Source organism: Nonomuraea sp. NPDC051298, from assembly GCF_055586305.1.
Genome location: NZ_JBVJIM010000001.1, coordinates 653,145 through 709,046 on the forward strand (window position 1 = coordinate 653,145; position 55,902 = coordinate 709,046).

A 55,902-nucleotide genomic window follows, 5' to 3' on the forward strand; every position below is an offset into this window, starting at 1 on the left:
GCTGAGGCCGAGTCGGACGCTGAGGCCGAGTCGGACGCTGAGGCCGAGTCGGACGCTGAGGCCGAGTCGGACGCTGAGGCCGAGTCGGACGCTGAGGCCGAGTCGGACGCTGAGGGCGGGTCAGGCTCGCCGCCGGGGACGGGCGCGATCAGCTCCTCCCCCGTCAGGGCCGCACCGGCCTCGGCGTAGGCCCGCGCCGCCTCCCTCAGAGCCTCGCTCTCGGCGGTCCACTCCGACGGCTTCCCCGCTCCCGACACGGCGTTCAGATGGTCGCCGATGGCCGCGATGAGCGCCTGCGCCGCGTTCCTGAACTCCTCGGCACCTGTCAAGGGAACTCCCTCCGCACGGATGGATCATTCTGGACGCGGACGGAGAGCCTCAGAACTCGTCATGACCGGAGACCTGCGTGACGGCGAACACGTGCCGGGTGGCGGCGCACACGGTCTCCAGGACGTGGACGGGCGTGCCGTCGGTCGCATAGCTCGCCCGCAGCACCTGGACGATCCACTCACCGGCCTCCAGCTCCAGCGTCTCGCGTTCGAAGGCGGTCGGGGGCCGGGCGGTCAGGCTCTCCTCGGCGTGGCCGAACGTGTGCCCGAGGGCGATCAGCGCGGCCTGGAGCGACGGCTGGACGAACCCGGGCTCGGCCAGCCGGGTGCCGCCGAAGAGGTCGGCGCGGAAGTAGCTGGTCGCGATGCGTACGGGGACGTCGTTCGCGGTCATCATCTTGCGCCGGGCCACCACGTCGGCGCCTGGCTCGATCCGGAGGCAGGCCGCGACCTGGTCGTTGGCCGGTTCCGGTCCGACGTGGAGCATGCGTCGGCCCGCCTTGAGCCCCTGGCGTTCCGCCTCGGCCAGGAAGAGCGACCTGGAGCCTCGTACGGCGGGCTCGGTCGGCAGCGCCCGGCGTACAAGCACGCGGTCGGGTGCGTCCCCGCGCGCAGGTGCGCCACCACGGACGGGTGCGCCACCACGGACGGGTGCGTCCCCACGGACGGGTGCGTCCCCGCGCGCAGGTGCGTCCCCACGGGCGGGTGCGTCCCCACGGGCGGGCCGCTCGGGAGAGGCGTCCGGCCGCGCGGCGATCTCCTCCGGGGCCGCGCCCGAGGCCCGCGCCTCGGCGACGGCCTCCAGCCGCAGCCGCTCCGCCTCGGCGGCCACGTCCTGCGCCCGCGTCACCAGCCGCCCGAGAAGGCGGGCCCGCTCGACGGGGTCCGCCTCCCGCTCGGCTTCCCTCACCGCGTTCAGGTCCATCCGGACGTCAGCCTCCTCACCGTGCCGCCAAACACTGCCACAGAACGTGCCGCGACGTGCCGGCGCGACGTGCGCAGGCATCGTAGCCCTCCCCGGCCTGCCGCACGGCCCCTGCCCGCCCCCACCGGCCCGAACGACGGCCGGACGGCAACCCGAACGGCGGGCCCAGACGGGCAGCCCGAACAGCGGACCAGACGGGAGCCCGGAGAGCAGCCCGGACGGCAGCCCGACGGCGGCCCGGACGGCGGCGGGGTCGACCGCGTGGACGGGCACGGACGAGGCCGTGCCCGGGAGCTGTGCCCGGGAGCGGCGAGCCGCGCGGGCCCGGCCGGGATCGCATCGGCCCGCAGGCCATAAGATTTCTGTTATGGCAACATGTGAGCATCTTTCCCATGCCGACGACCCGGCCGCGAAGACGCCGGAGGGCTGCGAGGAGTGCCTGGCGGTCGGCGGCCGGTGGGTGCACCTGCGCCGCTGCCTGGAATGCGGCCACGTCGGGTGCTGCGACTCCTCTCCGAACAAGCACGCCACCAAGCACTTCCACGAGACGAACCACCCGGTGATCCAGTCGTTCGAGCCCGGCGAGAGCTGGCGGTGGTGTTTCGTGGACAGCAAGATGGGCTAGTCGCGTTCGAGGATCGCCTCCTCGAAGTCGAGCTGCGCCATCACCTCGCGCAGCACCTCGTCGTCGAGGCGGCGCTCGTCGCGCAACCGGACGAAGACCTGCCGCTCGGCCTGCAGCATCTCGCGGCGCAGGCGGCGGTAGAGGATGCTGGGGGTCTCCGTCCCGCCGGCGCCGGTGCCGCCGCCCAGGCGTTCCCAGGCGGTCAGGGAGCGGCGCCACGACTTCTCTCTGAGCTGGTCGATGACCTGCTTCTGGATCTCGTCGGGCTCGCCGCCCTCCGCGCTCACCAGCCGTTCCAGCTCGGCCAGGCCCGCCTCCAGGGCCGCCTGCTGGGCCGCGGCCTCCGACAGGCGGTCCTCGTACTGCTCCTGCGCGCTCGACACGCCCAGCCGCCTGATCAGCGCGGGGAACGTGGTGCCCTGGATGAGCAGCGTCCCGATCACGGTGGTGAAGGTCAGGAACAGCAGCATCGCCCGGTCACGCGCGGGCACGGAGTCAGGGATCGCGAACGCCGCCGCCAGCGACACCACGCCCCGCATCCCCGCCCAGCCGAGTATCACCGTCTGCGGCACCGTCGGCTGCGCGTTCTTCCTGCCCAGCGCCTTGATCAGATAGGTGACCGTGAACACCCACGCGAACCTGCTGACGATCGTCACCGCCAGCACCGCCACCGCGTAGGCCGCGACCTGCCACGGGCTGTAGCCGACGATGCCCGTCACCACGGTCGTGAGCTGCAGCCCGATGAGCGCGAACACGACGGCCTCGAGGAGGAAGTCGGTGACCTTCCACACCGAGTCGGAGACCAGCCGCGTCCCGAAGCCCCGCAGGTGCATGCGGTTGCCCAGGTAGAGGCCGACGACCACGACGGCGATCACGCCGGACGCGTGCACCGACTCGGCCGCGAGGTAGGCGCCGAACGGGATCAGCAGCATCAGCGTGTTCTCGACCAGCGAGTCGCGGGTGTGCCGGAAGATCCAGGCGAACAGGAACGCCAGCGCCAGTCCGATCGCCACTCCGCCCACCGCGGCGAGCAGGAACTCGCCCAGCCCCTGCCACAGGCTGATGGACCCGCCCACGGCCGCCCCGATGGCGACCCGGTAGAGGGTGAGCGCGGTGGCGTCGTTGAAGAGGCTCTCGCCGACCAGGAGTGTCAGGGACGCGCGCGGCAGGCCGAGCCGCCGCCCGACCGCGACGGCGGCGACCGCGTCGGGCGGGGCGATGATGGCGCCGAGCGCGAACGCCAGCGCGAGCGGCAGATCGGGCAGCAGCAGGTGGACCAGCATCCCGACCACGGCCGTGGTGAACAGCACCAGCCCGACCGACAGCAGGCCCACCGACCGTTTGGCGTCACGCAGGCGCAGGTAGGAGCTGTCGAGCGCGGCCGAGTAGAGCAGCGGCGGCAGGAACACGTAGAGCACCAGCTCGGGCTCCATCGGCACCGGCGGCAGCAGCGGCGAGACCACCAGCCCGGCCACGACCAGCAGCAACGGGGCCGGCCAGCCACGCCGCCTGGCGACTGCCGCCACGGCGACGGCCCCGGTGGCCGTCAGCAGCAACTGCAGGCCCAAGGTCGGACTCACCGGTGTTCCTCCCGCCCCAGCCCGCTTGACGATGCCTCAGGCGATCGGCCCGGAATGTCGCGAACCGGAGCGCCCCGCGGTGAGCGTACCCTGCGCGGCGGAGTGGGTGGTCACCACTCCCGGCGGTCGCTTCTCTCGTGGTAGTCGGGCTGCTCGGGGCGCAGGCGCTCGCCGGTCGAGAACATGGGGTCGGTGACGTACGGGCGGGTCATCTCGGGGTCGGGCTGCTGCTGGTACGCCTCCTGCCGGCCGAGCGCCGTCAACGGGTCGACCGGGTTGGACTGCTGGCCCTGGTAGGAGGCGTAGTCGTCGTGCGCCGGCTGCGGCTGCCGCCGCTGGGGCATGGAACGCGGGCGGCCCGCGCCGGGGATGCCGTGCATGGGCGTGCCCAGACCGGCCGTGCTCGGGTGAGCCTGCGACGGGGCCTGGCCCTGGGGCGGAGCCTGGTACGCGTCGGACTGGTACGTGTCGGCCTGGTAAGCGTCGGCCTGGAAGGAGTCCGCGCGCCTGCCACCGTACTGATCGGAGGAGTACTGATCGGAGGAGTACGGGTCGGCGGGGAAGGGGTCGGCCGGGTACTGGTCCTGGCGCTGCGCGGCCGGCTGGTACGGGTCGGCGGCCTGGGAGGGGAAGCCGAGCGGGTCGGTGCTGAGCGGCGACTGACGGCGCTGGTCGCCGGGCATCTGGTAGACGGGCTCGTTGTCCACGTACTGCGGGCCCGCGAACGGCTCCGCCTGGCCGGACGGCTGCGTGTAGTGGGGGCCGCTGAGCGGGTCGGCGGTGTACTGGGGCCCGCTGAAGGGGTCGCCGGTGTACTTCTGCTGGGGAGCGGTGGTCTCCACGTAGTGGGGCGCGGAGTTGTCCGGGTACTGGTTGTCCACGTACTGGCTGTCGACGTACTGGGGGCCGGTGAAGGGCGTGCGCTGCTCGCCATAGGCGGGGGTGGTGTCGCGGGGGGCCGGGCTCTCGCCGTACGAGGCCACCAGCTTGTCCTGGGCCGGCGGCGGGGCGCTCCTGGCCACGAGGACGTCGTTGGGCGACAGCGCCGACGTGGGCCGCTCGTCGAACGGCTGCGGGGCCGCCTGCTGCTGGACGTGCTGGGGCGGCCGGTGGTATTGCCCGGTGCCGGGGATGACCTCGGTGCCCGGGTCGTGCGCCGGCACCGCGGGCTGCTCGCCCGTGGCCTCTCCGAACCCCTCGTCAAGGGTGTCGAGCAGCCTGCCGACATCCTCCATCGGCATGCGGAAGCTCGCTGTGCACATCTCGCCGCGCCAGAGGCTGAGGACCAGCGTGCCCTCATGCCATGTGACGCGGAGGCACCGCTCCTGACCTCGTGCATCGAAGAAGACTTCGCCGAACGACGGCAACGGGACAACTTCCGACATGGAGGACATATTGCTTTAACCAGCCTTTATTCGTCCACTCAACCCCGGAAAACCCTTGGGAAACCGGCCTTCCCATCTACACCCGGAACCCCTCCGGTCACACCCGGTGAGGACACTCCGTAACCGGTTGGAGTTCCGATCGCCCAGTGTGCCACGCTACCCGGCGCGCGTGCCCGCGAACGCCGGGATGCGTCTGGCCGATCACACGGCGTTCGGCGCGACGGCCCCGGAATGCGGGTAGCGTTTACACCCGTGCCGGACTCCCATCTTCCGCAAGTGGACGAACTGCTCAACATCGCGGTCAGCGCTCTCGGCGGGAGCGAACGGCAGGGCCAGGTCACCATGGTCCAGGCCGTACGACGGGCCATCGACGAGAAGGAGCACCTGGCCGTCCAGGCGGGCACCGGCACCGGCAAGTCGCTGGCCTACCTCGTGCCCTCGATCCGCCACGCGATGGACGGCGACGTCCCCGTCGTGATCTCCACGGCCACCATCGCGCTCCAGCGCCAGCTCGTCGACCGCGACCTGCCCCGGCTGGCCGAGACGCTGGGCAAGGAGCTGCCGCACGAGCCGACGTTCGCCATACTCAAGGGCCGCCGCAACTACCTGTGCCGCTACAAGGCCACCGCGGGCTGGCCCGAGGAGGACGAGCAGGACTCGCTCTTCGACCCGCGCGAGGTGAGCGCGACCGGCCGCATGGTCCAGCGCATCCAGGAGTGGGCCGAGGAGACCGAGACCGGCGACCGCGACGAGCTGGTGCCGGGCGTGAGCGAGCAGGCGTGGCGGCAGTTCTCCGTCAGCGCGCAGGAGTGCCTGGGGGCGAGCCGGTGCCCCAGCGGCGCCGAGTGCTTCGCCGAGCTGGCCAGGGCGCGGGCGGGCGAGGTCGACGTCGTGGTGACCAACCACGCGCTGCTCGCCATCGACGCCATGGGCGACCTGCCGGTGCTGCCCGAGCACGAGGTCGTGGTGGTCGACGAGGCCCACGAGCTGGTCGACCGGGTGACGTCCGTGGTCACCGGCGAGCTGTCGGAGGCGTCGGTGCTGCTGGCGGTGCGCCGGGTCGGCCGGCTCATCGACCAGCCCATCGCCGACCAGCTCATGGAGGCGGGGGAAGACCTCAAGGCGCTGCTGGCCGCCGCGCCGCCCGGCCGCATCGACGAGCTGCCGCAGGTGCTCGGCCTGACCCTGCAGCTCGTCCGCGACACGGCCTGGCGGTGCATCTCGGCCATGGGGTCGCGCAACGCCGACAAAGACGACCCCGACAAGGCCGGGCAGCGCAAGGCGGCCTTCACCGCGCTCGACGAGGTGCACGACACCACGGTGCGCATGCTCGACGCCTACGGGCACGACTCCGAGTCCGACCGGGCGGAGGTCGTCTGGCTCGACGCCGGCACCGACCGGCGCCCGCCCGCGCTGCGGGTGGCGCCGCTGAGCGTGAGCGGCATGCTGCGCGACAAGCTGTTCGGGGAGCGCACGGTGGTGCTCACCTCGGCCACGCTGGCGCTCGGGGGGACGTTCGACGGGCTGGCGGCGCAGTGGGGGCTCGGCGAGAGCGGCAAGGGCTGGCAGGGCATCGACGTCGGCTCGCCGTTCGACCACCCGCGCGCGGGCATCCTCTACGTCGCCAAGCACCTCCCCCAGCCCGGCCGCGACGGGCTGCCGCAGCAGTACCTCGACGAGATCACCGAGCTGATCGAGGCGGCCGGGGGGCGCACGCTGGGGCTGTTCTCGTCGATGCGCGCGGCCAAGGCCGCCACCGAGGCGCTGCGCGACCGGCTCGACGTGCCGCTGCTGTGCCAGGGCGACGACTCCACGATGCTGCTGGTCAAGCAGTTCGCCGAGGACGAGCCGACGTGCCTGTTCGGCACCTTGTCACTGTGGCAGGGGGTCGACGTGCCGGGGCCGTCGCTGCGGCTGGTCATCATCGACCGGGTGCCGTTCCCCCGGCCCGACGACCCGCTGACCTCGGCCCGCCAGCGGCACGTGGCGGCCAGGGGCGGCAACGGGTTCATGGCGGTGGCCGCCAACCACGCCGCGCTGCTGCTGGCGCAGGGCACCGGGCGGCTGCTGCGCGCCCAGGACGACAAGGGCGTCATCGCGGTGCTCGACCCGCGGCTCGTGACGGCCCGCTACAGCGGCTTCCTGCTGGGGTCGCTGCCGCCGTTCTGGCGTACGACGGACCCGGCGATCCCGCGCGCGGCCCTCAAGCGCCTCACGACCGAGACGGCGTCCTGACCGCGCCCTGCCTGCCCTGACCGCGCCCGGCCCTGACCCCGCCCGGCCCTGACCACGCCCGGCCCTGGCCGCGTCCTGACGGCGTTCTAAGCCCAGGGGGCCAGGTCGGGGCGCTTCGGAGAGACGCCGTCGCCGGAGGAGACGCCGCGCACCCGGCGCGACACCCAGGGCACCAGGTGCTCGCGCATCCACTGGGCGTCCTCGCGCCGCCTGGCCCGCGGGTCGACGGCACGCTCCGGCCAGTCCTTGCGCCAGTCGTCGAACGGCACGCCCAGCACGTCGAGCACCCGGGCCGCCACCAGTCGGTGCCCGTCCTCGTTCATGTGCAGCCTGTCGGCGCTCCAGGCCCGCCAGTCGCGCAGGCCCTGCATGGACCACAGGTCGACGAGCCGGCACCCGTACAGGTCGGCGATGGACCGCAGGTGCAGGTAGTAGACGGCGAACCGGCCGCGCAGCCGCCGCATCACCGGCGTGTCACGCGGGTCCACCCCCGTGAACAGCAGCACGTCGGCCCCGCCCGCGCGCAGGTCGCGTACGGCCCGCGCGAGCCTCTTGGCCATCACGTCGGGATCGCTGCCCGGCCTGAGCAGGTCGTTGCCCCCGCCGCAGAAGCTGACCAGGTCGGGCGCCATCTCCACGGCCAGCGGCACCTGCTCGGCCGCGACCTGGTCGAGGAGCTTGCCGCGCACGGCCAGGTTGGCGTAGCGGAAGGCGGGGTCGTCGGCGGCGAGCCGCTCGGCCACCCGGTCGGCCCAGCCACGATAGTGCCCGTCCGGACCGGGATCGTTCAGTCCTTCTGTGAAGCTGTCACCGAGGGCGACGAAGGACTTGTAATGCCTCATGAGGTGGTTGTCATCTCCGCGATAGCGTTCAGCGCAAGGACGTACGACTGTAGTCCGAACCCCGCGATGGTGCCCGTCGCCACCCCGGCCACGACGGAGGTATGGCGAAACTCTTCCCTCGCCGCGGGATTGGAGAGATGTACCTCGACGAGCGGGGCGGTGCGCTGGGCGATGGCGTCGCGCAGCGCGTAGGAGTAGTGGGTGAAGGCGGCCGGGTTGAGCACCACCGGGATGCGGCCGTCGCACGCCTCGTGGATCCAGCCGATCATCTCGGCCTCGTCGTCGGTCTGGCGTACCTCGACGTGGTGGCCGAGCTTGCGGCCCGTGTCACGGCAGAGGTTGGCGAGGTCTTCGAGCGTCTCGGCGCCGTACACGTCGGGCTCGCGGGTGCCGAGCCGGCCCAGGTTGGGCCCGTTGAGCACGAGGATCATGCCGAGATCTCCTTGTAGGCGGCTTCGAGCAGCTCTTCCGCCGGGTCTTCGAGGCGGCCGGGCGCGGCCAGGGCGTCGAGCACGACGAAGCGCTGCTTGGCGCCGCGGTTCTTCTTGTCGAGACGCATGTGCTCGCGCAGCCGCGGCCAGGCGCCGGCGCGGTAGGCGATGGGCAGGCCGACGCCGGTGAGGATCGAACGGGTGCGGCCCACGAGGTCGGCGCGGCCGGACAGCCTGGACAGCTCGGCGGCGTAGACCATGCCGATGGCGACGGCCTCGCCGTGGCGGATGCCGTAGTGCTCCTCGCGCTCGATGGCGTGGGCGAGCGTGTGGCCGTAGTTGAGGATCTCGCGCAGGCCCGCCTCGCGCAGGTCGGCGCCCACGACGTCGGCCTTGACCCGGATCTTGCGCTCGATCAGCTCACGGGTGTGCGGCCCGTCGGGACGGGTGGCGCCCTCGGGATCGGCCTCGACCAGCCGCAGGATCTCGGGGTCGGCGATGAAACCGCCCTTGATGACCTCGGCCAGGCCCGCGACGTAGTCGGCCCTGGGCAGGCCCGCCAGGGTGGACAGCTCGCACAGCACTCCGGCGGGCGGCAGGAAGGTGCCCACGAGGTTCTTCCCCTCGGGCGTGTCGATGCCGTTCTTGCCGCCGACGGCCGCGTCGACCATGGCCAGCAGCGTCGTGGGCACGAGCACGACCTGGACGCCACGCAGCCACGTGCCGGCCACGAACCCCGCCAGGTCGGTCGTCGCGCCCCCGCCCACGCCCACCACGGCGTCGGAGCGGGTGACGCCGCGGCGGCCCAGCTCGGACCACAGCCGCGCGGCCACCTCGACGGTCTTGGCGCGCTCGCCGTCGGGCACGGTCAGCTCGGCCACCTCGTAGCCGGCCCCGGCCAGCGCCTCGCGGACCGGCAGGGAGATCCGCGGCAGGGTCTCGGGGGCGATGACCGCGACGGTGCGCACGCCGGGCTTGAACAGCGTGGGCAGCTCGGCCAGCACGCCGGTGCCGACGACCACGTCGTAGGGGCTGTCGCCGCGTACGGTGATGCGGGTCGCGCTCATCCGGGCAGCCCCTTGACGATCTCGTCGGCCAGTTCCTCGGGCTCCCGCTTGTCGGTCACCACCGTCACCACGGCCAGCCGTTCGTAGACCGGGCGGCGCTCCTCCATCAGCTTCTTGAGCCGGCTGCGCGGGTTGAGCACCAGCAGCGGCCGGGCGGAGGCCAGGCCCACCCGCTGGACCGCGTCGGACAGCCCGACCTGCAGGTAGACGACGTGCTGGCCGTGGAGCAGGGCCTGCGTCTCCTCGTGCAGCACCGCGCCGCCGCCCAGGGACAGCACGCCTTCGTGCTCGGCCAGCGCGCGGCGCACGGCCTCGTGCTCCAGCTCGCGGAAGCGGGCCTCGCCGTCCTCGACGAAGATGTCGGAGACGGGCTTGCCCGCCACGGCCTCCACGTCGGCGTCGGTGTCTCGGAACTCCAGGCCGAGCCGCTCGGCCAGCAGCCGCCCGAGTGTGGTCTTGCCGGAGCCTGGAGGCCCGATCAGCACGGCCTTCGCTGTCATTTGATCACCATGGAAGAGAGGTAGCCGGACAGGTTGCGCGCGACCTCCTCGACGGAGTCGCCGCCGAACTTCTCCAGCGCCGCGTCGGCCAGCACCAGCGCCACCATGGCCTCGGCCACGATGCCGGCGGCGGGCACGGCGCACACGTCGGAGCGCTCGTGGTGGGCCTTGGCCGCCTCGCCGGTCTTGACGTCGATCGTGGCCAGTGCCCTCGGCACCGTGGAGATCGGCTTCATCGCGGCGCTGACCCGCAGGATCTCGCCGTTGGTCATGCCGCCCTCGACGCCGCCCGCGCGGTTGGTGATGCGGCGCACGCCGTCGTCGGTGCTGTATCCGATCTCGTCGTGGGCGCGGGAGCCGGGCCTGCGCGCGGTCTCGAAGCCGTCGCCGACCGCGACGCCCTTGATCGCCTGGATGCCCATGAGCGCCCCGGCGAGCCTGGAGTCGAGCCTGCGGTCCCAGTGGGTGTAGCTGCCCAGGCCGGGCGGCAGGCCGTAGGCGAGCACCTCGACGACGCCGCCGAGCGTGTCGCCGTCTTTGTGCGCCTTGTCGATCACCTCGATCATCGCGGCGCTGCCCGCGGGGTCGGAGCACCTGACCGGGTCGTCGTCGATCCTGGCCAGGTCGCCGGGGCCGGGCAGCAGCTCGGACGGGGTGCGCGCGCCGCCGATCTCGGTGACGTGGCTGACGAGGTCGACGCCGAGCGCCTGCTTGAGGAAGCGCCTGGCGACCTCGCCCAGCGCCACCCGGGCGGCGGTCTCGCGGGCGCTGGCCCGGTCGAGGACGTTGCGGGCGTCGTCGAAGCCGTATTTCTGCATGCCCGCCAGGTCGGCGTGGCCTGGGCGCGGGCGGGACCTGGGCGCGTTGCGGGCCATGCCGTCCAGCTCGGCCGGGTCGACCGGGTCGGCCGCCATGACCTTCTCCCACTTGGGCCACTCGGTGTTGCCGACGCGGATGGCGACCGGGCTGCCCATCGTGCGCCCGTGGCGGACGCCGCCGACGATCGTCACCTCGTCCTGCTCGAACTTCATCCGCGCGCCACGGCCGTAACCGAGCCTGCGGCGGCGCAGGGCCTCGTCGACGGCGGCCGTGGTCACCTCGACCCCGGCCGGCAGGCCCTCGAGGATGGCGACGAGTTCGGGCCCGTGGGACTCTCCTGCGGTCAACCAGCGCAACATGCGTACAAGTCTTCCACGTACGGCCGAGTGAGCTGTCCTCCGGTCACCATGCGAGACAGAGTGTCGTGAGTGCCCCGAGGAGCATGAAGGGGCCGAAGGGGAACTGGGTGTGCCTGGTGCCACGGCCGGTGACCAGCAGGGCGAGCGCGTGGAGCGCGCCGAGCAACTGTCCGGCGAAGGCCGCCGTCACCACGGCCGGCCAGCCCAGTGCGCCGCTCACCAGGCCGATGAGCCCGGCGAGCTTGACGTCGCCGAACCCCATGGCGTCCGGCCTGAGCAGCCAGAGCAGCCCGTAGACGGCGGCCAGCGCGGCCCCGCCCGCCAGCGCCCTGCCCAGCTCGCCCGTCGGGAGCAGCGCCAGGGCCGTGACGGGGTACGCGGGCAGGGTGATCGCGTCGGGGAGCGTCTCGGTGCGCGAGTCGATGACGGCCAGCGCGGTGCCGACGACGGCGAAGCACACGAAGGGGAGCCCCGCCCGCCACGCGACCAGGGCCGCCACGGCGGCGGTCAGCGACTCGATCGCGCCAGGGGGCAGCGGCCGGGCGGGCAGGTGGTCGTAGGCGCGGGCGAGGGCCCTGACGCGGTCTCCGCAGACGAGGCCGATCAGCGCCATGAATGCGACCATCCCGCCGACCTTAGCCGGGACCGGCCACGCGGTCCGGCTCGAATGCCGACCGGGTATGGGACCAGGCCGAGCACCGCGTGACGCGCCCGCCTGGCCAGGAAGCGCGGGCCGGCTCGGCGGTCAGCGGGGGCCTCGGGAGAACCAGCGGCGTCGGCGGGGCGCGGGCGTCACCTTGGCCACCGTGACCCCGCTCAGCTCACCCACCGTGCCCGACTCGACGGCGGCCAGCGCCTCCAGCACCTCACCCTCGATGACGAACTGCACGGGCCCCGCCACGTCCACCACGACCGCCGCCGCCCGTTCCTGCACGGCGGCCTGGCAGACCTGGAGCGCGGTGGCCTGGATCGGCCGGGCGTCGGGCCGCCACCTGGCCAGCGCGTCCGTGCCGGTGAACGCGAGCACCGCCTGCCGCCCGTCGCCGCCGACGAGCTTGGGCAGCGCCATCTCGCTCTCCTTCTCCTGCCGCAGCCCGTGCGCGCCCACCTCGGTCTCGATCAGCAGCGCCACCACGGGCACCAGGAGCCGGGCGCCGCTCAGGGCGTTCAGCACCTCGGCGGGACCGGCCGCGCCCGCCTCGTAGGCGGCCAGGGCGGCGGCCACGGCGGGGGCGGCGGCGCCGTCGTCGTGGGGATCGAGGGGGCTCGGGATGCTCGGCACAGCCTCCGAGCGTACCCAACCTCACGGGACGGAACAGCTAGCCCAGGTCGGAGATGGCCGCCACCGGGCCGCCGCCCGAGGGGCCCTGGTGGACGGCGGCCACCGAGACGAAGACCGCGGGATCCCCGGTGACCGAGGCCGCCACCCCGCCGACGGCGGCCTTGATCTGCCGGTGCCAGTGCACGTCGGAGTCGTCGAGCATGATGTTGCGCCGCCCGCGTACGCGTCCCGACGGGTCGGCCTCGCACTTCATGAAGACGTTCACCAGCCGCCCCCCGAGGTCGGACGGGTGCGGACGGTCGGGCAGGGCGAGACCGGAGTCCCTGATGGCCTCCCAGATGCCGTCGGCGTCGAGGGCGTCCTTCATGACGCTGTGGCCGATGCGGTAGCGCCCGCCGATCCCGCGGACGTTGCCGACCAGCACGATCTGCGCCCGATCCAGCTCCACGCCGGACGAGCAGGAGGCCACCGACGAGTACAGCGACAGGTCCTTGTGGATCTGGCCGGCCTCCGGCATCCCGATCTCGCCGAGGGCGACGGCGATGCCGAGGGCGGTGGTGGAGTTGGACAGGTCCATGGAGGGGCCGGTCTCCTCGATGGCGGTGTCCTGGCCGCGGCTCTTGGCGTCGGTGATGGTGGCCAGGGTGAGCAGCGGCGTCTTGGTCTGTACGTAGTGCACGTCGCGCGGGTCGTCGATGCCGGCGATCTTCATGGCCTCGCGCACCCCGGCAGCGACCTTCTCCACCATGGCCGGGCGGCCGATGTCCTCGGGCAGGATGACCTCGCTCATCGCCACCCCGACCGACAGCCGCGGCTCGTCGGAGGCGGGGGCGTCGGCGGTGGTGGCGAAGATGGTGGCGTGCGGGCTGAGGATGCCGTCGGTGCCGCCCGACCACACCAGCGGCACGGTCTCGGGCGCCGGGTGGCCGTGCTCGGCCAGCACCTCGCGGAAGGCGCGGTCGGCGAGGATGCGCGTGTAGTCGTTGACGCCGCCGTTGCCCTCGGTCTTGCCGACGACGGCGAGCACCCGCTCGGCCTCGATCACCCCGTCGGCGATGAGCCGGGACAGCCCGGAGGCGTCGGTGACGCTCTCGATCGGAACTTTGCGCACTTCGATCGGTTCGGGCATGCGGGTGGCCTCCTCCTGCGGCGGTTCCCCGATGACGCTACCGAGCCGGTCAGCGGGGTTCATGGTCAATGTGTGCCCATGAAGGCCGGGGGTGATGTCAAGGTCCGCCGAGCGCCTGGGAGTAGGGTCGCACCGTGATTCACGAAGCACCCGCCAACGGGATCAAGCTCGTCTACCGCGAGGAGGGCGACCCGGCCGCTCCCCCGCTCCTCCTGCTGCACGGCCGCACCGCGAACCACAACGACTGGAACGGCTTCACCCAGCACTTCGCGCGGCGCTTCCACGTGTTCGCGCCCGACCTGCGGGGCCACGGGGCCAGCGACCATCCGGGCTCGTACGACCTGCGCGACATGGCCGAGGACGTCGCCGCGCTGCTCGACCACCTGGGCGTCGACCGGCTCACGGTGGTGGCGCACTCGCTGGGCGCCGTGGTCGCGTGCCTGCTGGCCGTCGCCCGTCCCGACCTCGTCGGGCGGCTCGTCCTGGAGGACCCGCCCCCGGATCGTCAGCTCACCGACCGGCCGCCGATCGTGGAGGACGGGTCCACCGGGTTCGACTGGCGGATGGTGCACGACACCGAGCGGCAGCTCGTCACCCCGGAGCCCGCGTGGGCGGAGGGGCTCGCCGGGATCTCGGCGCCCACGCTGGTGGTGTCGGGGACGCGGAGCCCGTTCGACCCGGACGTGGCGGCGCGGATCCCCGGGGCGGCCCTGGTCAGGATCGAGGCCGGGCACCTCGTCCACGTGGAGGCCCGCGAGGAGTTCCTCGACGCGGTGGACGCGTTCCTCGACGCTCCTCACTCCTGACGCCCGCCCCGCGGCGCGGTACCTCCCCGAAAAGGGCTTCGCCGGGGCAAACGTGACCTCAATGTCATAAAGATCCGCCATCGTTGGAGGCGTGCGCACCAGGCTCGGCGATCTCGTGAAGGAACGACTGGGCACGTTCGGCCTGATCGCGCCCTCCATCGCGCAGTGCGCGGTCGGCTCGGCCCTGGCCTGGACCGCCGCCGTCGAGCTGCTCGGCCACCCCAGCCCGTTCTTCGCCCCCATCTCCGTGCTGATCTGCGTGGGCGTCGGGCTCGGGCAGCGGCTGCGCAGGGTCGTCGAGCTGGTCGTCGGGGTCAGCCTCGGCGTCGGGGTGGGCGACCTGCTGGTGGCCTGGATCGGCTCGGGCGGCTGGCAGCTCGCGCTGGTGGTGGGGCTGGCCATGACGGTGGCGGCGCTGCTCAACAGCGGTGCGCTGTTCGTCGCGCAGGCGGGTTCGTCGGCCGTGCTGGTGGCCACGCTGGTGCCAGGCGAGGGCGCCGGCGGCCTGGACCGGATGGCCGACGCCCTCACGGGCGGCGTCATCGGGATCGCGGCGGTGGCGCTGCTGCCGGCGAGCCCGTTCACGATCGCGGCCAAGCACCTGTCCGGGGTGCTCGACGCGCTGTCCACGGTGCTGGAGCGGGCGGCGGAGGCGATCGAGAAGCGCGACGTGGACCTGGCGGCCGAGGCGCTGGAGGAGGCCCGTACGACGCAGGCCGCCGTGGAGGAGTTCGAGGCGGCGCTGGAGACCAGCAAGGAGATCACCATGATCTCGCCGCTGCACTGGCACCGGCGCGCCCGCCTGGCCCGCTACGAGACCGCCGCCGTGCCGGTGGACCTGGCCCTGCGCAACGCCCGCGTGCTGAGCCGCCGCACGCTCGCCTCGCTCGGCGAGGCCAGCCCGCCCCCTGCCGCGCTGGCCGAGGCGATGCGCGAGGTCTCGGAGGCCGCCCTGCTGCTGCAACTGGAGCTAGGCGCCGGTCGCGAGCCCACGCTGGCCCGCCAGGCCCTGCTCGCGGTGGCGGCCCGCGAACGCCCCGAGGGCCTGGGCTTCTCCGCCCACGTCATCATCGCGCAGCTCCGGTCGGTGGTGGTGGACCTGCTGCAGGCGACGGGCCTGGAACACGCGGAGGCCACGGCGGCGCTGACCCCGCTGGACGAGACCGGCGCCGACCAGGGCGCCGACCACCAGGTCACGCGGCGGAACTGACGCCGGTCAGGCGGAGAGCCGCTTCAGCCGGGTCACCGCCTCGTCGATGACCTCCTCCTTCTTGCAGAACGCGAACCGGACGAAGTGCCGCCCCCGCTCCGCGTGGTCGTAGAACACCTGGGTCGGGATGGCCACCACCCCGGCCAGCTCGGGCAGCCGCCGCGCCAGCTCCAGCCCGTCGGAGAACCCGAGTGGACGGATGTCGGTCTGCACGAAGTACGTGCCCGACGGCCGCAGCACCGAGAAGCCCGCCGCCGTCAGCCCTTCCATCAGCCGGTCCCGTTTGTCCTGAAGGCCCGCTCCCAGCGCGGTCACCCACTCCATCTCGTGCCGCAGCCCGTACGCCACCGCGAGCTGCCACGGCGCCGCCGCCGTGAACGTGAGGAACTGCTTGACCGTCGAGACCGCCGCCACCAGCTCCGGCGGCGCGCACACCCAGCCGGTCTTCCAGCCGGTGACGGAGAACGTCTTGCCCGCCGAGGAGATCATGACCGTACGCGACCGCATCCCGGGCAGCGTGGCCATGGGGATGTGCTCGACGCCGTCGAACGTCAGGTGCTCGTACACCTCGTCGGTGATCGCGGTCAGCCCGTGCTCCTGGCACAGCTCCGCGATGACGGTCAGCTCGGCGCGGGTGAACACCGTCCCTGTCGGGTTGTGCGGGGAGTTGACCAGGATGGCGCGGGTGCGGGGGGTGACGGCGGCGCGCAGCTCGTCGGGGTCGAAGGTGAAGCGGCCCTCGACCGGCCGCAGCGTGACGGCCACCAGCCGGGCCTGGGCCAGGGCGATGGAGGCGGCGTAGGAGTCGTAGTAGGGCTCGAACGCGATGACCTCGTCGCCGGGCTCGCACAGCGCGAGCACGCTCGCCGCCACCGCCTCGGTGGCGCCCACGGTGACCAGGATCTCGCCGACCGGGTCGTAGGAGAGGCCGTAGTGGGCCGCCCGGTGCTCCGACACCGCCTGCCGCAGCTCCAGGACCCCGGGGCCGGGCGGGTACTGGTTCGCGCCCGCGCCGATGGCCTGGACCGCGCGGTCGAGCATGGCCGCCGGCCCGTCGGTGTCGGGGAAGCCCTGGCCCAGGTTGATCGATCCGGTCTGGACGGCCAGCGCGCTCATCTCCGCGAAGATCGTCGTACCGAAGGCGCGCATCCTGCTGACAAGTGGTTCGGTCACGGCTCCAGACTATTAGTCTCGTGCCGTGATCACTCGGGTCGTGCTCGCCCTCGCCCTGTCCGCGTCTCCCGTCGTCACCCCGGCCGTGAGCGCCCCCGGCCCCTGTCCCGTGCCCGTGCCCGCCGGGACGACCTGCGGCTTCCTGGAGGTCCCCGAGCGCAGGGACGCGCCCGGACGGACGATCAAGGTCGGCTACGCCGTGCGCGCGTCGTCCGCGCCCGGCCGCCAGCCCGACCCGATCGTCTACATGAGCGGCGGCCCCGGCTCGGCGTCGATGCGGCTCATGGGGTTCCTGAGCCAGATGTTCCCCGACCGCGACGTGGTGACGGTCGAGCAGCGCGGGAGCAGGTACTCGCAGCCGTCGCTGGCCTGCCCGGAGACCGCGCAGGCGCTGCTCGGGCAGTTGCGCCGGCCGCGCGCCGACGTCGGCGCGGCGGCGGCGCGGTGCCGCGCGCGGCTCCGGGAGCAGGGCGTCGACCTGCGGGGGTACAACACGAGGGAGATCGCGGCCGACGTGGTCGCGTTACGGCGCGAACTCGGGTACACGAGGTGGAACCTGTTCGGCGTGAGCTACTCCACCAGGGTCATGATGGACGTGGCCGCGGCCGACCCCGGCGCGGTGCGGTCGGTGGTGCTCGACTCCTACCTGCCCGAGAGCGTCGCCTGGTACGACGACGCCGACCGGAACCTGGGCGACGTCATGGCCGAGCTGGGCGTGAGAGACCGCTTCGAGGCCGTGATCGCGCGGCTCAACCGCTCCCCCGCCCTCGTGCCGACGCTCGATCCGCTGCTCGGCAGGGAGTTCACGGCCCGGATGAGCGGTGACGACGTGGCCACGATCCTGGCGGAGGGGCTGCACGACGCCGAGGTGGCGGCGGTGGCCCCGGCGCTGGTGAGCGCGCTGGCCGAGGGGCACGACGAGCTGCTGCGCCCGCTGGCCGACGCGGTGGGCGAGGGGCTGGTCTCGCACGAGTTCGGGCTGTATCACGCGGTGCAGTGCCAGGACGAGGTCCCGTTCAACACCTTCACCACCAAGTCCCGACTTTTCACCGTAAATAGCGACAAAGCGGTGTGTGACGCCTGGCGGCTCCCCAAGTCCGCCCCTGTGAACGCCACCACCACGGCCCCCGTCCACGTCGTCGGCGGCCAGTACGACCCCACGACGCCCCCGAGGACCGCCGAGGCCGCCGCCGCGGCCCTGTCCGCCGGGCGCTTCCGCGAGTACGCCCGCATGTCACACGCCGTCTTCCTGGCCGGCGGCTGCGCCAGGGAGCGGATCGTGGACTTCGTCGGCGACCCCGCGAGCCAGTTCGTCAGGCCCTGCTCCGACCGGCGCGTCCCGGCCGGCTTCCAGGCGGACGACGTACACGTGAGCGCCGCGCCCTACCGGATCTCGCTGGCCCCGTGGCTGGCCGCGCCCTTCGCCCTGTTCGCGCTGGCCTGCCTGGCGCAGCTCGTCCCCGCGGCGCTGAAGGGCAGGGCGCTGCCGGCGTTCGGCGGGCTGGCGGGCGTGGCCTTCGCCTGGCTGGTGGCGGAGTCGGTCGTCGCGATGGCGAATGCCAACGAGAGCGCCCTGGCCGTCGGCCTCCCCCGTACGACGGGGCTGTACACCTGGCTCGCCGTCGCCTCCGTGGTGCTGACCGGCGCGACGCTGATCCGCGACCGCCGCCCGCCCCGGATCGCGGCCGTCGTCATCGGTGCCGGATTCCTCATATGGTGGGTGACCTGGGTCCTTTGACGCGCATTCGTGAGCTGGACGCCCTACGCGGCTTCGCGGTGGGCGGCATCATGCTGGTCAACACGTGGCAGCACACCGACAAGCCGGTCCGCGCCGCGCTCGACTGGCCGATGGAGGCGATCTTCCAGGGCCGGTTCTACCCGATCTTCTCGATGCTGTTCGGCATCAGCTTCCTGCTGTTCCTGCGCGGCAACAGCCGCTGGGCGCTGCTGTGCAGGCTGTTCTGGCTGTTCTGCTTCGGGGTCGTCCAGCACCAGTTCTACGAGGGCGAGGTGCTGACCGACTACGCCTTCTACGGGGCGGTGGTGCTGCTGCCCGCCACGTTCCTGGCCCCGGGCCTGCCCGTGTTGCTGCTGGGGCTGGTGGCGATCGCGTGGGCGCTGCTGCCGCAGGTGGGCGGCGGGGTGCTGCTGATCCCCGGGCTGTTCCTGGTCGGCATGGGGCTGTGGCAGCTCCGGCCGTCGCGGACGCTGCTGCTGCCCGGGTTCGCGGCCAGTGCGCTGGCCACCGTGCTGCTGACCGCCGCAGGGATGGGCACGGGCGACAAGACCGTCGGGGCCGTGGCGGCGCTGACCGGCGCGGCGGCGTTCGCGCTCGGCCTGCTGCTCGTGCTGCGCCCGCGCCTGTCCGCGGTGCTGGAGCCGCTGGGGAAGATGGCGCTGACCAACTACGTCTCCGGCACCGCGCTGATCGTGCTCGCCGTGCCGCTGCTCGACGCCGACCCGACCCGGTGGTCGGTGGTGGGGCTGACGGCACTCACCCTGGTCGCGCAGGCGCTGTTCGGCCGCTGGTGGCTGGCCCGCTACCGGTACGGCCCCCTCGAGTGGACCTGGCGATGCCTGACCCGGTTTCGACTGGTGCCCAACCGGCTAGAGTCTGGCCGTGACCACAATCGCCCTCTGCCAGATCCCGGTGTCCCCTGACCCGACGACCAACCTCAAGAGGGCCAGGGAAGCGCTTGCCGCGGCCGAAGGCGCCGACCTGGCGATCTTCCCCGAGGCCACGCTCACCCGCTACGGCCGCCGCATCACGGGCCTGGCCGAGCCGCTCGACGGGCCGTTCGTGTCCGGGCTGGCCGACTCGGCCCGCGAGCACGGGCTGGCGGTGATCGCGGGGGTGTTCGAGACCGGCGGCGACCGCGTGCACAACACGGCCGTGGCCATCGACGCCGAGGGCGCGGTGCGGGCGGCGTACCGGAAGATCCACCTGTTCGACTCCTTCGGCGCGAAGGAGTCCGACCTGGTCGCGCCCGGCGCGGAGCCGGTCGTGGTCGAGCTGGCCGGGCTCAGGATCGGCCTGGTCACCTGCTACGACGTGCGCTTCCCCGAGCTGGCCAGGGCGCTGGTCGACCGGGGCGCCGAGCTGTTCGCGGTGATCGCGGCCTGGGGGTCGGGCCCGCTCAAGGAGGACCACTGGGTGACCCTGGTCAGGGCGCGGGCGCTGGAGAACACCATGTGGACCGCGGCCGTCGGCCAGGCGCCCAACCCGGCCGAGTCGTCCGACGGGTACGGAGTGGGCCGCAGCATGCTGGTCGACCCGCTCGGCGTGGTCCGTGCCGACCTGGGCACCGCCCCCGGCGTCCAGGTCGTCGAGGTCGACCACGAGTGGACGGCGGCGGCCAGGGCCACCCTCCCGTGTCTCGAGCACCGGGTGCTGTAGTCTGGCCCGGTCCATCCGGGGGTCAAGCGATCGTAAAGTAGTACCGTGAGCGGAACGCAGATGCAGAAGGTCATCCCGCCGCGTCTGCTCGTGCCATACCTGTCGGGCAAGCGCACGGTCGTCTCGGGCTACGTCTACCGCGTGCAAGACTGCGTCAGGCTGACCACCCCCGAGGCGCTCTACTGGGGTCTCGACCTCTCCTTCGACGGATCGGAGCTGTTCGCCGAGGTGCCCGAGCTCTATGTCATGCGCTGGCACGCCCGCGACGTCGACACCTACGCGGTGCCCTACGGGCCGCACATGGGGGGCGACTGGAGCGACGCGCCGCCGTTCGCGGGCAACGGGTTCACCACGTCGTCGGAGCACGTGGTGCCGCAGTTCCACACCGTGCCGATGCCGATCCCGGCCGGGGCGGAGATCGTCCACGTCACCGCCGAGGGCGAGCGGCGCTTCGCCGACTACGACGGGCTGACCTGGCGGCCCGCCGCATGAGCGACGAGATCACACCGGTAGCCTCCGGCTTCGTGGCCCGCTACGGTGAGCGCACCCTGCCCGCCGCGCTCGGCCCCGACGGCGACCAGGTGGTGCTGTTCAGCGAGAGCGAGCTGGAGGGGTTCGAGGCCGCCTCCGGCTACTGGCGGCGGGTCGTGCCGAGATCGCAGGTGGAGTGGCTGGTGCTGGTCCGCACGGTGGGCGCGTTCGGCGGCGAGCCGTGCATCGTGCTCGACGAGGACGACGACGGGCTGCACATCGCCTACACCGGGCACAGCGGGATGAAGGCCGAGGCGCTCGGCTACTGGATGGTCGACCATGGCGCCTACGAGGTCGTGGTGCCGCGCGAAGAGGTCTTCTCCATCCGCGTCGAACGCGTGCCCGTCCCGTAACACGGATTTCGGCCGCCCCGTCAACCGGCGGCCGTTCCGGGTGTCTCTGAGGTGTGATCGAAACTGCGACCATGACGCAGCCGTCGTTCGCCGAGTTGTTCGCGGCCCAGTACCACTCCCTGGTACGCCTGGCCGGGCTGCTCGGCGCGGACGACCCCGAGGACATCGCCCAGGAGGCGTTCTCCCGGCTGCACACCAGACGGTTGCGCGACGACGGGGCCGCCCTGTCCTACCTGCGCGCGACCGTCTGCAACCTGACCCGTAACCGGCTGCGCCACCTCCGCCTCGTACGGCTGCGCCGCCCCGACCCGCCCGATCCCGCGCACAGCAGCGAGCACATCGTGCTCGTCTCCGAGAAGCACCGCGAGCTGCTCGCGGCCGTGGACCGGCTGCCGCGCCGCCAGCGCGAGGCCCTCGTCCTGCGTTACTGGCTGGACCTGTCGGAACGTGAGATCGCCGACGCCATGGGCGTCACACCGGGATCGGTGAAGACCCACACCAGCAGGGCCCTGGCGACCCTGGGCAAGGCCCTGAAGGAGGAGGACCGATGAACGAGCTGGAAGAGCGCCTGCGGGCCGCGTTCGACGCCCGCGCGCAGAGTTTCGAGACCAGCCCGGACGCCTGGGCCCGCATGCGCGAGCGCCGGCCGGGACGCCGCCGCGCCATCCGCGCGCTGGTGGCCGCGCTGCCGGTGGTCCTGCTGGCCGTGTTCGTTCCCGTCCTGCTCAACGGGGGCCAGGGCGGGAACACCGCGGCCGACGCCGACGCCCTCTACCAGGCCCTCATGCGGGACAGGACACCCGAGGGCGAGACGGTGACCGTGGACAACCCCACGGAGGGCAAGCCGCTGCGGCTCTGGTTCGCCAAGGCGAAGCTGGGCTATCCCGAGCTGTGCTTCGTCGCGGAGCGGGCTGACGCGCCGACCGGGGGAGGCTGCGTCCCCGTGGACGAGGAGCGGGACGGGCTGGCCCGGTTCGTCGGCAGCACCCTGCTGGACGGGGCCGAGACCGCGTTGGACTGGGGGATCGCGACGCAGGACGTCGGTGGCGTCACCGGTGTCGCGGCGGACGGGCAGCGGTTCCCCGGCACGGTGCTGCGCCCTTCCGGGGCGTCGCACCGGCTGTGGACGGTGACCTATCCAGCCGGGCGCGACATGTCCGAGATCGAGCTGACGGACGAGCATGGCAGGGCCCTGGGCCGCGCGTCGCGCGACGTGCTGAAGGAGCAGCAGCAGGGCGTCGCCGTCGGCGCCTCTGTGGAGCTGCCCGCGGGCGTCACCGCGCGACCGCACCGGACCGCCCAGGGCACGGAGGTGGTCTGGACCCGGCACGGCGCGGTGCTGACGATGACGCCGTCCAAGCTGCAGGAGCAGGCGGTGTCGCCCTACATGGAGGAGAACGCGGTCTTGGGCCTCGCCCGCGAGGACGTCGCCAGGGTCGAGTTCACCTTCGCCGACGGGACCAAGGTGGACGCCGCGACCCAACCCGATCCGTGGGGCCTGGGCGTGACGCTCTTCTCCGCGATGAACCCGTCGAGTGACCCGAGCGGCGGTCACCGCGTCGTCGCCTACGACTCCTCGGGTGCGGAGGTCTGGAGCCACGACGGCACGGGCCGGAGCCTCATGGACGACCTCCCCGCCGTCGGAGAGGTGATGACGCTGCCGGGCGAGCTGCGGGTCTGGTTCAGCGAAACTGCGCAGAGCATGATGACGCTCTGTCAGTCAGGCGGCGTGAGTCCCAACGGCACCTCAAGCTGCGCGAGCTCCACCGAAGGCGAGATGTTCCCGCTGAAGGCGGTCAAGTACCTGCCTGAGCCGGGCTCCACCACCTACCTCGGAGTCGTCGGCAAGGCGTGGGAGTCGGTGACCGCGGTGCTCTCCGACGGACGCCGGCTCGACGCCGCCTTCCTGCGCGGCAAGGACACTCCGGCCCCGATCTGGCACGTCACGGTCCCGGCCGGTGATGTGGTGCTGGCGGCGCTCACGGTGAAGTCGAAGGACGGCCGGATCGACCGGTATCCGCAGACGGACCCGTCCTGCGCGCGCAAGGCCGCGGGAACCGAGGCCGTCCGCCAGGCCCTTCCCGCGGGCGTGGCCGCGGTCGTGGTCGCGCCGAGCTGCCTGGCCTTCTTCGAGAACGGCGCACCCGCCCCCGGGCTGCCGGGACCGCTGCCCGGCGAGAAGCTGAGCGACCTGCTCACCTCCGACATGCCGGTGCACTGGAGCTACGGCGACACCGCCTGGTACGGCTACGCCTCCGCGGACACGGCCAAGATCGAGCTGCGCACCTCGAACGGGCTCACCGCGACGGCCGAGGCCGTACCCGACCGGTTCGGGCAGGACGTGGCGTTGTTCGCGCTGCCCCTGCCAGAAGGCGCCCAGTTCGCCGCCGGCACGGCCGCCACCGGGTACGACGCCGACGGCAAGAAGCTGTGGTCCACACCGGAGAAGGGCATCTCCTAGCCAGGCCCGCCGAACTGGTGCTCCGGCGGCCCTCCCCGGCGTCGCCGGAGCACTAGCCGAGGTTGCGGAAACGGGCCTGGCGGGCCGCGAAACGGTCTGCCGGGCTCACCTTCAGCAGCCCCGCGATCTCGTACTCCAGGGCCCGCCCCACGCGTTCGCAGAACTGCCTGGGCTCGTAGGCGGCGTCGGGCAGCTCGGGGATGACCCGGTCGACGACGCCGTCGTGGCGCAGGTCGGTGGCGCGGATGCGCTGGGCCTGGGCGATCTCGGGGGCGAAGTCGACCGATCGGTAGAGGATGGCGGAGGCCCCCTCGGGCGGCAGCGGCGACAGCCAGGCGTGCTGAGCGCAGAGCACCCGGTCGGCGGGCAGCAGGGCCAGCGCCGCCCCGCCCGCGCCCTCGCCGAGCAGCAGGCAGACGGTCGGCGCGTCGAGCATGACCAGTTCGGCCAGGCACCGGGCGATCTCCGCGGCCAGCCCGCCCTCCTCGGCCGCCTTCGACAGGTCGGCGCCCGCCGTGTCGACCACGGTGACCAGCGGCAGGCCCAGCTCGGCGGCCAGCCGCATGCCGCGCCTGGCGACCCGCAGCCCGGCCGGACCGAGCGGGGAGTGGGCGCGCTGGAGCCGGCGGTCCTGGCCGAGCACCACCGCGGGCGCGGTGCCGAACCTGGCCAGGGCCAGCAGCAGCCCCGGCTCGTTGACGCCCTGGCCGGTGCCGCTGAGCGGGGTGACGTCGGAGGCGGCGAGCTTGAGCAGCGCGCGTACGCCGGGCCGGTCGTCGCGGCGGGAACGGGTGATCGCCTCCCACGCCTCCACCGGCCGCAGGTCCTCCTCCGGGGGCTCGCCGGCCACGATGGCGGAGCGGTCGGCGGCCAGTACGGTCAGCGCCCCGATGGCGAACCCCCGCGCGTCCTCCGCCGGGACGACCGCGTCGAGCAGGCCCTTGCGGTGCAGGTTCTCGGCGACCTGCACGCCTTCGGGGAAGGGGTAACCGTGCAGCGACTCGAACACCCGTGGCCCCAGGAACCCGATCAGCGCCCCCGGCTCGGCCGCCGTGACGTGCCCCAGCGACCCCCACGACGCGAACACCCCGCCGGTCGTCGGATGCCGCAGGTAGACCAGGTAAGGCAGGCCGACGGCCCGGTGCGCCTGGATCGCCACGGTGATCTTCACCATCTGGACGAACGCGAGCGCCCCCTCCTGCATGCGCGTGCCGCCCGAGGCGGGGGCGGCCAGCAGCGGGAGCCGTTCGCGGGTGGCGCGTTCGACGGCGGCCGTGAGCCGCTCGGCCGCCACCACCCCGATCGAGCCCGCCATGAACGAGAACTCGCACGCCGCGATCGCCACCCTGCGACCGTCGAGCAGGCCCTCACCGGTGATCACGGCCTCGTCGTAGCCCGACTTCACGCGGGCCGCGGTCAGCTCGTCGGCGTAGGAGGAGCCGGGCTCGGCCGGGTCGGCGGGCGGCGCGTCCCACGACTTCCACGACCCTCGGTCGAGGATCGTTTCGATCAGTGTGCGCGCGTCCGGACGGCTCACTATCGCTCCCTAGAGGTCAGCCACGTTGCATTGTTGACGCACGAGCGCCCCGGCCGGTGCCACCCTGTCGCGATCATCTTTCGCGCTCCGCCAGCCAGGCGAGCACGGCGTCGCCGTCCTGGCCGAGCATGGGCGGCGCGGTGTGCTCGACCCCGGTCAGCCCGTCGAAGCGCAGCGGCGGCCCGGGAAGCTCGATCGTGCCGAGCACCGGGTGCTCCACCTGGACGACCAGGCCCTGCGAACGGGTCTGCTCCCAGGCGTAGACCTCGTCGAGCGATCTGATCGCGCCCGCGGGCACGCCCGCCTCGCCCAGCCGGGCCAGCCAGTGGGCGCGGTCGTGGGCGGCCAGGGCCTTCTCCATGTCGGCGATCAGCTCGTCGCGGTGGGCGAACCGGTCGCGGTTGGTCGCGTAGTGGGGCGCGTCGGGGTCGAGGCCGAGCAGCGCGGCGACCTTGCGCCACTGCCCCTCGTTGGCCACGGCGATCTGCAGCATGCCGTCGGCGCAGTGGAACGCGCCGTAGGGGGCGATGGAGGCGTGGTGGTTGCCGCCCGCGACGGGGACCTTGCCGCCGACCGTCCAGGCGGTGCCGTGGTAGGAGTGCACGCCGGTGACGGCGGCCAGCAGCGAGGTGCGCACGACCCGGCCCACGCCGGTGCGCTCGCGCTCGTAGAGGGCCGCGGCCACGCCGTACGCGCCGTGGATGCCGGCCAGCAGGTCGGCGATGGAGGCGCCGACGCGGTACGGCTCGTCGGGCGAGGGGCCGGTCAGCGACATGAGCCCGGCCTCGCCCTGGGCGATCTGGTCGTAGCCGGGGCGGCCCCCTTCGGGCCCGTCGTGGCCGAAGCCGGTGATCGACAGGATGACCAGCCGGGGGTTCAGCTCGTGCAGGCGCTCGACGGGGAAGCCGAGGCGGTCGAGCACGCCGGTGCGGAAGTTCTCGATCAGGACGTCGCACTGGCGGACGAGCCGCTCGATGAGCTGTTTGCCCTCGGCGGACTTGAGGTCGACGGCGATGGACTGTTTGTTGCGGTTCGCTGCCAGGAAGTAGGTCGAAATATCGTGATTCGGCCCGACGAACGGCGGCCCCCAGCCCCGCGATTCGTCACCCCCGTCCGGATGCTCGACCTTGATGACCCGAGCGCCCAGGTCACCGAGCAACTGTGCGGCGTGCGGCCCCGCCAGGGCCCTGGACAGATCGAGCACGACGATGTCACCGAGGGGTCCGAGCAAGATCCAAACCTCCCACGTGCGTTCGGGGTGAAAGAACATTCTCTCAGGCGTCCACCCTCCGTCATCTACCCTGGGTCCGGTGAACGAACTGGCCGCGCGCATCACGAACCTGCGGCCTTCCTGCGGTCCGGTGCGCCTGGTGGCCGTCGACGGGCCCGCGGGGTCGGGCAAGACGACGTTCGCGCGGGAGTTGGCGGCGGAGCTGGGCTGCCAGGTGATCCACAGCGACGACTTCCCCGTGCCGTGGGAGGAGGGGCCCGGCGGCTGGTTCCACGCGCTGGAGTCACAGGTGCTGCGCCCTCTTCAGCAGGGGCTCGCGGGCGGATTCCGCAGGTACGACTGGGTCCGCGGCGCGTACGCCGAGCGGGTGGCGGTGCCCCCGGCCCCGGTCCTGGTGATCGAGGGCGTCGGCACGGCGCGGGCCTCGGTGGCGGGGCTGCTGGCCTACACCGTCTGGATGGAGGCCGCCGAGCCGGTGCGGCTGCGCCGCGTGCTGGAGCGCGACGGGCCCGAGCTGGAGCCGACATGGCGCGGGTGGTTCGCGGCCGAGCGGGCGTGGTTCGACGGCGACCGCACCCGTGAGCGCGCCGACCTCGTCGTCAGAACGTGACCGTCAGAACGTGATCGTCAAGACGTGAGGTGCGCGACGTCGTTGAAGCGGACCAGCTCGAACCCGGCACCTCCGCCGCGCCACCACGACACCGAGGCGTTCAGCACCGGCGCGAACCTCAGCACGGCAGAAGGCTCGTCGTCCGGCCCGCCCGTCATGACGTGCCGCAGCCCCAGCACCACCGAGTCGTGGGCCACGATCAGCACCCGGCGCCCGGCCGCGCGCTCACGCAGGTCGTCCAGGAAGCCGCGCAGCCTGGCCACGACGTCGGTGAGCGACTCGCCGCCGGGCGGGCGGTAGGCGTAGGCGCCCTCGGCCTTCCGCCTGGCCACTTCCTCGGGGTGCCGCTCGCTGATCGCGGCCAGGTTGAGGCGCGCGAACGCCCCCGCCTCCTGGTCTCTGAGCCGCTCGTCCACCGTGACGGGCAGCGGGGCGGCGCCCCACGCCTTCTGGGCGATCCGCCACGTGTCGAGCGCGCGCAGGTAGGGCGAGCACCACACCTGCTCGGGCGCCTGCGCGGCGGGCAGGGCCGCCAGGTGCCTCCCGAGCGCCCCGGCCTGTGTGCGGCCCAGCTCCGTCAGCGTCACCTCGTGGTCGCCGCGCTCGTAGACCAGCGGTGCCGAGCCGGCCTGCCGATGGGCGAGGTTGGCCTCGCTCTCCCCGTGGCGTACGGCGATGATCGCGGACGGTCCCATGGGGACAATCCTCACACACCAGGTACGCCCCCGCCTGCGACCACCCACGCCCGTGTACGTATGGTGATGGCATGGTTACTGTCGCAGTCCTCGGTACCGGGCTGATGGGCTTGCCCATGGCCCGCAATCTGGTCGTGTCCGGCATGCGGGTCAAGGCGTGGAACCGTACCAGGGAGAAGGCCCTGCCCCTGGAGGCGGACGGCGCGGTGGTCGCCGGCTCACCTGCCGAGGCGGCCGAGGACGCCGACGTGATCATCACGATGCTGAGTGACGGTGACGCCGTGCTCGACGCCATGACGGCCGCCAGGCCGGCGCTCAGGTCGGGGCAGGTGTGGGCGCAGATGAGCACGGTCAGCGTCCCGGCGGTCGGGCGGCTGGCCACGCTGGCCGCCGAGTGCGGCCCGACCTTCGTGGACGCCCCGGTGCAGGGCACCCGCCAGCCTGCCGAGCAGGGCACGCTGGTCATCCTCGCCTCCGGCCCGCGGGCGGCCAGGCAGGCGCTGGATCCGGTCTTCTCCGTGCTCGGGGAGCGCACGCTCTGGGTCGGCGACAACGGCACGGACGGCGCCGGCACTCGGCTCAAGATGGCCGCGGTCAGCTACAGCATCACGGTGACCACGGCCGTGGCCGAGGCGCTCTCCCTGGCCAAGGGCCTCGGGCTCGACCCCGACCTGGTGCGGCAGGTGATCACCGGCGGGCCGATGGACTCGCCGTACTTCCAGGCCAAGGCGAAGGCCATCCTGGAGGACGACTTCACGCCCAGCTTCACCGTGCACAACGCCGAGCTGGACACCCAGATGATCACGCAGGCGGGCGAGTCGGCCGGGGTCAGGATGGACCTGGCGGCCGCCGCGGGCGAACGCCTGCGCCGCGCCGAGGCGCAGGGCCACGGCGGCGAGGACATGGCGGCCACCTACCACGCCGCCTTCGGCTGAGCCTGAGCCCCCGCCCGCTGCCCGCCGCCCGGACGCGCGGCGCGCGGCGGTTCACGGCTGGAGCTCGTCCACCTCCGCGTACGCCCGCCCGCCCGACAGCTTGGCGTACCCCGGCCCCCGGTCGAAGAACCGGTCGCCCGGCGGCCGCAGGCGGGCGCGCAGCTCGGCCGTGGCCCGTTCGTCGATCCGATCCCCGTCGAGGACCACGCCGTAGTCGCCGAGCGCGCCCGCGATCGACACCTTCCCGTCGCGCACGTCGGCCGCCACCGCCCGGGCGTCGCGATCGTACGGGGAGCCCCAGCCGCCGCCCCCGGTGGTGCGGATCCTGATCAGCTCACCGGCCTGCACGGGGTGGTCGTCCACCAGCCCCTCCATCTCCTTGCCCGCGATCTCGACGCGGAAGGGCCGCCCGGCCACGCCGCCGTTGACGCCCCAGCACGACAGGATCGACCGGTCGGCGATCGACATGTACGAGGCGTCCCGCAGCATCCTGATGTGCTTGTCGTAGCCGAGCCCGCCCCTGAACATGCCGGGCCCGCCCGAGTCGCAGGCCAGCGCCAGCCGCTCGACCCGGAACGGCCAGCGCGCCTCGGCGAACTCGACCGGGATGTTGCGGGAGTCGGGCACCACGTGGATGGTGTCCTCGCCGTCGGCGTACCAGCGCCCGCCGGAGCCGCCGCCGAGCACCTCGCGCATCAGGTACGGCACCCCGTCGGCGTCGGTCCCGTACACGCCGGTGTAGCGGATGGTCTCCTGGTCGGCCGGCATGCGCCCGCCGGTGGCCTTGGCCAGCACGCCCGCCAGCACGCCGAGCAGGCGCAGGATGACGAAGGTGCGGGCGTTGGTGGGGGCCGGGAAGACGGGGGTGAGCAGGGTGCCCTTCTCCGGGAAGACCATCTCGATGAGCGGCACGACGCCCTCGTTGACGTCCAGCTCCGCCATGCGCTCGGGCGTGTCGGCCAGGTTGCGCAGCACGGGGGCCAGCCACTTCTTCAGGAACACCCCGTCGGCGTAGTCGCCCGCGTGGTTGATGGGCCCCTTGGCCTGCGGCGACGTGCCGGTGAAGTCGATCTTCATGGGCGCGCCGGCGGCGTGGTCCACGGTGAGCGTGATGCGCTGGGTGTGCAGGCGGGGCTCGTCCACGCCGTCGTGCTCGGCGTAGTCCTCCCACACGTACGTGCCCTCGGGGATCTTCGACAGCAGTTCCCTGCGGAACGTCTCGGTGGTCTTGCCGATGATCGCGTCGAAGCACTCCTCGACGGCCTGCCTGCCGTAGCGCCCGAACAGCTCGCCCAGCCGCCGCGCCCCCATCAGGCAGGCCGAGCACTCGGCGTCGAGGTCGCCGGCCAGCGAGTCGGGCATGCGGGAGTTGCGGGTCATGATGCGCAGCGCGGCCTCGTTGGGCACGCCCTCGTCCCACAGCTTGATCGGCGGCACCATCAGGCCCTCCTCGAAGACCGAGCGGGCGTGCGAGGGCATCGACCCGGGCACCGCGCCGCCGATGTCGTCGTGGTGGCCGAACGCCTGCACGAACGCCACGACCTCGCCCTCGTGGAAGACCGGGACGGTGACGCACAGGTCGGGCAGGTGGCCGATGCCGCCCTCCGACAGGTAGACGTCGTTGTGGAAGTACACGTCGCCGGGCTTCATGGTCTCGGCAGGGAAGTCGCGCACGACGGGCTGCACCAGCGCGCTGTACGAGCGGCCGGTGAGCTTGCGCAGCCGCACGTCGTGGATGCCGGCGCGGAAGTCGTGCGCGTCGCGGATCATCGGCGAGCGGGCCGTGCGCGCGATGGCGGTCTCGACCTCCCGCTCGACCGAGGCGAGCGTGCCCTCGACGATCTCGACCAGGATCGGGTCAGCCACGACGTACCTCCACGTTGCCGTACTCGTCCACGCGGGCGGTGAAGCCGGGGTGGATGGGGATCGTCGAGCCGTACTCCTCGATGACCGCGGGCCCCCGCACGGTGGCGCCGGGGCCGAGCGCGGCCCGCTGGTGGATCGGGGTGTCGCGGGTCTCGTCGAAGTGCACGGGACGGACCGAGGTGGCGCCCTCTCCGGCCTGCTCCAGGCGGCGCAGCGTCGGCCGGGTGATGGGGCCGATGCCGGACACGCGCAGGTTGACCCATTCGACGCCGTGCCGGGGGTCGTCGCGGTAGGCGTAGCCGTACAGCTTCTCGTGGGCGTCGTGGAAGCTGGCGACCACCTCGGCCTGCCAGTGCTCGTCGAGGTCGCCCGCCGGGGCGGGCACCCGCACCTCGTACGCCTGGCCGTAGTAGCGCAGGTCGGCGCTGCGCTGGTAGACCGGGTCGGCGAAGCCCTCGCGGTCGAGGGCCTCGCCCGCCTGATGCTCCAGGTCGTGGAAGATCTCGACGGCCTTGCCGAGCGACAGGTCGCGGGTGACGTACGTGCGTACGTAGTCGTTCCTGACGTCCACAGTGAGCAGCCCGAACGCCGAGACGTTGCCCGGGTCGCGCGGGACGACGACGGCCGGCAGCCCCAGGATGTCGATCAGCCGGCAGGCCAGCAGCGGCCCCGACCCGCCGAACGTGACCAGCGGGAAGTCCCGCACGTCGAGCCCGCGCTTGACGGTGAGCTGCCGGATCGCGTTGCTCTGGTTGAACGCGCTGATCTCCAGGATGCCGGTGGCCGTGCGCTCGGGGCCGAGGCCCAGTTTCCCGGCCAGCGCCTGGATCCCGGCGCGGGCGGCGTCGGCGTCCAGCGGGATCTCCCCGCCGAGCAGGTGCGGCGGGATGCGGCCGAGGAAGACGTGCGCGTCGGTCACCGTGACCTCGGTGCCGCCCTTGCCGTAGCAGAGCGGGCCCGGGTCAGCGCCGGCGGACCTGGGCCCGACCTTGAGCGTGCCCTCGGGCGAGATCCACGCGACCGAGCCGCCGCCCGCCCCGACCGTGATGATGTCGATCATCGGGATCTTGCACGGGTAACGGCCGACGGCGCCCTCGGTGGTGATGGAGGGCTCGCCGTCGATCACCACGGCCACGTCGGTCGAGGTGCCGCCGCCGTCGAGGGTGATCACGGACTCGTGGCCGGCCGTCGAGGCGATGAGCGCGGCGCCCAGCGCCCCGGCCGCCGGGCCCGACAGGACGGTGGTGATGGGCTGGTTGACGACCTCGCGGGCGGACAGGACGCCGCCGTTGGACTTCATCACGGAGAACGGCCGGCCCAGGCGGGTGGACAGGTTCGCCAGGTAGGTGCGCATGGCCGGCTTGACGGCGGCGTCGACGAGGGTGGTGACCGAGCGCTCGTACTCGCGGTATTCGCGCAGCACGTCGCTGGACAGCGAGATCACCGCGTCGGGGTGCTCGCGCCAGAGCACCTCGCGCATGCGGCGCTCGTGCTCGGGGTTGGCGTAGGAGTGCAGGAAGCAGACCCCGATCGCGGTCACTCCCCTGGCGCGGAACCAGCGGGCCACCTCGACGGCCTGCTCCTCGGAGAACGGCCGCACCTCCGCGCCCAGGTGGTCGAGCCGCCCGCCGACGGTCTTGACCAGGTGCACGGGCACGATCCTGGGCGGCTTGACCCAGAAGTAGGAGTTGCCGTAGCCGTCGGGCACGCTCTGCCTGGCGATCTCCAGCACGAACTCGAAGCCCTCGGTGGTGATGAACCCGAGGTCGCCGATCCGGTCCTCCAGGAGCCTGTTCGTGGCCACCGTGGTGCCGTGCACGACGGAGCCGACGTCGAACCGGCCGAGCTTCTCGACGCCCGCGAGGAACCCGTCGGCCGGGTTCGCGGGGGTCGAGGGGGTCTTCGTGGTGAGGATCTCACCGGTCTCCTCGTCCACCGCCACGACGTCGGTGAACGTTCCTCCGGTGTCCACTCCGATACGGACGCTACGCATGGCTCCTCAGCTTCGGCGTCGGCCGAGCACTTCGTCGATGACCCGGGGCGCGTTCTCGGTGCCGACGTACGCGGCCAGCCGCACCACCAACTCCTGGGACCTGGCCAGCTCGGCCTCGACCCTGGCCTTACCCGACTGCCCCGCCTGCACTCCGAAATAGGCCCCGATGATGGTGCCGACCACCCCCGCCACCCCGGCGAACAGCGGCGCGAACTCCCTGGTCGCGAAGACGGCCGCGCCGAAGGCGACGAGGACCGCCGCGATGCCCGCCACGACGACGAGGAAGCCGTACCGCCAGCGGGTGGCGTCGGCCTGAGCGGCGGTACGGTCGTCCGGTGTCAGCATCGCGTCGAGCGGCGATGACCCGGACGGCGGTTTGTCGGTGACCACAAATGCCTCCTGTAACTCCAGGGGAGAAATGTCCCACGAGGTCATGGAACAAGCCAAGCCACTAAGCTGACGGCCCGTGATCGAATCGTCCGCCTTGTCCCCCGCGCCGCCGGGTGCCAGAGATGCCGTGCTGAAGTTCTACTTCGGCCCCATGGACTGCGGGAAGTCCACCCTGGCGCTGCAGATGAACTACAACCATCGACGGCAGGGCAGGCGGGGACTGGTGCTGACCAAACACGACCGCTCCGGCGGGCCGAAGGTCACCAGCCGCATCGGGCTCGGGCTCGAGGCCATCGAGGTGGAGGACTCACTCGACCTCGTCCGGCTGGTCACCTCGCACGAGCGGGTCGACTACCTGATCTGCGACGAGGCCTGCTTCTACGCCGTCGAGCAGATCGAGCAGCTCGCCGACCTGGTGGACGTGCACGGCGTGGACGTCTACGCCTTCGGGCTGGCCTCCGACTTCCGGTCGGTGATGTTCCCGGCGGCGCAGCGGCTGTTCGAGCTGGCCGACGAGGTGTGCCGGCTGCAGGTCGAGGTGTTGTGCTGGTGCGGGCGGCCCGGTCAGCTCAACGCCAGGATCGTGGGCGGGGCGATGACGCGTACGGGCGAGCAGGTCGTCATCGGCGACACCGGCGACGCCCCGGTGCGCTACCAGGTGCTCTGCCGCCGCCACCACCGCACGGGCCGCCTCGGCGAGGAAGGGACGACGACGGACGCGGGCTCGGCCGCCTGAGCGCGGGTCGCGTCCGTCAGTCGACGGCCAGCTCCTCCAGCCGGTACGGCAGGTACGCCGAGTCGTCCACCAGCGCCGACGCCCCCCGCCACCAGCCGAACCACTCCCCGCTGCGCCACATCCAGTCGACCCGCTCGATGGCGGCCACCACGTCGCCCACCGTCTCCCAGCTCCCGCCGAGCTGCTCGCCGGTCGCGCCGTGGCGCCCCGCCCACGCGCGCAGGATGCCGGCGGCGGAGGCGGGGACCTCGCGGGCGTACGGGTCGGGGTCCTCCCCCGGCAGCCGGTGCGGCCCGAGCCCGGCCGCCACCCCCCAGCTCCACTGCGCCTCGGCGGGCCGGGAGTAGCGCAGGGAGTGGAAGTCGAGGTTGGAGCCCAGCTCCTCGTCGGCGCGCCGGGTGACGACCGCGTCGAGCCGGCCGCCCGCGTCGAAGTGCACGACGAGCCGCTGCCCCGGCTTGACGCCGGGCGGCAGGTCGAAGCGGTCTTCCGCGTGCCAGGAGTTGAGGTCGACCCGCGCGACCGGCACGCCCCACATCCGGTCGGCGGCGTCGTCGGAGATCCAGGCGGCCAGCATCTCCAGCGCGGTCAGGTCGGTCCACGGCTCGATGGCCACGGCCGTGCGCACGACCTCGTCGGGCGGCGGCAGCTTCCCGCCCCTGGGCCTGGTCCACCAGTCGCGGCCCAGCTCGCGGGTGCCGACCAGCAGCGCGGCCAGCGCGGCCAGCTCTGCGGAGCGACGGGTGAGCGAGGCTCCGAGGGCGAGTTCGAGGGTGCGGCCGGTGCGGTCGTCCCCGAGCACGGGGCGTACGGCGTCGATCAGCGTGTCGGCCGTCGGCCGCTCCTCACCCAGCAGGTTGCGTACGACTCGCCTGGCCTCGGTCCGTGCGTCTTCAGCATGTGCCTGCCGCATACCGTCACGCTACGCCGGGAGATCCTTTTCCGCGAGAGCCCAGAACGCCACCGACCCCAGGCGGCACTCAGGTGGCACTCAGGCGGCGCGCCCGCGTGGCCGCCGCCCCAGCAACCAGCCCACGGCGACCCCCGCGAGCGCCACCCCCGCCCCCATGCCGAAGGCCGCCAGCATCCCCCACGGACGATCCGCACCGCGCCGCCCGGCCGCCCGCTCATAGACGGCCCTCTGGACGGGCTCGGTTCCAGGAACGACGGCACGCAGCCCCTCTGCGGCGGCAACGCCGAGGTCCGCCCCTGCCTGCACGGGGACGCGCAGGTGCTCCTCGACGGCCGAGAAGAACTCTCCCGCCGTGCGCTTGGCCACCGAGCCCAGCATGCGCTGCCCGACCCCGCCGATCATCCCGCCGACCACGGCCTCCGCGTCGTAGTCCACGCGCGTCCCGCCGTCGGTCTCGCTGAGCCGGACGAGCACGGTGGCGTCCACGGTCCCCGGGGCCCCCTGCCCGCGCGCCCTGAGCGTGAAGCTCTCCGGCGCGAGCGGGTCGGCCAGCGCCACCTCTCCCTGGTAGACGCCCTTGATGGCGGCCACGCCCGCGTTCACCGTCATGCGGTACGTGTCCGGCCCCGTCTCCTCCAGCCGCTCGCACCCGGGGATGGTGCGCACCAGCACCGCCGGGTCCTGGAGCGCCGCCCACACCTGGTCCCTGTGCACGCCGATCACGGCGCTGCCCGCCACTCTCATGCCGCCACTCTAAGCAGCCGGACCCCACGGAATAAGGGCAACACCTGCCAGAGCCACGATCGAGTCGGCGGCGTACGCGGATGTGACCAAGGTCGCAGCGCGTTGCTCTACAGCCTGTAGTACTACTAGCAGTAGATGTACTACGGCTTGTAGAGCTGAGGGAGTCGGCGGGGAAGATGGACGCACTGGATCTCGCACGGTGGCAGTTCGGGGTGACCACCGTGTACCACTTTCTGTTCGTGCCCCTGACCATCGGTCTCGGGATCTTCGTGGCCGGGCTGCAGACGGCCTGGCACCGTACGGGCAAGGAGCAGTACCTCAGGCTCACGAAGTTCTTCGGCAAGCTGTTCCTGATCAACTTCGCGATGGGCGTGGTCACCGGCATCGTGCAGGAGTTCCAGTTCGGGATGAACTGGAGCGAGTACTCGGTCTTCGTCGGAGACGTCTTCGGGGCGCCGCTGGCCATGGAGGCGCTGCTGGCGTTCTTCATGGAGTCCACGTTCCTGGGCCTGTGGATCTTCGGCTGGGACCGGCTGCCGAAGCGGGTGCACCTGGCGACCATCTGGGCGGCGGCCATCGGGTCCAACCTGTCGGCCTACTTCATTCTCGCGGCCAACGCCTGGATGAAGCACCCGGTCGGCTACGAGGTCGTGGACGGCAAGGCCAGGATGACCGACCTGTGGGCGGTACTGACCAACTCCACCGCGCTGGCCCAGGTGCCGCACGTGATCGGGTCGGCGTTCGTCGTCGCGGGCGGGTTCGTGCTGGCGGTCTGCGGCTACTGGCTGCTCAGAACCCGCGCCTCGGACCACGGCGACCGGGCCATGTGGCGGAGCACCGCCCGCGCGGCGCTGGTGATGACGGCCATCGCGGGGGCGGTCGTCGCGGGCACCGGCGACACCTCGGCCAAGCTCCTGTACGAGCAGCAGCCCATGAAGCTGGCCTCCGCCGAGGGGCTGCGGCACGACACCGCGGGGGCGGCGTTCAGCGTGGCGCCCGGCATCGAGATCCCGAAGGTCCTGAGCTTCCTGGCCACCAACGACCCCGACGCCACCGTCCAGGGCACCGAGGACCTGCAGCGCCGCTTCGAGCAGCAGTTCGGCCCCGGCGACTACCGCCCGGACCAGACGATCGTCTTCTGGTCGTTCCGGGTGATGATCGTCTTCGGGCTGGCCACGGTGGGACTGTCGGTGCTGGGCCTGTGGCTGACGCGGCGCAGGCGGCAGTTCCCCGCGTGGCTCTCCCGCGCGCTGCTGCTCGCCCTGCCGCTGCCCCTCGTCGCGGTGATCGCGGGCTGGCTGCTGAGCGAGATCGGCCGCCAGCCGTGGACGGTCGCGGGCGAGCTGCTGACGGCCGCCAGCGTCTCGCCGGGCGTGACCCTGGCCGAGGTGGCCACGTCCCTGACGGTCTTCACCCTCCTGTACGGCGTGCTGGCCGTGGCCGAGGCCGTACTGCTGTCCAGGCACGTCCGCAAGGGCGTCGAGGAGCAGGCCCAGGAGCCCGCGGCCGAGCGGCGCGAGCCGTCCCTGATGTACTGAGGAGCAGACAATGATCGAGTTGTGGTTCGCCGTCATCGCCTTCCTCTGGACCGGCTACTTCGTCCTGGAGGGCTTCGACTTCGGGGTCGGCCTGCTGGCGCCGCTGGTGAGCAGGAACCCCGCCGAGCAGCGGGCCGCGCTGCAGACCATCGGCCCCGTCTGGGACGGCAACGAGGTGTGGCTGATCACCGCGGTCGGCGCCATGTTCGCCGCCTTCCCCGCCTGGTACGCGGGCCTGTTCAGCGCCTTCTACCTGCCGGTGACGCTGGTCCTGGTCGGGCTCATCGTGCGTGGCGTCGGCCTGGAGTGGCGCGGCAAGGTCGCCAACCCGCTCTGGTGCGACCTGGGTATCGTGGCGGGCAGTGCGCTGCCGGCGTTCGTGTGGGGCACGGTCTTCGCCGGGCTGCTCTTCGACGGCGCGCTCGCGGCCCTGTTCGGCGGCGCGTTCACGCTGGCGGTGTGCGTCCTGCACGGCGCGGTGTTCCTGGCGCTGCGGACCACCGGCCCGGTACGCCGCCGCGCCAGGACCGCCGCCATGATCGCCGGCGGCGTGACCGTCCCCGTGGCCGTGTTCGCCCTGTCGAGCCTCGGCACCGCCCCCGCCCTGGCCGCCATGGCGGCGCTGGCCGCGGCCACGGCGCTGATCTGGCGGCGCAGGGAGGGCTGGGCGTTCACGGCGACGGCGGGCGCCATCGCGCTGAGCGCGCTGGCCGTCTTCATGGAGCTTCGGGTGCGGCCGCTGCCGGGGCTGACGCTGGCCGAGGCCGCCTCGGGGCCTTACACGCTGACGGTGCTGAGCTGGATCGGGCTGATCACGCTGCCGTTCGTGCTGGCGTACCAGGGGTGGACGTACTGGGTGTTCAGGAAGCGCGTGCTGACCCTCGCCTGAGTCGCGGGTCTAGGTCGCGGGGGCGCCGCCCAGGTAGAGGCGGCCGAGGCGGGGGTCGGCGGCCAGGTCGCGGGCGGGGCCCGAGATGTGCACCCGGCCGAGGTCGAGCACGCAGCCGAGGTCGGCCATGTCCAGGGCCCTGCGCGCGTTCTGCTCCACCAGCAGCACCGCCACCCCGGTCCGGCGCATGAGGTCGATCTGGTCGAACACCACCTGCGTGTTGCGCGGGTCGAGCCCCATCGAGGGCTCGTCCAGCAGCACCACGGACGGCTCCAGCATCAGCGCCCGCGCGAACTCCACCTGTTTCTGCTGCCCGCCGGACAGCAGCCCGGCCAGGCTCCCCCACCGCTCCCCCACGACGGGGAACAGCTCCTTGACCACCTCGATCCGCGCGTTCAGCCGGGCCTGGTCGCGCACGGTGAAGCCGCCGAGCCGGACGTTCTCGGCCACCGTCATCTCGCGGAACACGCTGTGGCCCTGCAGCACGTGGGCCAGGCCCAGGCCGAGCAGCCGCTGCGGCGGCAGGCCCGTCACGTCGCGCCCGGCCAGCAGCACCCGCCCCGACCTGGGCGCGAGCAGGCCACTGGCGACCTTGAGCGCGGTGGACTTGCCCGCGCCGTTCGGGCCGACGAGGCAGACGACCTCGCCGGCGCGGACGGTGACGGTCAGGCCGCGCAGCACCGGCGCGGCCCTGCCGTACCCGGCCACGACGTCGTCCAGCGTCAGCAGCAGCTCAGACACCGAGATACGCCTCCAAGACCCGCGGGTCCTCCCGCACCGACGACGGCGGCCCCTCGGCGATGGGCGCGCCGCGGTCGAAGACGATCACGTGGTCGCACATGCCCATCACCATGTCCATGTTGTGCTCGACGACCAGGAACGTGCGGCCCTCCGCGTTGAGTTCGCGGACGAGCGCCGTGATCCGGTCGATCAGCGCCGGGTTCACCCCGCCGGCGGGCTCGTCGAGCAGCACCAGGTCCGGCTCGGCCATGAGGACGGCGGCCAGTTCGAGCAGCTTCTGCTGCCCGTACGACAGGTCGCGCGCCTCGGCCTCCTCCAGGTGCTCGATGCCCATGCGGCGCAGCCAGTGCCGGGCCCGCTCCACCTCGCCCGCGTCCCGCAGCCCGGCCAGCAGCTCGCGCAGCCGGGTACGGCGCACCGCGACCAGCATGTTCTCCAGCACGCTCATGCGCGGGAAGACCCGGCAGAGCTGGAAGGTGCGGCCGATGCCGGTGTGCGCGACGCGGTGCGGCGAGTGCCGGGTGATCTCGCGGTCGCGGTAGAGCACCCGCCCCGCGTCCGGTCTGATCATGCCGGTGACGATGTTGAAGAACGTGGTCTTGCCCGAGCCGTTCGGCCCGATGAGGCCGTTGATCGCGCCGTCGCGCAGCTCGACGTCCGCGCCGTCGACGGCCAGCACGCCGCCGAACGACTTCGTCAGCCCCTCCGTGCGCAGGGAGCCCCCTCTGACGCTCACGGTGTCACCTTCTGGAGTCTCTGGTCGGCGGTCTCGTCGGGGATGGACGGGCCAGGCCGTCTCCGGGTGAGCCTGGCCAGGATGCCGTCCGGCATGAACAGCACGACCAGCACCAGCACCAGCCCGGTCGCGGTGAGGTGGATCTGCGTCTCGCCCAGCGCGATCAGGAAGTACTCCCCTGCCGGGGCCACGATGAGCGCGCCGAGCAGCGGGCCGTACAGGTGCCTGACGCCGCCGAGCAGGCTCATGAGCACCATGTACGAGCCGATCAGGATGGAGAACACGAAGATCGGGTCGAGGCTGCCGAACCACACCGCGTACAGCCCGCCGGCCAGCGCCACGAACAGGGCGGACAGGGCGAAGGCCGCCACCTTGTACGCCCCCGTGGGCACGCCCAGCGACTCGGCCTTGTCCTCGTCCTCCCTGATGGCCCGAAGGCCCGCGCCGAAGCGGGAGCGCGAGACGTGCCACCAGCACAGCAGCGCGACCGCGAGCAGCGCCAGGAACAGGTAGAAGAACACCATGTGCGTCTCGCCCCGGTGCAGGCCGGGGAAGGGCGAGGGCACCTGCAGGCCGGTGGAGCCGCCGGTCAGCGAGCGCCAGCCCTGCACGACGAGGTTCATCATCGACACGAGCGCGATGGAGACGATCACGAAGGACGCGCCGCGCACCCGTACGGCCGCGATGCCCACGCCCACGGCGAACACCGTCACCAGCGCCGCCGACACCAGCAGCGCCACCACCCACGGGACGCCCAGGCGCACGACCAGCAGCCCGGTGCCGTACGCGCCCAGACCGAAGAACGCCGAGTGGCCGAGCGAGACGTAACCGGTGAAGCCGCCCAGGAGGTTCCAGGAGGTGGACATGGCGGCGTACATGACGGTCAGCGCGCCCGCGTACACCAGGTAGTAGTTGGGCACCAGCCACGGATAGGCGATCGCCAGCGCGGCGACCAGCAGCGGGAGCCCTCTAGAAGCGATGCGCAAGCCGGCCTCCGAACAGCCCCTGGGGGCGGACGAGCAGGGCCAGGAAGAGGAAGACGTAGAACATCATGGTGGCCCAGGTGGCGTCCACGGTCACCAGCACCAGGCCCTCGACCACCCCGAGCAGGATCGCCGCCAGCGCCGCGCCGACCACGCTGCCCAGCCCGCCGACCACGATGATCGCCATCAGCTTGCCGATCCACACCCAGTGGGAGGCGGGGAAGAACGGCGTGATCAGGGCCAGCACGGTGCCGCCGACGGCGGCCGTGGCCAGGCCCACGCCGAAGCCGTACCCGGCCACGCGCTCGGTAGGGACGCCGACCAGCCGGGCCGCCTCGCGGTGCTGGATCGTGGCCCGCAGCGCCTGCCCGAAGCGGCTCTTGACCAGCACCGCGAACAGCACCGCCAGGGTCAGCGCCGCCACGCAGAATGCGATGATCTTGTCGTACGGCAGGTGCACGCCGCCGACGCTCAGCGACCGGGTCGCGTACTCCATGCTGACCGACTTGTACGAGCCGGTGTAGACCGTGCCGAGCAGCCCCTCGATGGTCAGCGCGATCCCGAACGTCAGCAGCACCGACATCATCGCCAGGTTCTCCGGCGCGAGCCTGGCGATGAGCAGCCGCTGCACCGCCACGCCCAGCGCGAAGAACAGCGGCACCGTCACCGGCAGCGCCAGGAACGGGTCCACCCCGAACGTGGTGTGCACCGTGTACGTCAGGTACGCCGCCAGGAACAGGAACGCCGGATGGGCCACCATGACCACCCGCATCACGCCGAAGTACAGCGACAGGCCCGAGGCCAGCAGCGCGTAGAGCCCGCCGGTCAGCACGCCCAGGGCCAGGCCCTGCAGGAGCAGGCTCACCATTCCCGCTTCGGGTAGACGAGGTCGGCGGTCTTGGCCTGCTCGGGGAGGACGATCTCAACCTTGCCGTCCACGTACTGCTGGATCATGTGGGCCTGCTCCGGCCTTCCCTTGTCGTCGAAGGACAGCGGCCCCACGACCGTGTCGAACGTGCTCTGCCGGATGTGCCCGGCCAGCTTGTCCTGGCATTCCTTGACCGGGTCCACGCACTTGACCGCGGTCACGGCGGCCTCGATGATCTGGCCGACCGTGTAGCCGTTGGCGGCGTCCTCGTTGGCCTCGCCGCCGAACAGCTCCTTGTAGCGCTTGACCATCTCCTGGTTGCCGGTGAACGACGCGGTGGCCGACCAGCCGACGGGCGAGAGGATGTGCTCGGCCGCCCCCTTCACCGCGCCGGGGAACTCCGCCAGCGTCGGCCCGGTCGAGAACGCCGCCAGCTTGGGCTGCACCTTCAGCTCCTGCAGCGCGCGCACCAGGCCGACCGAGTCCTCGAACTGCGTGCCGCCCACGACCAGGTCGGGCTCGGCGGCGGCGATCTTGGCGGCGATGGGCGAGAAGTCGGTGGTCTCGGGCGGGTAGACCTCGTCCACGACGGTCTTGATCCCGGCCGCGGTCAGCCTGTCGCGCAGCCCGTACGCGGTGCCCTGGGCGAAGGGGTCGTCCAGGCTCGCGTACGCGGCCGTCTTGGGCCGCTGGTCGGCCGGCAGCTTGGTGAGGTAGTCGGCCAGGTAGTTGTAGTGGTCGTCGGCGACCGCGGGGGCCGCGTAGAACAGCCGCGTGAAGCCCTGCTCGAACACCTCGGCGGCGGCCCCCGCGGGCTCCACGAAGACCATGTCGTACGACTCGGCGACCTTCGCCGCCGGGATCACCAGGCGCGAGGAGAACGGCCCGAAGACCAGGTTGACCTTGTCCTGCGTGATGAGGGATTCATAGTCGGAGCTGACCCGGTTGGGGTCGGAGGCGTCGTCGCGGAAGATCAGCTCGACCTTCCTGCCGAGCAGGCCGCCCTTGGCGTTCACCCGGTCGGCCCAGACCTGGTAGCCCTCCTGGATGCCCTTGCCGGGTTCGGAGAAGTCGCCGGTGAGCGGGAGCGAGATGCCGATCTTCACCGGCCCCTGCTGTTGTCCGGGCGACTGGGCCGCGCCGGGTTCGTCGGTCTTCGCGCACGCGGTCGCCGCTAATGCGCACAGCGAGACGGCCACCAGGCCCTTGCGTACTCTTGCCATCGAGGGGACCCCCGTCAGAAGAGGCGGAGCGAAAGCGCTTTCGTAAGCGCTTTCGGTTACGATTACACGAGATTCCGCCCTGAACAAGGGGGTCCGCACCGGTATGGCAGAGCGACCTTCCCTCCCATCCCCCCCTCGCCTGGTCGACGTGGCCAAGGCGGCCGGGGTGTCGCTGGCGACGGCCTCACGGGCCATGACCGGCAGCACGGGCGTGAGTCCCGAGGTCGCGGCGCACGTCCAGGCGATCGCGTCCCAGGTGGGCTACGTGCCCAACAGCCACGCGCGGGCGCTGGCCGGCGGGCAGGCGTCGATGGTCGGGCTGATCGTGCACGACGTGGGCGACCCCTACTTCGCCGAGATCGCCAGGGGCGTGCTGCGCGAGACCGAGAGCCGCGGCTACCTGGCGCTGATCAGCCAGACCGAGCGCGACCCGCGGGCCGAGCTGTCCAGGGTGCGCGCGCTGCGCGCCCACCGGGTGACCTCGATCGTGCTGGCCGGGTCGGGGTACGTCGAGGCCGCCACCGAGGCCGACCTCGCCGCCGAGCTGCGTTCGTTCACGGGGGCGGGGGGCCGGGTCGCGGTGATCGGCCGCCACCACCTGGCGATCGACGCGGTGCTGCCCGACAACGCCGCAGGCGGCGCGAGCCTCATGCGCCACCTCCTCGACCTGGGCCACCGCCGCCTGGGCGTGATCGGCGGCCCGCCCAACCTGACCACGGTGGAGGACCGGCTGGCGGGGCTGCGCACGGCGTACGGCGCGGCCGGGCTCGACTGGGACACCGTCCCCCTGGTGCACGGCGACTTCACCAGGGAGGGCGGCGCGACGGCCGCGGCCCGGCTGCTGCGGGCCCACCCCGACCTGACGGCGGTGGTGGCGCTGAACGACCCGATGGCGGTCGGCGCGCTGTCCTGGCTGCTCAACCACGGGCACCGGGTGCCCGGCGAGATCTCGGTGGCCGGGTTCGACGACGTGCCCGTGGCGGAAGACGTCTACCCGGCGCTCACCACCGTGCGCCTGCCCATGGTGGGCATGGGCAGGCAGGCACTGGAGCTGGTGCTCAAGCCGCCCGCCGCGCGCCCGCGCCGCCGGCGTACGCGCCACGAGCTGGTGGTCCGGGCCTCCACCGCCCCGCCACCCCGCTGACCTGCGCGGGAAGCGGGCGACGCGCGTCACGTGCGGCGGCGGGGACGCGTAAGGACCCCGCACCGGCCCTTGACAGGGTCTTGCCTGGAGTTACGATCACGACGTCCCAGAAAGCGCTTTCCCGCCCCTTCGGGCGCTGCGAGAGGATCCCCCGATGCCCGCCTTTCGCACTCTCACCGTCGCGGTCGTCCTGCTGCTGACCGCCCTGTTCGCACCCCCGGCCGTCGCCGCCGCGCCGGTCCCGATCGACGACCCGATCCCCGAGAAGCCCACGCCGTCGCCGCTCACGCTGACGCTGGAGGAGTTCGCCTCCTTCCCCAAGACCGAGACGATCCCGGAGCCCACCGACCCGCGCCTGGTGCGCTGGGCCAGGATCAACTACCTCGGCGAGCTGCCCGACGGCTCGCGCCGCCTGTACGCCAACGACCTCAACGGCAAGCTCTACCTGCTCGGCAGGGACCGGCAGCCGAAGGAGTACCTCGACGTGGCCGCCGCGTTCGCGCCCGACTTCGTCTCAGGGCGCGGGCTGGGCAGCGGCTTCGGCTTCGCCGCCTTCCACCCCGAGTTCGGGCGCAACGGCAGGTTCTACACCGTGCACACCGAGTGGGGCGACGCGCTCACCACGAAGACCCCCGACCTGCCGGCCCAGCCCGGCACCAGGTTCCACGGCGTGATCACCGAGTGGACGGCCGCGAACCCCAGGGCCGCCACCTTCACCGGCACCCGCCGCGAGGTGCTCAGGCTCGGCTTCTCCGGGCAGGTCCACGGCATCCAGCAGATCGACTTCAACCCGGCCGCCCGCCCCGGCGACGCCGACCACGGGCTGCTCTACGTCGCGGCGGGCGACGGGGGCCGGGGCGTCACCAGCGACGACGCGCAGAACCTGGCCATCCCCCAGGGCAAGATCCTCAGGATCGACCCCGACAGCTCCACCGGCAAGTACGACATCCCGCCCTCGAACCCGTTCGCCGGCCAGGCGGGCAAGCTCGGCGAGATCTACGCGTACGGCATGCGTGACCCCCACCGCTTCAGCTTCGACTCCAAGGCCGGCAACCGGCTGTTCCTCGGCCACATCGGCGAGCACGCCATCGAGGCCGTCTACGACGTCGGCCCCGGCGACAACCTGGGCTGGAGCGAGCGCGAGGGCTCCTTCGTGTTCGACCAGGCCGACCGCTGCAACCTGTACACACTGCCCGACGACGACGAGCAGTACGGCTACACCTACCCGGTGGCCGCCTACGACCACGACCCGCCGCCCGGCCACCCGTGCACCGCCGACAGCGGCCACGCCATCGTCGGCGGGTTCGTCTACCGGGGCGACCGGCTGCCGCTCCTGTACGGCAAGTACCTGTTCGGCGACATCGTGGACGGCCAGGTGTTCTACACGGTCGCCGCCGACATGCGGGAGGAGACCGGCACCCGGGCCACCATCTACCAGCCCCGCCTGGTCGACGCGGCCGGCAGGCCGGTCACCATGCGGGACCTGTCCGGCGACACCCGGGTGGACCTGCGCTTCGGCCAGGACGCCGCGGGCGAGCTGTACGCCCTGTCCAAGGCCAACGGCAAGATCTGGAAGGTGACGAAGGCCACGTACGCGCCGTCGGGCGTGCTGCCGTCGTTCCGTCCCGGCCTCGTGGCCGCGTACGACTTCGAGCACCCCGTGCCAGGAGACCCGGCCCGCGAGCAGGACCAGGGCCTGTCGGGCACCCCCATCTCGCTGGTCAACGGCGGCGCGGCGATGCGCGTCGCGGACGGCGCGTACCGGGGCAGCACGCACAGCCTGCAGACCCGGCAGGTCGACCAAGCGGCCGCAGGCAACGACGACTGGAAGGCCGGGGTGTACGCCGAGACGGGCCTGCCCAGCCTGCGGGCCTTCAACGCCGCCTCGGGCACCACGATCATGGGGTGGTTCAAGATGACCGGCACCGGGCCCGCGCTCAACACCAACACCGCCGACCCGGCCGACCGCTACGGCGCGATCGGCCTGGCGGGCGTCCTCAGTGGCGACTCCCAGGGCCACGACGTGCGGGCGCTGCTGGAGCTGATCACCGTCGAGGGTGAGCTACGGGTGGTGGCGCTGGCCAGGAGGGTGGACGGGTCCGCCTCCCAGACCTTCGCCGCGAACCTGCCGTGGCAGACGATCCTGCCACGCGACCGGTGGGTGTTCCTGGCCGCCACCTTCGACTTCGACACCGGGGCGATGCGCCTCTACCGCGACGGCCGCGCGCTCGACGGCTCCTACACCGTGGACGGCGACCCGTGGGGGCTGAAGGGCGACCCCGAGCCCGACCTCACCTCGGCGACCGACCCGCGCGGCATCAAGATCGGCGGCAGTCACCCGCAGAACACGCGGGAGCAGAACCCGTGTGACTGCCGCATGGACGGCCTGATGTTCCTGGACAGGGTCGCCACCCCGGGCGAGATCCGCGCCCAGTACGCCCTCCTGCGCTGATCGGGCGATCACCTCGGAACGGGCACGGAGACCGGCCCCCTCACCCGACCACCTGCATCTTCTTCCTGTGGTCGGTGAGGTGGAGGTCCCCGCCGAGCCGTTCCTTGAGCAGATCGAGCACCTTCCTGCTGGACAGCACCGTCCACAGGTTCCCGACAAGGTGCGGGTGGTACTCGGGCGCGGCGTCCATCCAGGCGTCCTTGCCCGCCTGGGTCTTGAACGTCGTCACGAAGAACTCGCCGTCCGGGGTCTTGCAGTACCCCGTACGCAGCTCAGTGGCGTTCACCTGCATCTTCGGCGCGCACCCGACCTTGGCCGAGAGCTGCTCGACGGTCAGGGGCGCGGCGACGGCCCGCTGCGCGCCCGCCGCGACGTGGCCGCCGCCGCTCCCGGAGGAGCAGGCGGCGGCCAGTCCGGCCAGCAGCGCGAGAGCGGCCAGACGTGGAAATGTCGTCATATCCCGGGGTACGCAGCGCTGCCGAAGCGGGTTCACCGCAACCCTCGCCGCGCCGGGCACCGCTCACTCCGGGCGGGCGGTGCGCAGGTCGAACAGCTCGGACGGCGAGATGGGCATGCGGTCGATCTCGATGCCCTCGGCATCCTCCAGGGCCGAGGCGATGACGGCGGAGACCGGGATCACGCCGGCCTCCCCCGCCCCCTTGACACCGAGCGGGTTGAGCGGCGAGGGCGTCTCCAGGTGGCCGGTCTCGATGTGCGGGATCTCGGTGGCGTACGGCATGAGGAAGTCCATGAAGGAGGCGTTGACGAGCTGCCCGTGCTGGTCGTAGACCATGCGTTCGTACAGGGCGCCGCCGATGCCCTGGGCCACCCCGCCGTGGATCTGCCCCTCGACGATCATCGGGTTGATCAGCCGCCCGCAGTCGTGCACGACGGCGTAGCGCGCGACGGTGATCTCGGCGGTGTCGGGGTCGGTCTCGACGATGGCGGCGTGCATCCCGGCCGCGAACGTGGACCGGATCGGCGAGTAGTAGTCCTTGCCCTCCAGCCCCGGCTCGTCCCCCTCGGCCACGGGCGGGCGGTCGGGGGCGGCGGCGCCGGCGAACTGGGTCGCCTTGGCCGTCTCCTCGTCGAAGGCGTAACGCAGCGGGTTGGCCAGCACCGCCACCGTGGACAGCGGGATGGAGGCGGCCGGTGTCCCGCTCACGTGCACGATCCCGTCGGCGATGTCGAGGTCGGCGGGGTTCGCCTCCAGCGCGTCGGCGGCGATGCGCAGCGCCTTCTCGCGTACCTTCCTGCAGGCCAGGGCGACGGCGTTGCCGCTGACGACGGCGGCCCTGGAGGCGAAGGTGCCCACCGCGTACCCGAAGCGGCGGGTGTCGCCGGTGACCACGCTGACGCGGTCGATGGGCACGCCCAGCTCGGTGGCGGCGATCTGGGCGAAGACCGTCTCGTGGCCCTGCCCCTGTGAGGTGAGCCCGGTGGAGACGTGGACGCGTCCGTCGGAGGTGACCTGCACGTGCCCGCCCTCGTACGGCCCCACGCCCGTGCCCTCCACGTAGCAGCCGATCCCGATGCCGCGCCCCGGGCGGCGCTCGAAGGAGTCCCAGCCGATGAGTTCCTTGATCATGCGGAGCAGCTCGGGGTAGTTCCCGCTGTCGTAGATCAGCGGCCGGCCGTCCTGGAAGATCATCCCCTGGTCGTACGGGAACTCCTCGGGCCGGATGAAGTTGACCTCCCGCACCTCCGTACGGTCCTTGCCCAGGTATCGGGCGATCTTGTCCATCGTGCGTTCCATGCAGAACACGCCCTGCGGCCGCCCGGCCCCGCGATAGGGGGTGACCTGCACGGTGTTGGTGTAGACGGCGGTGAACTCGACCCGGTAGGCCCCCGGCTTGTACGGCCCGAGAAGCTGCGTGGAGGTGACGATGGGCACGATGATCCCGTACGGCGTGTAGGCGCCGTGGTCGTGCAGGATCGTCACGTCGAGCCCCAGCACGCGCCCGTCGTCGTCGAACCCCACGCGCACGTACTGCACCTGCGCCCGCTCGTGCGCCGAGGCCACGAAGTGCTCCCTGCGGTCCTCGGCCCACTTCAGCTCGCGGCCGAGCGTCATGGCGGCCCACGGGACGAGCACCTCCTCGGGCCACGGGTGCACGATCTTCACGCCGAAGCCGCCGCCCACGTCGGGGGCGATCACCTCGACCTGCGGCAGCGGCAGCCCGAGCGCGGCGGCCACGGCCATGCGCACGCTGGTCGAGGTCTGGGTGCTGGAGTAGACGCGCAGGTCGCGGCCGTCCCAGCGGGCGTACACGCCGCGGCCCTCCAGCGGCATGCTGGCGCTGCGCTCGATGTCGAGCCGGAACGCGAGCGTGTGCGGGGCGGTCTCGATGGCCTCCCTCGCGCCGCGCCCGTCGGCCGCGGGAACCTCCTGGACGAGGTGGGCGCCGACGTTCCCCGGCACGTCCCGGTGCACGAGCTGGGCCCCCTGAACGGCCTCCGCCAGGCCCACCACCGGTTTGAGCGGCTCGTAGTCGACCTCGATGAGCGCGCAGGCGTCCTCGGCGGCGTAGCGGTCGGCGGCCACGACCATGACCACCGGCTCGCCGACGTGCCTGACGACCTCCCTGGCCAGCGGGTAGGCGGTGCGCCCGTGGGTGAGCGCGGGGTGCGGGATCAGCAGCGGCAGGGCCCGGCCGACGCGTTCTGGCAGGTCCTCCCAGGTGTAGATGGCGACGAGCCCCTCCACGTCGAGCGCCGGGCCCACGTCGATGTCGCGGATGCGGGCATGGGCGTGCGGCGACCGTACGAACGCCGCCGCCAGCGCGTCGTGACCCAGGTCGTCGAGGTAGCGGCCCTGCCCGGTGAGCAGCCGCGGATCCTCCCTGCGCGGTACGGGCTCCCCGAACAGCCTCGTCGTCATGCCTCCTCCGCCAGCAGCTCGGCGGCCCGGTGGACGGCCTTGACGATGTTCTGGTAGCCGGTGCAGCGGCACAGGTTGCCCGAGATGCCCTCCAGCACCTCCTCCTCGGTGGGGGCCGGGTTCTCCCTGAGCAGGGCGGTCACCGTGCACAGGAAGCCCGGCGTGCAGAACCCGCACTGCAGCCCGTGGCACTCGGCGAAGGCCCGTTGCACCGGCGACAGCCCGCCGTCCGCGTCCGCCAGCCCTTCCACGGTGGTCAGCTCGGCGCCGTCCACGGTCACGGCGAACGTCAGGCACGACCGTACCGGCAGGCCGTCGAGCAGCACCGTGCAGCAGCCGCAGACGCCGTGCTCGCAGCCCACGTGGGTGCCGGTCAGGCCGAGGTCGTGCCGCAGGCAGTCGGACAGCAGCCGCCGCGCCGGCACGCGTACGCGGCGGGCGGTGCCGTTCACGACGAGGGTGATCTCATGCTCCACGGGCCGCCGCCCCTTCCCGCGCCGCGTTGCGCAGCGCCCGCTCTGCCAGCACGCCCACCAGGTGCCTGCGGTAGGCGGCTGAGGCGTGGATGTCGTCCTCGGGTTCGGTGGCGTCGCGCACGCGGGCCGCCGCCGCGCGCCAGTCGGTCTCGCCCGCGTCCAGCTCCACGACGACGGGCACCGGCCCGACCCCGATGCACGCCACCTTGGCCGTGACCACCTCCCCCAGGCTGACCACGGCGCACACGCCCGCCAGCGCGTAGTCGCCGTGCCTGCGGGCCACCTCCTCGAACGCGACCCCGGCGCCCTCCCCCAGCGCAGGGAAGAACGCCGACACGGCCAGCTCGTCCGGCCGGACGTCCGACTCCATCGGCCCGACGAAGAACTCCCCGGCCGGCACGTCCCGTACGGCCGTGCCGCCGTTCCCGTCCCGGCGGGCCACCCGTACGTGCCCGCCCAGCACGGCCAGCACCGCGGGCAACTCGGCCGCCGGATCGGCGTGCGCGAGGCTGCCCACCACGGTCCCCCTGTTGCGGATCACGGGATGGGCGACCAGCTTGAGCGCCCGCGTGAGCAGCGGATGCAGCCCCGCCCGCTCGGCCTCTGAGTGCCTGACCAGCGCGCCGACCCTGACCCCCGCCGGGGTCGTCTCGACGGTGTCCAGCCCGGCCACCCGGTTGATGTCGACGAGGTGCTCGGGCGCGGCCAGCCGCATGTTGAGCATGGGGATGAGGCTCTGCCCGCCGGCCAGCACCTTCCCGCGCACCTCGGCGAGGGTCCGCAGAGCCGCGCCGAGGTCGCGCGGCGCGTGGTGGACGAACGGCGGCGGCTTCACGCCTCGCTCCGTACGGGCTCGGGAGTGCGCCCGGCGATGGCGCGCAGCAAGTGGTAGCCGCCCAGCACGACGACCGTGCCGAGCGTGATGCCCTCCAGGACGAACTCCCCGCTGATGAGGTGCCTCACAGGTCCGATGGCCAGAATGATGCCCGCCCCGATCGGAACCATGTTCACGGGATCGGCGAAGTTCACCCGGTTCTCGATCCAGATCTTGGCGCCGAGCAGGCCGATCATGCCGTACAGGATGACGGTCACGCCGCCGAGCACGCCACCCGGCGTGGCCGCGATGAGCGCCCCGAACTTCGGGCAGAGCCCGAACAGGATCGCGATGACGCCCGCGATGTAGTAGGCCGCCGTCGAGTACACCTTGGTGGCCGCCATGACGCCGATGTTCTCCGCGTACGTGGTCGTGGGGGAACCGCCGACGGCGCTGGTGACCACGGTGCCGACGCCGTCGGCCAGCACGGCCCGGCCCACGTACGGGTCCAGGTCCGTCCCGGTCATCTCGCCCACGGCCTTGACGTGCCCGATGTTCTCCGCGATCAACGCGATCACGGCGGGGAGCACCAGCAGCACGGCGGAGGTCCTGAAGTCGGGCCCGTGGAAGTCCGGCAGCCCGAACCAGGGCGCGGCGGCCACCGCGTCGAAGCTCACCCGGTCGTGCGGGAAGGCCGTGGCCACGCAGTACGTCCCCTCGGCCGGGCAGCTCGCCCCGGCCGCGTCGCGCAGGTTGACCCCCGGCAGCACGGACGTGACCGGCCCCGCGACCCGATCCAGCACCCACGACAGCCCGAACCCGGCCACGAGCCCGACCAGCACCCCGACCCGCCCGAGGAACCCCTTGAACAGCACGATCACCACGAACGTGATCAGCATCGTGGCGAACGCCATCCAGTGGTCCTGCGGCCAGTAGGTGTCCGCCGCCACGAACGCCAGCCCGAACCCGATCAGCATCACGACCGCGCCGGTCACCACGGGCGGGAAGACCCGGTGGATGACGCCCACGCCGAGGAAGTGGATGGCCAGCCCGGCCAGCGCCAGCACCAGCCCGGCGACCAGGATGGCGCCGGTCACCAGGGCGTCCGCGCCGCCGGTGTCGCCGCCCGCCGCGGCCCTGATGGCGACCACGCCGCCCAGGAAGGAGGCGCTGGTGCCCAGGTAGCTGGGGACCTTGCCCTTCACGATGAGCAGGAACAGGATCGTCGCGACACCCGACATCATCACGGCCACGTTCGGGTCCAGCCCCATGACGAGGGGGAAGACGAACGTCGCGCCGAACATCGCGATCACGTGCTGCGCCCCGAACCCCACCATCCGGGGCCAGCTCAGCCTCTCGTCGGGCCTGACCACCTCGCCGGGAGCCAGGTGCTTGCCGTCACCGTGTTTGGTCCATCCCACAACCATGCGAGCCCCTCTTGTGCTGGGCGCTGGGCCGGCGACCCGTTCCGTTGCGGGCACATTAGGCCCGCCGGCCCGCTCCTACACGGGCATGATCTGCCAAATCCGCCCCGCCCACCAGAGAAAACCTCGCAGAGAACGACCACTCTCACCGTTCGGCTTGTCACGCACCGCCATGCCCTCCTAGCCTGAGGGCAGAACGCCCGGCACTCAGCTCCCGGGCCTTACGGCCCTCACCACGAGGGCCGTTTCTTCTTGCCCAGCGCACCCAACGCGCAAAGGCCCTCAGTTCCTGTACGCGGGACCGCTCCCGGTCTCCTGCCTGATGGAGTGGATCGCGGCGCACAGGTCGGAGTCGGCCGGGACGAGCATGACCATGTCCATCCTGCCGTCGCGCACCGCCATCACGTCCTAACATGTAGCTACCCGCCCGGGGCTATGATCCCGGGTACTACGGCCCCCGTCACGGGGGCCGTTTCTTTTCGTGGGCGCGCCCGACACCGCGCCCCCTCGCGTCACTCCACCCTGATCGAGAAGCCGTCGCCGCTGACCACCTGACCCGACCGGATCTTGGCTCGCTTGCGCAGCTCCACCTCTCCGTCCACCCGCACCAGCCCTTCGGCGATGAGGTGCTTGGCCATGCCGCCCGTCTCCGTGATCCCGCAGTACTTCAGCAGGTCACACAGCGGGATGAAGTCGGAGCGCAGTTCGAAGTCCACGCTGCCCAAGCCTAGGACCACGGCCAGGGACCCCGGCCAGGGACCACGACGGTCAGATCCCCCGCATGCGCAGCACGTGAAGGGCCAGCGTGAGGTTGAGGCGCAGGTGCGGGTCGTCGGTGAAGGTGCCGAGCAGCCGCTCCAGCTTCCCGATGCGGTAGCGCAGCGTGTTGTAGTGGAAGTGCAGCCGCCGCGCCGTCTCGGCCACGTTGAGGTTGGTCTCCAGGAGCGCCTGCAGCGTACGGCGCAGGTCCGCGTTCTCGGCGTCGTCGTCGGAGGCGAGCGGCCCGAGCGTCTCGCGGACGAACGCGTGCAGTTCGTCGGTGTCGTTCACCAGCGACAGCAGCCGGTACACCCCGAGCTGGTCGAAGTGGGCCACCGCCCCCGGCCCGTGGAGCTGGCGGCCCACCCGGGCGGCCTTGAGCGCCTGCGAGTACGCCTCCGGCAGCGTCTCCGCCCCCGGGCTCGGCCGCGAGGTGCCGGTCGAGAACGTGGCGGGCGGCACGTCGAGGAAGGCCGCGGCGGCGTCCCTGGCCACCCTGGCGGCGTCGGTGGCGGCGCCCACGACGGCCACCACCTCGTGCGAGAACCCCGCCACCGCCCCCTGCGGGTCGTGCCTGCGGATGGCGGCGGTCCAGCACGACACCAGCCGGTCCTGGGCGCTGCGCTCGTCGCCGTCGGGGTCCAGCTCGGCGACCAGGACGACCACCGGCCGCGCCAGGTCCCACCCGAACGCCCCGGCCCTGGCGGTCACCCGGTCGGCCGCGCCGGCCCGTCCGGTGAGCACGTCGCGCAGGAAGTCGGCGCGGTACTTGCTCTCGACGGCGTTGACCGCCTCCTGCCGGGTGACGACGAGCGCGGCGACGGTGGCGGCGCGTTCGAGGATGCCGACGTCGCTGTCCCTGATGGCTCCCGACGGGCTGTAGGCCACGATCCTGCCGTGGTGGTGGCCGCCGGCCAGGACGGGCACGGAGGCGAACGCGCGTACCCGTCCCGGCGGGCCCTCGCTGGAGATCGACTCGCACAGGACGGTCACGTGGTCGGCGGGACCGGCGGTGGCCAGCACCCGGCCGGAGCCGTCCACGGCGGCCACGGACACGTCGAGGAGCGTGGCCACCTCGGCGGTGACCTCGTCGAGCCCGCCCCCGGCCAGCACCACCTGCACCAGCGCCCGGTGGGCCTCCTCGGCGCGGGCGAGCACGGCGGCCTGGCGGTTGAGTATGTCGGTGAGCACCTGGTTGAGGATGTCGTCGAAGCCGACGTCGTTCGGCAGCAGGATGAGGGGGAAGCCGAGCCGGTCGGCCTGCTCGGTCATCTCGTCGGGCAGCTTGTCCACGTACCGGCCGAGTTTGATGGCCAGGGCGGCCAGGCCGCGCTCGTCCAGGTCGGCGACCAGCCGGCCGAGCGACTGCGGGGTGTTGCGCAGCGGGTAGCCGGTGGTGAGCAGCAGCTCGTGCGGCTTGACCCAGGGCAGGATGTCGGGCACCTCCATCACGTTGAGCCGCTGCACGATGCGGCCCAGCCCGCTCTCCCCCGCGATCAGCCTGGCCTCGGCGAGGGTGGACACGCCGAGCACCTCCTCGACGGACACGCCGTGAATGATCGTGCCGGTGCTGGCGAGGCGGACGGGGGGTTCCATGGGGAGATTGTGACCCCGGAAGCGGTCTGTCAGGAAGAGCCAACCTTCCCGCTCACTGTTGGCAAATTTACCCGTACGGAGGGTTCAACGGTCGTTCTACGGTCAGGTCCAAGGTCGGTTGGGAGGTCAGGTGACCGTCAGTACTCATGCGCGGCGTACCCGCGCCCACGTCACGGGCGCGGCCAGCACGGCGGTGCGGCCCGTGCTGGAGGGCCAGCGTCGTCCCGCCCGCGTCCTGGCGACGTTCGCCGAGGGGATTTATCTCGAGGTCAGGACCGATGTGGAGCCTACGGTGATCGCCGTCATCACCGGTGAGGCGACGCGGCTGCCGAACTCCGTACTGCTGGCCACCCCGCTGCCGCACGTCACGGTGGGTGACGAAGCCTCGGTGGGCGACCGGGTGATCGACCTGGGCCCGCTGAGCCTGGGCGTGCGCCGCTGGTGGGACCCCTCGCCGCCGCTGGGCCGGGTGGATCGGGACCGGCTGGCGCAGGTGGCGGCCGTGCTGGGCGACCCGCCGGGGGCGGGGCTGGCGGGCGACGCCGCCGTGGAGCTGCTCGCCGACAGTTGCGCGAAGGGCTGGCTGCTGGGTGTGGTGACGGCGGCGGAGCGGCTCGTCGGCCTCGGGCCCGGCCTGACGCCGAGCGGTGACGACGTGCTGGCGGGGCTGCTGGTGGCGTTGCGGCATCTGGGCGCGGCGGCGGGCACACGACGGGCGGTCTGGCTGGCCGACTGGCTGGCGGCGACCGTCACGTACGACGCCCGCACCCGTACGACGCCGATCTCGGCCACGCTCCTGCACTGCGCGGCCAAGGGCGAGGCCAGCCCCGAGGTGATCGCGGTGCTGCGCGGCGTCGCCGGACGGCAGGCGCTCGAACCGGCCCTGCGCCGCCTGCACCGCCTCGGTCACACCTCGGGCGCCGACCTGGCCCAGGGCGTCACCATCGGCGTACGGGCGGTGCTGTCGCTGAGCGGTGGCCGGTGAACGGCCTGCCGCAGGCGGTGCTCGTACGGAGGGGCGCCTACCACGACTCGGTCACCCTCATGCGGGTCAGCCGCGCGCTGACGGAGCTGCCCGGCGTGCAGGCCGCCATGGTCGCGATGGCGACCGACCTCAACGTCTCGATCCTGCGGGAGCTGGGCTTCGGCGTTCAGGAGGCGGGTCCGGGCGACCTGGTGATCGCCGTACGGGCCCGCGACACGGACGCGGCCGTCCGGGAGGCCGACCGGCGGCTGGCCGCCTCCTCCTCCCGCGCGCACGCCGCGCCCGGGGACCAGCCGCCGCTGACCACCCGTTCCGCCGCCGCCCGCGGGCCCGCCGACCTCGTCCTGATCTCCACGCCCGGCGAGTACGCCTTCTTCGAGGCCCTGGACGCCGTCGAGGCCGGGCTGCCGGTCATGATCTTCAGCGACGGCGTGCCCGTCGAGCGCGAGCGCCTGCTCAAGGAGCTGGCCGAGGCCAGGGACGTCCTGGTCATGGGGCCGGACTGCGGCACCGCCGTGATCGCCGGGGCCGGTCTGGGCTTCGCGAACGTCCTGTCCCCCGGCCCGGTCGGGGTGGTGGCCGCGTCGGGCACGGGCGCGCAGCAGGTGACGTGCCTGCTCGACTGGGCGGGCACGGGCGTCAGCCACGTGCTCGGGGTGGGCGGGCGCGACCTGTCGGCCGAGGTGGGCGGCCTGTCCACGCGGCGCGCGCTGCGCATGCTGGACGACGACCCGGCGACCGAGCTGATCGTGCTGGTCTCCAAGCCGCCCGACCCCGAGGTGGCGCGGGCCCTGGAGGCGGAGCCGCCGCGCACGCCCGTGGTCCTGGCCCTGCTCGGGGAAGGGACGCCCGACCTGACCCAGGCGACCGAGCAGGCGCTGCGCGCGCTCGGCCGGCCCGTCCCCGAGTGGCCGTCGTGGCCCGCCTGGCGCGGTACGCGTCCCGCGCCCGAGCGGATCAGGGGCCTGTACGCCGGTGGCACGTTGAGCGCGGAGGCGGCGCTGCTGGCCGGGAGCGGCGACTTCGTGGACTTCGGCGACGACGCCTACACCAGGGGCAGGGCGCATCCGATGATCGATCCGGCGCTGCGGGTGGAGGCCCTGGGCCGGGCCTGTGAGCGGGACGTGGTGCTCATGGACGTCGTGCTCGGCCACGGCGCCGACCCCGACCCGGCGGCCTCGCTGGCGCACGCGGTCGCCCGTACGCCGGCCACGGTCGTGATCGCCCTGATCGGCACCGAGGGCGACCCGCAGGACCTGCACCGGCAGGCCGCGGCCTTCCGCGAGGCGGGCGCGGCCGTCTTC

Annotated in this window: 53 protein-coding genes (1 of these 53 cut by a window edge); 20 read left to right on the top strand and 33 right to left on the bottom strand. The window is 72.5% G+C overall.

The window, feature by feature from the left end; all coding sequences use genetic code 11:
* Together ACZ6S0_RS03175 and ACZ6S0_RS03180 are read right to left on the bottom strand one after the other, a co-directional pair.
* A partial coding sequence (locus ACZ6S0_RS03175; RefSeq protein WP_465912933.1) for a hypothetical protein occupies positions 1–329 on the bottom strand: 329 nt, incomplete at its 3' end.
* Positions 330–378: 49 nt separating this feature from the next.
* Positions 379–1,254, bottom strand: coding sequence for a GntR family transcriptional regulator (locus ACZ6S0_RS03180; RefSeq protein ID WP_465912934.1), 876 nt, complete (start codon positions 1,252–1,254; stop codon positions 379–381).
* A gap of 367 nt (positions 1,255–1,621) precedes the next feature.
* On the opposite strand from ACZ6S0_RS03180, the gene ACZ6S0_RS03185 reads away from it, so the two are divergent.
* Positions 1,622–1,879 (top strand): ubiquitin carboxyl-terminal hydrolase 14, encoded by a 258-nt coding sequence (locus ACZ6S0_RS03185; protein ID WP_465912935.1) that lies wholly within the window; start codon positions 1,622–1,624, stop codon positions 1,877–1,879.
* Here ACZ6S0_RS03185 and ACZ6S0_RS03190 read toward each other — a convergent pair.
* Entirely contained in the window at positions 1,876–3,459 is a 1,584-nt protein-coding gene (locus ACZ6S0_RS03190; RefSeq protein ID WP_465912936.1) for a Na+/H+ antiporter, read from the bottom strand. The genes ACZ6S0_RS03185 and ACZ6S0_RS03190 overlap by 4 nt on opposite strands.
* A 110-nt stretch (positions 3,460–3,569) precedes the next feature.
* The gene (locus ACZ6S0_RS03195) at positions 3,570–4,700 is read right to left on the bottom strand and encodes a hypothetical protein (protein WP_465912937.1); all 1,131 of its coding nucleotides are present in this window, start codon (positions 4,698–4,700) and stop codon (positions 3,570–3,572) included.
* A 375-nt stretch (positions 4,701–5,075) separates the two neighbouring features.
* On the opposite strand from ACZ6S0_RS03195, the gene ACZ6S0_RS03200 reads away from it, so the two are divergent.
* Complete coding sequence (locus tag ACZ6S0_RS03200) at positions 5,076–7,079, top strand: ATP-dependent DNA helicase (protein WP_465912938.1); 2,004 nt, start codon at positions 5,076–5,078, stop codon at positions 7,077–7,079.
* A gap of 86 nt (positions 7,080–7,165) precedes the next feature.
* Here the strand turns inward: ACZ6S0_RS03200 and ACZ6S0_RS03205 are convergent, their stop codons facing one another.
* The 8 genes from ACZ6S0_RS03205 to bar all read right to left on the bottom strand — a co-directional run bounded on the left by ACZ6S0_RS03205 (position 7,166) and on the right by bar (position 13,508).
* On the bottom strand, positions 7,166–7,921 hold the full coding sequence (locus ACZ6S0_RS03205; protein ID WP_465912939.1) for an SGNH/GDSL hydrolase family protein: 756 nt from the start codon (positions 7,919–7,921) through the stop codon (positions 7,166–7,168).
* Positions 7,918–8,352: a type II 3-dehydroquinate dehydratase gene (gene aroQ, locus ACZ6S0_RS03210; RefSeq protein ID WP_465912940.1), complete on the bottom strand. Its 435-nt coding sequence runs from the start codon at positions 8,350–8,352 to the stop codon at positions 7,918–7,920. The genes ACZ6S0_RS03205 and aroQ overlap by 4 nt, the downstream gene beginning before the upstream one ends.
* Entirely contained in the window at positions 8,349–9,419 is a 1,071-nt protein-coding gene (gene aroB, locus ACZ6S0_RS03215) for a 3-dehydroquinate synthase (protein WP_465912941.1), read from the bottom strand. Before aroB ends, aroQ begins: the two co-directional genes overlap by 4 nt.
* Positions 9,416–9,919 carry a shikimate kinase gene (locus tag ACZ6S0_RS03220; RefSeq protein ID WP_465912942.1) on the bottom strand — a complete coding sequence of 168 codons (504 nt, stop codon included), beginning with the start codon at positions 9,917–9,919 and terminating at the stop codon, positions 9,416–9,418. Before ACZ6S0_RS03220 ends, aroB begins: the two co-directional genes overlap by 4 nt.
* Positions 9,916–11,097: a chorismate synthase gene (gene aroC / locus ACZ6S0_RS03225; protein WP_465912943.1), complete on the bottom strand. Its 1,182-nt coding sequence runs from the start codon at positions 11,095–11,097 to the stop codon at positions 9,916–9,918. The genes ACZ6S0_RS03220 and aroC overlap by 4 nt, the downstream gene beginning before the upstream one ends.
* A 43-nt stretch (positions 11,098–11,140) precedes the next feature.
* On the bottom strand, positions 11,141–11,722 hold the full coding sequence (locus ACZ6S0_RS03230) for a prepilin peptidase (protein ID WP_465912944.1): 582 nt from the start codon (positions 11,720–11,722) through the stop codon (positions 11,141–11,143).
* A gap of 120 nt (positions 11,723–11,842) precedes the next feature.
* The gene (locus tag ACZ6S0_RS03235) at positions 11,843–12,379 is read right to left on the bottom strand and encodes an SseB family protein (RefSeq protein WP_465912945.1); all 537 of its coding nucleotides are present in this window, start codon (positions 12,377–12,379) and stop codon (positions 11,843–11,845) included.
* 37 nt (positions 12,380–12,416) lie between these two features.
* Complete coding sequence (bar, locus tag ACZ6S0_RS03240) at positions 12,417–13,508, bottom strand: barbiturase (protein ID WP_465912946.1); 1,092 nt, start codon at positions 13,506–13,508, stop codon at positions 12,417–12,419.
* 134 nt (positions 13,509–13,642) lie between these two features.
* Here bar and ACZ6S0_RS03245 point away from each other — a divergent pair, with 134 nt between their 5' ends.
* On the top strand, positions 13,643–14,314 hold the full coding sequence (locus ACZ6S0_RS03245; protein ID WP_465912947.1) for an alpha/beta fold hydrolase: 672 nt from the start codon (positions 13,643–13,645) through the stop codon (positions 14,312–14,314).
* A gap of 91 nt (positions 14,315–14,405) precedes the next feature.
* Complete coding sequence (locus ACZ6S0_RS03250; RefSeq protein WP_465912948.1) at positions 14,406–15,524, top strand: FUSC family protein; 1,119 nt, start codon at positions 14,406–14,408, stop codon at positions 15,522–15,524.
* 6 nt (positions 15,525–15,530) lie between these two features.
* On the opposite strand, the gene ACZ6S0_RS03255 is transcribed toward ACZ6S0_RS03250, so the two are convergent.
* Positions 15,531–16,697: a pyridoxal phosphate-dependent aminotransferase gene (locus ACZ6S0_RS03255; RefSeq protein ID WP_465912949.1), complete on the bottom strand. Its 1,167-nt coding sequence runs from the start codon at positions 16,695–16,697 to the stop codon at positions 15,531–15,533.
* Positions 16,698–16,722: 25 nt separating this feature from the next.
* Here ACZ6S0_RS03255 and ACZ6S0_RS03260 point away from each other — a divergent pair, with 25 nt between their 5' ends.
* The 7 genes from ACZ6S0_RS03260 to ACZ6S0_RS03290 all read left to right on the top strand — a co-directional run bounded on the left by ACZ6S0_RS03260 (position 16,723) and on the right by ACZ6S0_RS03290 (position 23,439).
* The gene (locus tag ACZ6S0_RS03260) at positions 16,723–18,435 is read left to right on the top strand and encodes an alpha/beta fold hydrolase (RefSeq protein ID WP_465912950.1); all 1,713 of its coding nucleotides are present in this window, start codon (positions 16,723–16,725) and stop codon (positions 18,433–18,435) included.
* A complete protein-coding gene (locus ACZ6S0_RS03265) occupies positions 18,432–19,358 on the top strand; it encodes a DUF418 domain-containing protein (RefSeq protein WP_465912951.1) in 927 nt (308 codons plus the stop codon). Before ACZ6S0_RS03260 ends, ACZ6S0_RS03265 begins: the two co-directional genes overlap by 4 nt.
* Positions 19,318–20,094 carry a carbon-nitrogen hydrolase family protein gene (locus ACZ6S0_RS03270; RefSeq protein WP_465912952.1) on the top strand — a complete coding sequence of 259 codons (777 nt, stop codon included), beginning with the start codon at positions 19,318–19,320 and terminating at the stop codon, positions 20,092–20,094. The genes ACZ6S0_RS03265 and ACZ6S0_RS03270 overlap by 41 nt, the downstream gene beginning before the upstream one ends.
* 45 nt (positions 20,095–20,139) lie before the next feature.
* Positions 20,140–20,586, top strand: coding sequence for a hypothetical protein (locus ACZ6S0_RS03275; protein WP_344875802.1), 447 nt, complete (start codon positions 20,140–20,142; stop codon positions 20,584–20,586).
* A complete protein-coding gene (locus tag ACZ6S0_RS03280; RefSeq protein WP_465912953.1) occupies positions 20,583–20,978 on the top strand; it encodes a hypothetical protein in 396 nt (131 codons plus the stop codon). Before ACZ6S0_RS03275 ends, ACZ6S0_RS03280 begins: the two co-directional genes overlap by 4 nt.
* 71 nt (positions 20,979–21,049) lie before the next feature.
* The gene (locus ACZ6S0_RS03285) at positions 21,050–21,529 is read left to right on the top strand and encodes a sigma-70 family RNA polymerase sigma factor (protein ID WP_465912954.1); all 480 of its coding nucleotides are present in this window, start codon (positions 21,050–21,052) and stop codon (positions 21,527–21,529) included.
* Positions 21,526–23,439, top strand: coding sequence for a hypothetical protein (locus ACZ6S0_RS03290; protein ID WP_465912955.1), 1,914 nt, complete (start codon positions 21,526–21,528; stop codon positions 23,437–23,439). Before ACZ6S0_RS03285 ends, ACZ6S0_RS03290 begins: the two co-directional genes overlap by 4 nt.
* Before the next feature lie 52 nt (positions 23,440–23,491).
* Here ACZ6S0_RS03290 and ACZ6S0_RS03295 read toward each other — a convergent pair whose 3' ends face one another.
* Complete coding sequence (locus ACZ6S0_RS03295; protein WP_465912956.1) at positions 23,492–24,976, bottom strand: carboxyl transferase domain-containing protein; 1,485 nt, start codon at positions 24,974–24,976, stop codon at positions 23,492–23,494.
* Positions 24,977–25,049: 73 nt separating this feature from the next.
* Positions 25,050–26,246 (bottom strand): CaiB/BaiF CoA transferase family protein, encoded by a 1,197-nt coding sequence (locus tag ACZ6S0_RS03300; protein WP_465912957.1) that lies wholly within the window; start codon positions 26,244–26,246, stop codon positions 25,050–25,052.
* A 40-nt stretch (positions 26,247–26,286) separates the two neighbouring features.
* Between ACZ6S0_RS03300 and ACZ6S0_RS03305 the strand changes: the two genes are divergently transcribed.
* On the top strand, positions 26,287–26,817 hold the full coding sequence (locus ACZ6S0_RS03305; protein ID WP_465912958.1) for a uridine kinase family protein: 531 nt from the start codon (positions 26,287–26,289) through the stop codon (positions 26,815–26,817).
* 17 nt (positions 26,818–26,834) lie between these two features.
* On the opposite strand, the gene ACZ6S0_RS03310 is transcribed toward ACZ6S0_RS03305, so the two are convergent.
* A complete protein-coding gene (locus ACZ6S0_RS03310; protein WP_465912959.1) occupies positions 26,835–27,512 on the bottom strand; it encodes a histidine phosphatase family protein in 678 nt (225 codons plus the stop codon).
* Positions 27,513–27,583: 71 nt separating this feature from the next.
* Between ACZ6S0_RS03310 and ACZ6S0_RS03315 the strand changes: the two genes are divergently transcribed.
* Complete coding sequence (locus ACZ6S0_RS03315; RefSeq protein ID WP_465912960.1) at positions 27,584–28,447, top strand: NAD(P)-dependent oxidoreductase; 864 nt, start codon at positions 27,584–27,586, stop codon at positions 28,445–28,447.
* 51 nt (positions 28,448–28,498) lie between these two features.
* On the opposite strand, the gene ACZ6S0_RS03320 is transcribed toward ACZ6S0_RS03315, so the two are convergent.
* The 3 genes from ACZ6S0_RS03320 to ACZ6S0_RS03330 are packed head-to-tail and all read right to left on the bottom strand — an operon-like array spanning position 28,499 to position 32,696.
* Positions 28,499–30,313, bottom strand: coding sequence for a hydantoinase B/oxoprolinase family protein (locus tag ACZ6S0_RS03320; RefSeq protein ID WP_465912961.1), 1,815 nt, complete (start codon positions 30,311–30,313; stop codon positions 28,499–28,501).
* Positions 30,306–32,306: a hydantoinase/oxoprolinase family protein gene (locus ACZ6S0_RS03325; RefSeq protein ID WP_465912962.1), complete on the bottom strand. Its 2,001-nt coding sequence runs from the start codon at positions 32,304–32,306 to the stop codon at positions 30,306–30,308. Before ACZ6S0_RS03325 ends, ACZ6S0_RS03320 begins: the two co-directional genes overlap by 8 nt.
* Before the next feature lie 6 nt (positions 32,307–32,312).
* Entirely contained in the window at positions 32,313–32,696 is a 384-nt protein-coding gene (locus ACZ6S0_RS03330) for a hypothetical protein (RefSeq protein WP_344892527.1), read from the bottom strand.
* Positions 32,697–32,772: 76 nt separating this feature from the next.
* Between ACZ6S0_RS03330 and ACZ6S0_RS03335 the strand changes: the two genes are divergently transcribed.
* Positions 32,773–33,432, top strand: a complete 660-nt coding sequence (locus tag ACZ6S0_RS03335; protein ID WP_465912963.1) for a thymidine kinase — start codon at positions 32,773–32,775, stop codon at positions 33,430–33,432.
* 16 nt (positions 33,433–33,448) lie between these two features.
* Here the strand turns inward: ACZ6S0_RS03335 and ACZ6S0_RS03340 are convergent, their stop codons facing one another.
* Together ACZ6S0_RS03340 and ACZ6S0_RS03345 are read right to left on the bottom strand one after the other, a co-directional pair.
* The gene (locus ACZ6S0_RS03340) at positions 33,449–34,345 is read right to left on the bottom strand and encodes a hypothetical protein (RefSeq protein ID WP_465912964.1); all 897 of its coding nucleotides are present in this window, start codon (positions 34,343–34,345) and stop codon (positions 33,449–33,451) included.
* A 78-nt stretch (positions 34,346–34,423) separates the two neighbouring features.
* The gene (locus ACZ6S0_RS03345; RefSeq protein ID WP_465912965.1) at positions 34,424–35,089 is read right to left on the bottom strand and encodes an SRPBCC family protein; all 666 of its coding nucleotides are present in this window, start codon (positions 35,087–35,089) and stop codon (positions 34,424–34,426) included.
* Positions 35,090–35,265: 176 nt separating this feature from the next.
* Here ACZ6S0_RS03345 and ACZ6S0_RS03350 point away from each other — a divergent pair, with 176 nt between their 5' ends.
* Entirely contained in the window at positions 35,266–36,627 is a 1,362-nt protein-coding gene (locus ACZ6S0_RS03350; protein ID WP_465912966.1) for a cytochrome ubiquinol oxidase subunit I, read from the top strand.
* Between the two features lie 10 nt (positions 36,628–36,637).
* A complete protein-coding gene (cydB, locus tag ACZ6S0_RS03355; protein ID WP_465912967.1) occupies positions 36,638–37,516 on the top strand; it encodes a cytochrome d ubiquinol oxidase subunit II in 879 nt (292 codons plus the stop codon).
* A 9-nt stretch (positions 37,517–37,525) separates the two neighbouring features.
* Here cydB and ACZ6S0_RS03360 read toward each other — a convergent pair whose 3' ends face one another.
* The 5 genes from ACZ6S0_RS03360 to ACZ6S0_RS03380 are packed head-to-tail and all read right to left on the bottom strand — an operon-like array spanning position 37,526 to position 42,067.
* Entirely contained in the window at positions 37,526–38,257 is a 732-nt protein-coding gene (locus tag ACZ6S0_RS03360) for an ABC transporter ATP-binding protein (RefSeq protein ID WP_465912968.1), read from the bottom strand.
* The gene (locus ACZ6S0_RS03365) at positions 38,250–38,993 is read right to left on the bottom strand and encodes an ABC transporter ATP-binding protein (RefSeq protein ID WP_465912969.1); all 744 of its coding nucleotides are present in this window, start codon (positions 38,991–38,993) and stop codon (positions 38,250–38,252) included. Before ACZ6S0_RS03365 ends, ACZ6S0_RS03360 begins: the two co-directional genes overlap by 8 nt.
* Entirely contained in the window at positions 38,990–39,979 is a 990-nt protein-coding gene (locus ACZ6S0_RS03370) for a branched-chain amino acid ABC transporter permease (RefSeq protein ID WP_465912970.1), read from the bottom strand. The genes ACZ6S0_RS03365 and ACZ6S0_RS03370 overlap by 4 nt, the downstream gene beginning before the upstream one ends.
* Positions 39,963–40,844: a branched-chain amino acid ABC transporter permease gene (locus ACZ6S0_RS03375; protein ID WP_465912971.1), complete on the bottom strand. Its 882-nt coding sequence runs from the start codon at positions 40,842–40,844 to the stop codon at positions 39,963–39,965. Before ACZ6S0_RS03375 ends, ACZ6S0_RS03370 begins: the two co-directional genes overlap by 17 nt.
* Positions 40,838–42,067, bottom strand: coding sequence for an amino acid ABC transporter substrate-binding protein (locus ACZ6S0_RS03380; protein ID WP_465912972.1), 1,230 nt, complete (start codon positions 42,065–42,067; stop codon positions 40,838–40,840). The genes ACZ6S0_RS03375 and ACZ6S0_RS03380 overlap by 7 nt, the downstream gene beginning before the upstream one ends.
* Positions 42,068–42,170: 103 nt before the next feature.
* On the opposite strand from ACZ6S0_RS03380, the gene ACZ6S0_RS03385 reads away from it, so the two are divergent.
* Complete coding sequence (locus ACZ6S0_RS03385) at positions 42,171–43,211, top strand: LacI family DNA-binding transcriptional regulator (protein WP_465912973.1); 1,041 nt, start codon at positions 42,171–42,173, stop codon at positions 43,209–43,211.
* A gap of 154 nt (positions 43,212–43,365) precedes the next feature.
* A complete protein-coding gene (locus ACZ6S0_RS03390; RefSeq protein WP_465912974.1) occupies positions 43,366–45,663 on the top strand; it encodes a PQQ-dependent sugar dehydrogenase in 2,298 nt (765 codons plus the stop codon).
* 40 nt (positions 45,664–45,703) lie between these two features.
* Here ACZ6S0_RS03390 and ACZ6S0_RS03395 read toward each other — a convergent pair whose 3' ends face one another.
* From ACZ6S0_RS03395 to ACZ6S0_RS03425, 7 genes are all read right to left on the bottom strand, one after another.
* Positions 45,704–46,120: a hypothetical protein gene (locus ACZ6S0_RS03395; protein ID WP_465912975.1), complete on the bottom strand. Its 417-nt coding sequence runs from the start codon at positions 46,118–46,120 to the stop codon at positions 45,704–45,706.
* A 63-nt stretch (positions 46,121–46,183) separates the two neighbouring features.
* Positions 46,184–48,544, bottom strand: coding sequence for an aerobic carbon-monoxide dehydrogenase large subunit (cutA, locus tag ACZ6S0_RS03400; protein WP_465912976.1), 2,361 nt, complete (start codon positions 48,542–48,544; stop codon positions 46,184–46,186).
* Positions 48,541–49,020, bottom strand: a complete 480-nt coding sequence (locus tag ACZ6S0_RS03405; protein ID WP_465912977.1) for a (2Fe-2S)-binding protein — start codon at positions 49,018–49,020, stop codon at positions 48,541–48,543. Before ACZ6S0_RS03405 ends, cutA begins: the two co-directional genes overlap by 4 nt.
* Positions 49,010–49,855 (bottom strand): FAD binding domain-containing protein, encoded by an 846-nt coding sequence (locus tag ACZ6S0_RS03410; RefSeq protein WP_465912978.1) that lies wholly within the window; start codon positions 49,853–49,855, stop codon positions 49,010–49,012. The genes ACZ6S0_RS03405 and ACZ6S0_RS03410 overlap by 11 nt, the downstream gene beginning before the upstream one ends.
* Positions 49,852–51,261 (bottom strand): uracil-xanthine permease family protein, encoded by a 1,410-nt coding sequence (locus tag ACZ6S0_RS03415; RefSeq protein WP_465912979.1) that lies wholly within the window; start codon positions 51,259–51,261, stop codon positions 49,852–49,854. Before ACZ6S0_RS03415 ends, ACZ6S0_RS03410 begins: the two co-directional genes overlap by 4 nt.
* A 509-nt stretch (positions 51,262–51,770) precedes the next feature.
* Positions 51,771–51,974 carry an RNA-binding S4 domain-containing protein gene (locus ACZ6S0_RS03420; protein ID WP_344892473.1) on the bottom strand — a complete coding sequence of 68 codons (204 nt, stop codon included), beginning with the start codon at positions 51,972–51,974 and terminating at the stop codon, positions 51,771–51,773.
* Between the two features lie 52 nt (positions 51,975–52,026).
* Positions 52,027–53,613: a PucR family transcriptional regulator ligand-binding domain-containing protein gene (locus ACZ6S0_RS03425; RefSeq protein WP_465912980.1), complete on the bottom strand. Its 1,587-nt coding sequence runs from the start codon at positions 53,611–53,613 to the stop codon at positions 52,027–52,029.
* A gap of 130 nt (positions 53,614–53,743) precedes the next feature.
* On the opposite strand from ACZ6S0_RS03425, the gene ACZ6S0_RS03430 reads away from it, so the two are divergent.
* Positions 53,744–54,598 (top strand): oxamate carbamoyltransferase subunit AllH family protein, encoded by an 855-nt coding sequence (locus ACZ6S0_RS03430; RefSeq protein ID WP_465912981.1) that lies wholly within the window; start codon positions 53,744–53,746, stop codon positions 54,596–54,598.
* A protein-coding gene (locus ACZ6S0_RS03435) for an FdrA family protein (protein WP_465912982.1) crosses the window boundary here: on the top strand, positions 54,595–55,902 show its 5' portion. Its footprint extends 45 nt past the window's final position; only the first 1,308 of its 1,353 coding nucleotides appear in the window; its start codon is at positions 54,595–54,597; its stop codon lies off the right edge, out of view. The genes ACZ6S0_RS03430 and ACZ6S0_RS03435 overlap by 4 nt, the downstream gene beginning before the upstream one ends.

What these genes read in the sequence shown, in the direction of transcription:
- ACZ6S0_RS03180 (WP_465912934.1), bottom strand. Translation starts at nt 1,254, where the DNA reads ATGGACCTGAACGCGGTGAGGGAAGCCGAGCGGGAGGCGGACCCCGTC.
- ACZ6S0_RS03185 (WP_465912935.1), top strand. Translation starts at nt 1,622, where the DNA reads ATGGCAACATGTGAGCATCTTTCCCATGCCGACGACCCGGCCGCGAAG.
- ACZ6S0_RS03195 (WP_465912937.1), bottom strand. Translation starts at nt 4,700, where the DNA reads ATGCCGATGGAGGATGTCGGCAGGCTGCTCGACACCCTTGACGAGGGG.
- ACZ6S0_RS03200 (WP_465912938.1), top strand. Translation starts at nt 5,076, where the DNA reads ATGCGGGTAGCGTTTACACCCGTGCCGGACTCCCATCTTCCGCAAGTG.
- ACZ6S0_RS03205 (WP_465912939.1), bottom strand. Translation starts at nt 7,921, where the DNA reads ATGAGGCATTACAAGTCCTTCGTCGCCCTCGGTGACAGCTTCACAGAA.
- aroQ (WP_465912940.1), bottom strand. Translation starts at nt 8,352, where the DNA reads ATGATCCTCGTGCTCAACGGGCCCAACCTGGGCCGGCTCGGCACCCGC.
- aroB (WP_465912941.1), bottom strand. Translation starts at nt 9,419, where the DNA reads ATGAGCGCGACCCGCATCACCGTACGCGGCGACAGCCCCTACGACGTG.
- ACZ6S0_RS03220 (WP_465912942.1), bottom strand. Translation starts at nt 9,919, where the DNA reads ATGACAGCGAAGGCCGTGCTGATCGGGCCTCCAGGCTCCGGCAAGACC.
- aroC (WP_465912943.1), bottom strand. Translation starts at nt 11,097, where the DNA reads ATGTTGCGCTGGTTGACCGCAGGAGAGTCCCACGGGCCCGAACTCGTC.
- ACZ6S0_RS03230 (WP_465912944.1), bottom strand. Translation starts at nt 11,722, where the DNA reads ATGGTCGCATTCATGGCGCTGATCGGCCTCGTCTGCGGAGACCGCGTC.
- bar (WP_465912946.1), bottom strand. Translation starts at nt 13,508, where the DNA reads ATGCCCGAACCGATCGAAGTGCGCAAAGTTCCGATCGAGAGCGTCACC.
- ACZ6S0_RS03280 (WP_465912953.1), top strand. Translation starts at nt 20,583, where the DNA reads ATGAGCGACGAGATCACACCGGTAGCCTCCGGCTTCGTGGCCCGCTAC.
- ACZ6S0_RS03285 (WP_465912954.1), top strand. Translation starts at nt 21,050, where the DNA reads ATGACGCAGCCGTCGTTCGCCGAGTTGTTCGCGGCCCAGTACCACTCC.
- ACZ6S0_RS03290 (WP_465912955.1), top strand. Translation starts at nt 21,526, where the DNA reads ATGAACGAGCTGGAAGAGCGCCTGCGGGCCGCGTTCGACGCCCGCGCG.
- ACZ6S0_RS03300 (WP_465912957.1), bottom strand. Translation starts at nt 26,246, where the DNA reads ATGTTCTTTCACCCCGAACGCACGTGGGAGGTTTGGATCTTGCTCGGA.
- ACZ6S0_RS03310 (WP_465912959.1), bottom strand. Translation starts at nt 27,512, where the DNA reads ATGGGACCGTCCGCGATCATCGCCGTACGCCACGGGGAGAGCGAGGCC.
- ACZ6S0_RS03315 (WP_465912960.1), top strand. Translation starts at nt 27,584, where the DNA reads ATGGTTACTGTCGCAGTCCTCGGTACCGGGCTGATGGGCTTGCCCATG.
- ACZ6S0_RS03325 (WP_465912962.1), bottom strand. Translation starts at nt 32,306, where the DNA reads ATGCGTAGCGTCCGTATCGGAGTGGACACCGGAGGAACGTTCACCGAC.
- ACZ6S0_RS03340 (WP_465912964.1), bottom strand. Translation starts at nt 34,345, where the DNA reads ATGCGGCAGGCACATGCTGAAGACGCACGGACCGAGGCCAGGCGAGTC.
- ACZ6S0_RS03345 (WP_465912965.1), bottom strand. Translation starts at nt 35,089, where the DNA reads ATGAGAGTGGCGGGCAGCGCCGTGATCGGCGTGCACAGGGACCAGGTG.
- ACZ6S0_RS03350 (WP_465912966.1), top strand. Translation starts at nt 35,266, where the DNA reads ATGGACGCACTGGATCTCGCACGGTGGCAGTTCGGGGTGACCACCGTG.
- cydB (WP_465912967.1), top strand. Translation starts at nt 36,638, where the DNA reads ATGATCGAGTTGTGGTTCGCCGTCATCGCCTTCCTCTGGACCGGCTAC.
- ACZ6S0_RS03375 (WP_465912971.1), bottom strand. Translation starts at nt 40,844, where the DNA reads ATGGTGAGCCTGCTCCTGCAGGGCCTGGCCCTGGGCGTGCTGACCGGC.
- ACZ6S0_RS03380 (WP_465912972.1), bottom strand. Translation starts at nt 42,067, where the DNA reads ATGGCAAGAGTACGCAAGGGCCTGGTGGCCGTCTCGCTGTGCGCATTA.
- ACZ6S0_RS03385 (WP_465912973.1), top strand. Translation starts at nt 42,171, where the DNA reads ATGGCAGAGCGACCTTCCCTCCCATCCCCCCCTCGCCTGGTCGACGTG.
- ACZ6S0_RS03390 (WP_465912974.1), top strand. Translation starts at nt 43,366, where the DNA reads ATGCCCGCCTTTCGCACTCTCACCGTCGCGGTCGTCCTGCTGCTGACC.
- ACZ6S0_RS03395 (WP_465912975.1), bottom strand. Translation starts at nt 46,120, where the DNA reads ATGACGACATTTCCACGTCTGGCCGCTCTCGCGCTGCTGGCCGGACTG.
- cutA (WP_465912976.1), bottom strand. Translation starts at nt 48,544, where the DNA reads ATGACGACGAGGCTGTTCGGGGAGCCCGTACCGCGCAGGGAGGATCCG.
- ACZ6S0_RS03415 (WP_465912979.1), bottom strand. Translation starts at nt 51,261, where the DNA reads ATGGTTGTGGGATGGACCAAACACGGTGACGGCAAGCACCTGGCTCCC.
- ACZ6S0_RS03425 (WP_465912980.1), bottom strand. Translation starts at nt 53,613, where the DNA reads ATGGAACCCCCCGTCCGCCTCGCCAGCACCGGCACGATCATTCACGGC.